The sequence below is a fragment of the Zavarzinella sp. genome (genome assembly GCA_041399155.1).
Classification (GTDB): Bacteria; Planctomycetota; Planctomycetia; order Gemmatales; family Gemmataceae; genus JAWKTI01.
The window spans coordinates 1-57,671 of record JAWKTI010000004.1 but is presented as its reverse complement, the minus strand read 5'-3'; the positions used below and the strand labels follow the sequence as shown (position 1 = coordinate 57,671).

Sequence of the window (57,671 nt, the reverse complement as noted above, 5' to 3'; positions counted from 1 at the left end):
TCATTAACAGGTGGGCAAAGCCAAAATGCAGAAAACAACTGGTAATCAATCGCCACCACTGGCCTTTCGCCAGATCTTCTGCAGTCAATGCCCCCAGTTTGTGGATCGTATCAATATCGCCATTGGCAAAGAACTGCATTACTGGCACACCTTCTGCCAATGCAAAAGCTGCAGCCACAATGAACATAATGACGTTTACTGCCATCAGTGCCAACGTCACCCTACCAATCATGTTCCCTTGTTCGTAGTAACTGGAGCGAATTGCTTCCCCCACCTCGAAGGTGGTGCGGGCAGTTTCCGCTGGCTTTTCTGGTCGTTCCGTCAATGGAACAAGATCCAGCGTGGAAAACTTATTTTCCTTCAACATGGTCTGACCATACTCGGTCAGCAGGTAACTTTGCCCCTGGGTATCGTCCCAGCTGTGGATACGCATAAACCCCGCTAGCCGCAAATCATTCAGGTGGCGGTAGACTTCTTCGGCATCCTCACCGTGGGAATTCAGGATGAACTCTTTCACAAAGAAAGGTTCCGGGTGGCGATGCTGACAGGCATCTAAAATTTCTTTGCGAAGGGTGTCTTCAGTTTCCGGCATAATGTACCAACGGTCGGGAAAAACACAGGATCGCCACCTGTGGTTCGCAAGTAACAAACAGTTAACATAGGGAAATGTGGCTGGCACAGGTAGTTGTGGGCACAGAAGGCAGAATTTCGACCTGGAAAGGGCTGTTTTTAAAAAAATCTTCATGAATCGAATGTCATAACTTCCTTTCCCATCAGAACTTACAGAAAAAGTGTAAATATATTCACAATTTTTGAGAAAAATAGGGAACAAAATTTCATTTTATGCGTCTGATATAGTAGACGCACGAACAATAGTGCTGTTGTGTAACATGCAAAGTTTTCCCCACCGTGGGGGTAACAATTGCTTACTAAATTGGTAAACTATCAAAGAACGTCTTTGGACAGGAAGAATCACATGTTACAGACTCTCCTATTAACTGTAGTTCTCGCTGCCCCTCAGGAGCCTGCGGAGATCAATGCGCTGATCGAAAAGCTGGGCGACCCATCCTTCAAGGTGCGGGAAGCTGCAGAAGAACGACTGCTGGAAATTGGTGCGGAAGCTCTCGATTATGTGAAAGCCGGCATTATGCACGACGATGCGGAAATCAGCACTCGCTGCCACCGCATCTATCCGGAAATCCGCAACCGCAACCTGGAATTACTGCTGGATCGTTTTGTTGTGAATGTCAACAACAATGCTGGAGATATTCCAGGTGCCAGCGAATTCCTGAAAATCGTGGGCGACAGCAAAGCGAACCGCGAACTCTACAAATCGATGTTTAAAAAGCACGAACTGATCCTGAGTTCTCTCGGCAATGAAGACCAGAACCTGCGTGCCTTCACCGATCTGGCAATGAGTCTTCGCTCGGTAAACCAGTTAGGGAGACCGATCAATAACATCAACAATGCCACCGATGACGACCTCCACACCTACTTCTTTCTTGGCAGCATCACGACCAAAAATCGGGAAACTGCTGCAGGAAATTATCAATTCCACTACCCACTGCTCAGTTCACCGTTGCTGGCAGAACTGACGAAATCGGAATCGTTCAACAAGTTGTTTGTGGGCTGGTTGAAGAACGAGCGATATTCAACATTGTTAAACCGTGGGTTTGCCGTCGCAGTGCAGTACAAAATCACTGGTGCCAAAGACGCAGCCTTGCACATCGTCAACGATAAGAATGTGCGTTTGGCATACATCAAATCCTACGCTTTAAGTGGCTTCGCCAGACTCGCTACAAAAGAAGATCTGCCCAAGCTCGATCCGCTGTTGCAGGACAAATCGATCCTGACCAACATCCGCATTAATAACATTAACGGTCAGGTTCAGGTGCGAGATGTCGCACTTGGGGCAGCGATGATCATTATGGGACAAAATCCGAACGATTTTGGCTATCCACGCAAGCTTCCGAACCTGAGCCCCACCAGTACGTTGAGCTATACTTACTTTGTGATGGAATCAGACGAAAAGCGGGACGAAGCTCTGAAAAAGTGGCAGCAGTGGCTGAAAGACAACGACAAAAAACAGCCCGAAAAGAAATAACACCACTTCCATGGCCGAACATTCTTCTTCGGTTCTGCTCTGCTCTATTGCTAACCCACAGACCAGTTTTTCAGCACAACCCGTGCACCTGTATCTGGTGCCGTTGGATCAGCCAGCACCGATTGCTGAAGCGAACCTGAGCGACATTGAACAAAACCGTGCGGCTCGCTTCAAGCGGGAAATCAGTCGCACGCAGTTTGTGACTACTCGCCTGGCCGTGCGTTATTTGCTGGGACAGTATCTGCATACCCCACCTCGGGAAGTACAATTTCACTATCTCGAAAGTGGCAAACCCTACTTGCCTGGTGCCCCACTGCACTTCAATGTCAGCCACTCGGGTGCGTGGGCGGTGGTTGCAATCAGTAGATACCAGGTGGGGGTAGATATTGAACAGATTCGCCCGTTTCCGGAAGCTTCCACAACGGTAGAGCGTTTTTTTGGCACGGTCGATGCGGCACGCTACCGAACGATTGCGGAACCAGATCAACAGAATGCTTTTTTTGAAGCCTGGACCCGCAAGGAAGCAGTGCTGAAAGCACTCGGCCGTGGGATTATGTCGCTGGAACATTGCTCGGTGAGTTTCGGGCCTGGAACCACTCCGCAGGTGCTGGGGATCGATGGCGAAGAAATCCCATGTGATTTGTGGCGGCTGTTCGCCTGGCAGCCCCACCCTGAATACCAGGGTGCGGTGGCCTGGATTGAAAATCCCGCCCAGCGATAAATTGTTAAGCATCTTATTTCCACATTGATCCTCTAAGAGGTGGAGGGTGAAGAATATGAGTAATGAATTTACAGAAAAGGCAATGGAGGTACTGCAGGAATCACAGAAGGCGGCTCTGCGCCTGAACCATACTTCCATAGAAGTGGAGCATTTACTGAAGGCGATTGTGGAGCAAACCGGTGGACTGGGGCCAGCCCTGCTGCAAAAAGCAGGCATCAGCCCAAATACCTTGCTCACCGCGCTGGAAGATCATCTGCAGCGGATGCCCAGGGTAACCAATTCCCAGAACAACCCCACGCCCAGTGGGCGGTTCAACAGGGTAGTGGCCAATGCGGAACAGGAAGCGAAAAAACTATCCGATGAATACGTATCGGTAGAGCACCTGATTCTCGGCATGCTGGGAGATTCCGGCAAAGCAGGTGAATTGCTGAAAACAGTGGGGCTGAATCGCGAACGATTGTTAAGTCTGCTGAAGGAAGTGCGCGGTAACCAGCGAGTCACCACGCAGAATCCGGAAGAAACTTATCAGTCACTGGAAAAGTATGGGCGCGATCTGACCCAGGCTGCCCGCAATGGCAAGCTCGATCCGGTAATCGGACGAGATGAAGAGATTCGACGAGTGATTCAGGTGCTCAGCCGCCGCACCAAGAATAATCCTGTGCTGATCGGCGAGCCAGGTGTGGGCAAAACTGCGATTGCGGAAGGCCTTGCCCAACGAATTGTTCGTGGGGATGTACCAGACGGCTTGAAAGACAAAGTGGTGGTATCCCTGGACATGGGGGCACTGATTGCCGGGGCGAAATATCGTGGGGAATTCGAAGAACGCCTGAAAGCGGTGCTGAAAGAGGTTACCGAATCGAATGGGCGTATTCTGCTCTTCATCGATGAACTGCACACCGTTGTTGGTGCTGGCAAGGCGGATGGTGCCATGGATGCAGGTAACTTGTTGAAGCCATTGCTGGCTCGAGGTGAGTTGCACTGTATTGGCGCTACAACGCTGGATGAGTATCGACAATACATCGAAAAAGATGCCGCACTGGAACGACGGTTTCAGCCAGTGCATGTCGACCAGCCATCAGTGGAAGACACCATCAGTATTCTGCGTGGCTTGAAAGAACGCTATGAACTGCACCACGGTGTGCGGATCAAGGATGCTGCTCTGGTTTCGGCGGCAATCCTGTCGAATCGCTACATCACGGATCGTTTTCTGCCTGATAAAGCAATCGACCTGATTGATGAATCGGCCGCGAAACTGCGAACGGAAATGGATTCCTTGCCCACGGAACTGGATGAGGCATCCCGTCGGGTGATGCAGTTGGAAATTGAACGCGAAGCACTGCGGAAAGAAACCGATGTCAATTCCAAAGAACGTTTGAGCAAACTGGAACAGGAATTGGCGAACGAAAAGGCGAAAGCAGATGCGTTGACTGCACGCTGGCAGAACGAAAAGAAAGCTGTGGAACGGGTGCGTGAATGCCAGGAACAGATTGAACAGGTGCGGGTGCAGATTGAAACCGCAGAACGAAACTACGATCTGAATAAGGCTGCCGAGTTGAAATATGGCAAGTTGCCGGAATTAGAGCGAACGCTGCAAACGCTGGTTGCCAGCACCACAGGAAATGAAGGCCCCCGCCTGCTGAAAGAAGAAGTGGATGAAGACGATATTGCTGCGGTGGTCAGTCGCTGGACTGGTATTCCGGTTTCCAAACTGCTGGAAGGGGAACGGGAAAAATTGCTGCACCTGGAAGATGAATTACATCGACGTGTGATTGGCCAGAATGAAGCGGTGCGTGCAGTGGCAGAAGCGGTGATCCGTGCCCGAAGTGGTTTGAAGGATATGCAGCGACCAATCGGCAGCTTCATGTTTCTCGGGCCGACAGGTGTCGGGAAAACAGAACTGGCCCGCACGTTGGCCCAGTTTCTGTTTGATGATGACCGTGCGATGATTCGCATTGATATGAGTGAGTATCAGGAAAAGCATAATGTCAGTCGGCTGGTGGGTGCCCCACCTGGATATGTGGGTTACGAAGAAGGTGGGCAGTTAACAGAAGCCGTACGACGCCGACCATACAGCGTGGTGCTGCTGGATGAAATTGAAAAAGCCCACGTGGATGTGTTTAATGTGTTACTGCAAGTGCTGGATGATGGCAGATTGACTGATGGACAAGGCAGACTGGTGGATTTCAAAAATACCATCATCATTATGACTTCGAACATCGGCAGCCAGCGAATATTGCAGTATACCGGCAGCCAGATTGGCGAAATCTACGATCGGATGAAGGACGCTGTGGAAGAAGAACTGCGGCACCACTTCCGGCCAGAGTTTCTCAACCGCGTGGATGATATTATTGTCTTCCATGCACTATCAGAAGAAAATCTGGCACAGATTGTAGATATCCAGTTAGGGATTCTGGAGAAACGGCTGTCTGAACGAAACATCCGACTGGTGCTGGCACCTGAGGCACGGGAACACCTGGTGAAGCTGGGCTACGATCCTGCGTATGGTGCCCGCCCACTGAAACGAGTGATTCAACGCGAAATTGAAACCGCGTTGGGTAAGCTGATTCTGCAGGGTGTGGTGAATGATGGGGACACTGTGGACGTGGGGTATTCGCAAGGTCAGGAACGACTCAGCTTTCAGGCACGCCCCAAATCTTAATAGCTGATCGCTAATTTGGAAAAATTCACAAAAAAGTTTCTGTCAACGCAACTATTTATTTCACCGATAGTTGCGTCAATCTGATCAAACGGTTTCTTACCAGAATTTCAAAAAAATTGCCAATTTCATACTTCTCGTGGCTATATTATATATGTGTAAATAATTCCATGCTAAGTTGGGTTCTGGCATGGGTGGGATAAATTTACAACCGACATCGCCCCACATCGTCTGCGCCGGTAAAATAGTGGGTGAACTGAGGAAGAGATATGACCAGGAAATTTGAAATCCACAGCGATTGGCCCCCGGCGGGTGATCAGCCGAAAGCGATTGCCGAAATCATGGAAGGATTTCAGGCGGGTAAACGTTATCAGACGCTGATGGGTGCGACAGGTACTGGGAAAACCCACACGGCAGCACGTGTGATTGCTGAACTGAACAAGCCCACCCTGGTGATGGCCCACAATAAAACGCTGGCTGCTCAGTTGTACAAAGAATTCAAAAGTTTCTTTCCCAACAATGCAGTCTGTTTTTTCATTAGCTATTACGACTACTACCAGCCGGAAGCATACATCCCACAGCGGGACATTTACATCGAAAAAGATTCGTCCGTCAATGAAAATATCGACCGTCTGCGTCTGGCTGCCACGTGTCGGCTGGTCAGTCGTGAAGATGTGATTGTGGTGGCCAGCGTATCCTGCATTTACGGTTTGGGTTCTCCATCCGATTACAAACGGATGATGGTGCAACTGAAACGTGGCGAGACGATTGAACGAGAGCAACTGTTGCTGAAACTGGTGGATGTGCAGTACCAGCGCAATGATATTGCTTTCGAACGTGGGAAGTTTCGTGTGCGGGGCGATACGATCGAAGTTTGGCCTACGTCTGAAGAGCAGGCGATGCGGATCGAACTGTTCGGCGATGAAGTTGATCAGCTTTCGATTATCGAACCATTGACTGGCAATGTTCTGGAACAACTGGATGAGATGTTTATTTATCCCGCCAAGCACTTCGTAACGCCGGATGAACGCACACGAATTGCGGTTGAAGGAATTGAAAAGGAACTGGAACAACGCCTGCAGCAATACAAAACGGAAGGTAAATTGCTGGAAGCGGAACGGTTGAAAGCACGCACTAATTACGATCTGGATATGTTGCGGGAAGTGGGATATTGTTCCGGAGTAGAAAATTATGCCCGCTGGTTCAGTGGCAAAAATCCTGGCGAACCACCCTACACGCTGCTCGACTTTTTTCCGGAAGATTTTCTGTTGATCGTGGATGAATCCCACGCCACATTACCACAGATCCGTGGGATGCAGGCGGGTGATGCTTCCCGCAAGCAAACGCTGGTGGAACATGGATTTCGCCTGCCAAGTGCGATGGACAATCGACCTTTAAAGTTCGAAGAATTTGAAAAACGGATCAAGCAGGCACTGTTTCTTTCTGCCACACCGGGAGCAATTGAGCTGGATCGGTGCGGTGGGGAAGTGGTTGAGCAGGTCATTCGCCCCACAGGGCTGGTCGATCCGGTGATCCACTTGAAGCCTGCCCGAGGTCAGGTGGGTGATTTACTGGATGAAATCCGCAAACGTGCCGAGCGTGACGAGCGGGTGCTGGTCACCACATTGACCAAACGGATGGCTGAAGATCTCACGAACTATTTTCGCGATGTGAATCTGCGGTGCAAATGGCTGCACTCGGAACTGGATGCAATTGAACGGATTCAGATTCTAAGAGAATTACGGGAAGGTGTTTTTGATGTGCTGATCGGTGTGAACCTGTTACGGGAAGGACTTGACCTGCCGGAAGTGTCCCTGGTGGCAATTATGGATGCGGACAAGGAAGGTTTTCTCCGAAGTGAAACATCACTGATCCAGACTATTGGTCGTGCCGCACGCCACGTGAATGCGGAAGTGATTCTCTATGCGGATACGATGACTAACTCGATGAACCGAGCCATTTCCGAAACGAATCGTCGGCGTGAGTTGCAATTACAGTACAACAAAGAACATGGAATTACGCCCGTCAGTGTGAAGACTGCGATTCGGAATGTAATTGAGGATGAAATTGCTGCCCACCAGGCAGTACAGGAAGTGGCTGGTAAAGAGGCAACCAACTATGTTACGGAAGAATATCTGGAAGAACTGCATCAGGAAATGTTGACGGCAGCCGAGCAGCTGAACTTCGAACGTGCTGCCCAGCTTCGAGATCAGATATCTAAACTAAAAGGGGAGCCAGTGGCATCCCCACAGAAAAAGAAATTCCGTGGAAAAAAGAGAAAACAACCTTAACGATGGGATCGCAACAATGAACTCTCCAGGTTTTAATCGTCGTCAGATGTTGTCCACCAGCATGCAGGTGGTTGCAGGAACAGGATTGCTGACGCAAGTTGCAACTGCACAAAAAGTTTCGCGTTATCGTGGGCCAGTGATTGATGCCCACAGCCATATCTGGACCACGGATATTAAGAAATACCCGCTGGCAAATGGTAACACGCTGAAGGATTTAAAGCCTGCAAGTTTTTCCCGCGAAGAACTGCAACAGGTGATGAAAGATCACGGAATAAAGAAGGTGGTGTTGATTCAACATCACCCATTTCATGGCTGGGACAACAGCTATCTGACCGATTCGGCTGTAGCTTTTCCCGAACAATTCCGCGTAGTGGGCATGGTGGATGACACCAGCGACAAGCCCGCAGAACAGATGAAACAATTGTTGAAGAAACATGTTACTGGCTTTCGAGTTCGCCCCACGCCCACACGGAAAGATGACTGGCTGGAAGGCAAAGGGATGGCCTCCATGTGGGAGTGTGCGGTAGACACTCAACAGTCGATTTGTCTGCTGATCAACCCCGAACATCTGCCCACTGTGGCAAAGATGTGTGAAAAATATCCCCAAACCAAGGTAGTGATCGATCACCTGGCACGTGTCGGAATTGATGGCACTATTCGCGAAGCAGATATCAAGGCGTTGTGCGACTTGGCAAAATATCCCAAGGTGCATGTCAAGGTTAGTGCGTTTTACGCTCTTGGGAATAAGAAGTCGCCTCACTCCGAATTAGCAGATTTAATCCAGGCCGTGTTAAAGGCATTTGGCAGCCGACGGCTGATGTGGGCCAGCGACGCACCATACCAGATCAATGATGATAACACCTACAAAGCATCAACGGAGCTGATCCAGACGGGATTGCCATTTTTAACTGCCACGGACAAACAAGACCTTCTTTACCGCACCGCCAACAGGGTGTTTTTCTACGTTTAATCCAGTGTGGCCAGTAGTTGTGGCAGGATTTCACCACTGGGGCCATATAGCCCCACATCCACATGATCTGATGCGGAGGATGGGCTGATGTTGATTTCAATTACTTGTGCTGCCACTACATTGTTAGCACGTGAAGAAGTCTTTGCCAGTGGGATCAGCCCGGCAGCAGGATAGACGACGGCACTGGTTCCCACAACCAGCATCAGGTCGCACTCGACGGCAGCGAATTCTGCATCGCGAAAGACATCACCAGGCAGCATTTCACCAAACCAGACGATATCTGGTCGCAACGCCCCTCCACAGAGCTTGCAGGTGGGAGTGCGAGGGAAATCTGCAGGAATTGCAGCAATATCTCCACATTCCGTGCATCGACTTCGCCAAAGGCTGCCATGCAGTTCGTGTACACGCAGATTGCCAGCACGCTGGTGCAGTCCATCCACATTCTGTGTAATCAAATCAAATCGACCTGCCCAGCGTTGTTCCAGTGCGGCCAGCGCCACGTGCCCGGGATTGGGTTGTACCTGGGCCGCTTTCTCCCGGCGTGCGTGGTAAAAATCCCACACGAGCTGGGGATTGCGACGATAACCCTGTGGGGTCGCCACTTCCTCAATGGCATGCCCTTCCCACAGGCCATCACTGGCACGAAAGGTGGGGATGCCACTTTCGGCGGAAACACCCGCACCTGTTAAAACAGAAATATGTTGGGCAGAACGCAGCAGTTCTACTGCCTGTTGAAATTGGGACAGATCCATGGAAACCACTCCTTCAAGTGGGCGAAACCGCTCCATGGATGGTGGAAGGGTTACTTGCCCGTTAGTTCTTTCACCAGATCACTGGCTTCATAAACACTGGTCAGTGCTTCAATAATCGCACGCGAATCCACGCTGACCGCGCGGGCTTCTTTATCATCGAAGATGAAATCAAGCACCAGCGACTGGATGTTGCCGTCGAAAATCAGCCCCACCACTTCGCCATTTTTGTTGACGACCGGGCTGCCCGAGTTCCCACCGATAATATCGCAAGTGCTGACAAAATTGTATGGCACCTTCAGGTTGATTTTGTCTTTTTTGTCCAGCCAGCGTTGAGGAATATCAAACGGTGGGAGACCGCCATGTTCTTTGGAATGTTCGTAAAGACCACCCAGATTGGTGAAAGGTTCTACTGTTTTTCCATTTTCCTGATAACCTTTTACCGTGCCAAATGCCAACCGTAAAGTGAAGGTGGCATCGGGATAGGTGCTGGTGCCATCCAGCTCAAAGCGAGCTTTGGCAATCGCACTGGCTGCCTGGCTTTTTGGTTCCTGGATTTCGTTTTCGTATTTTTTCCGGAGGCTCAGTGCTTTGGCATCAATCATAGCCACCAGTTCGATCATGGGGTCTTTCGCTTCGGCAATCGCTTTTGCCCCACCTTCGAAGAGTTGTTTTCGCACGGCCACATCGCGTACTTTCGACTGACTGATCAGCTCAAAAGCACGTTGCTTGGGAGATTTCCCTGCAAGTACCTTCTGCACCATCTCATCATTTCCGCCATAGGTATTGGCTAAGGTTGTCAACGAATTGGTCAGTTTCAGAATTTCCAGATCTTCATAAATCGGTTCATCAGAGAACAAACCAAACTTCAGTGAACCCAGGCGGGCTTCGCTGAATTCCGGCAGCCGATCCGAAGATGGCTTGGGCAGTTCCACACTGGCACGGTACAACGTGCGGGCGATCCCAAAGGTGCCGCAGGTAAAGCCCACCCCACCTTCATACATGTTGATATCGGTGGCCATTGCTGCCAGCTTTTTCTGACAGGCGGCAATCGTTTCAAAAGCAGCAGCGGCTTCTTTCATGTCCGACTTGGCAATAAATTCCAGCAAGCGTTTTTCGGCTGCCACTTTACGGCCCATCAATTCCGGATCGAGCAACCCAGCAAGCCCACCGTTACGTGCTTTGCGGCTATTCTGCACTCCGAAAAGATCATCTTTCACGCGGCGACGGTTTTCTTCATTTCGTTCTGCCCACACAGAATAGGTTACTTCCAGGCGGTGCAAGCGATCCATCAGCGCGGGGAAGGAAGTATCACGCAGATATTCCAGTTCTGCAACCGTGTTCTGGCGGCTGGTGCGGCCTGGGTGTCCGGAAACAAATACCAGTTCACCATCAGTGCTGCCGTTCGCACTCCATTTCAGGAAGTGCTCGACTTTGGCAGGTTGACCATTTTCGTACGCACGGAAGAAACACATATCCAGGTCATAGCGAGGGTATTCAAAGTTGTCCGGGTCCCCACCGAAGAACGCAATTTGCTGTTCTGGAGCAAAGACCAGACGCACATCGGTGTATTGTTTGAACTGGTACAGGTGGTAGGCACCGCCGTTGTACAGTGTAATCACGTCTGCCCGCAATTTCTGATCAGGATTCGCTGCACCCTGTTCCAGCGAAGTGATCATTTTTCTGCGGGCCAGAAATGCCTCTTCCCCACTCATGCCGGGTTTGACAGCCCCCTTCACCTGTTCCGTAACATCTTTGATGCTCAGGAGAACGTTCAGTTCCAGGCCTTTGCAGGAGAGTTCTTCTGCGGCGGTTTTGGCGTAAAAGCCGTTCTTTAAAATATCGTTTTCTTTGGTGGACAATTTTTGCAGATCATCTGCACCCACGTGGTGGTTGGTCATAATCAGACCATTACCCGAAACGAACGATCCGGAGCCACCAGAATTGAACCGCACGGAAGATAACCGCAGGTGGTCCAACCAGGCATCGGTGGGTTCAAAGCCGTATTTTTTCTTCAGATATTCCTTGGGTGGATTGTTGAACAACCACATCCCTTCATCGCCAAATAATGAGGAGTTACTCATCATTGCTCCCCACACAAACATGAAAACCAACCAGCGTTTTGTCATTGGGAAATTCCTCCAGTTGCAGGTTCCTGTTCCTAAGTTATAGTGCCCACGTGGGGTGCGGGCGATGGACTTACCCCATTTGCAGAACCAGAAATCTTCATCCAATCCGCAAAAATTTTGCGAAAAAATTCATAAAATTGCTGCAACTGACATTGATTTGCGACTCCAGGATGGATCATGAGCGAAACAGTTCCCGCCCCACGTCAACGTGTTTACCTTCCCGCCATTCTGGGGGGTGCTCTCTGGTACTGCTGCTACTTTCCATTGAATCTGGGACCGCTGGCGTTTATTGCCCTGGTTCCGTGGCTCTCGCTTGTTGATGCCACGGTGCGGCCCCGCCGATTGTATTTTGCGATGTTTGTGGGTGGGCTTGCCGCCTATCTGCCGTTAGGACAGTGGATTCGTGTTGCTCACCCGGCGATGTACGGTGCCTGGATCGGTATCGCCCTCTACGGCTCCGTTTGCCTGGTTTTCTGGCTGGCCACCGCACGCTGGCTGGTGCGACGGGAAATCAACCACTATGTTGCCATTCCCGCCGCGTGGGTACTGTGGGAATACTTCCGCACCCACGCACCAACTGGGTTTCTGTGGCTTCAGGAACTCAATGGCTATCAGGCGGTAGGAATCGGCTGGTATCTGGCAGGTCATACGCAACACAGTTTTTTAACGTTCATCCAGGCAGCAGATATTGGTGGCGTGCCACTGATCTCCTGGCTGGTCGTACTCTGCAATCTGACTCTGCTAAATCTGTTGCGAAAAATGGCTGGAAGGTTGTTGTTTGCCCCACCTCAGCAGCCCAATTACCACCGGGGCTGGGTGGCAGCCACTGCCGTCCTGTTTCTCGGTTTTCTTGGTTACGGCGTGGTGCGTCTGAACCACGAGCCATTGCCACTGGGGCCCAAAGTGGCAATGCTGCAAAGCAACCTGAGCCAGGACATCAAAATGACGCAGAACGATAATGTCATGCAGCATATGTTTGAACTGGCCGACCGAGCTGCTGCCAGTCAACCCGATCTGATTGTCTGGCCGGAAACCGCACTCCCGATGAACTGGACCACGCTGGCCCCCACTGCCGAGCCAAGCAACCTGCCCACCGAGATCACCATGGGCTTTAAGGACAATGACCAGTTAGGCAAGCTGACCCAGCAACGCTGGCGAACAAATGTGTTATTTGGAATGAATGCGATTGAATACGAAAACGAGGAAACTACCTGGAAATACAACTCGGCGGTGCTGATTAATAAAGACGGAAAATTTGCAGGCAAGTTCGACAAAATCCATCTCGTGCCGTTTGGGGAATATGTGCCTTTTCGCAAGACTTTCCCCTGGATGAAAATGTTCACGCCTTACGACCACGACTATAGCTGTCGTCCTGGGACGAGTTACACGGTATTTCCAGGCCCCAAAGCCACATTTGGCTGCCTGATCTGCTATGAAAATACCGACCCGGCGATTGCTCGTGGCTACTTTCGTGGTGGGCGAAATGTGGATTACTTTGTGAGTATTTCCAATGATGGCTGGTTCAAGGGAACGGCAGAACATGAGCAGCACCACGCGATTACGCGGTTTCGCGCGATAGAGAACCGGCGAGCAGTGGTGCGTGCTGTCAATATGGGGATCAGCGGCATCATCGATAGCGATGGACGCCTGACGGCACTTCCAGGACCCACGTTATCGAAGTCGAAAAAAATTGCCTCTGTGGTCACGGGCGATGTACCAATCGACAATCGAACCAGCTTCTACCACACTCTGGGCGATTGGGTCCCCGCCTTCAGCTTTCTTGTTATTCTCTACACTCTCTGGGGTATTCTCTTTCAGCAGCGCAGTCATTGTGCAGTCAAGTAACCATTTCTTTTGACTATTCAGTCATAACCGTTGTTGCTCTTGGAAATCCGACAAGTCATATACCAAGATAAAGGTATTCAATTAGGAAGAAAAGATGAAGACAGAAGCAACGGGTGCGATCGATCTGCTGATGAAATTACTGGCCGTGGAAGGTGTCACCGGACAGGAAAAGAAAATTGCTCAGGCGATTGTAGGTGAATTGAAAGCGGCTGGTGTTACCAGCAAACAGATCCAGTATGATGATGCGAATACCCGCATCCCTCTACCTACGCAGACAGGCAACTTGATTGTCACACTGCCCGGCACCATTGCAGCCGATCGTATCCTGTTCATGACTCATATGGATACCGTCCCACTCTGTGCGGGTGCAGTCCCAGTGCGTAAAGGTAACAAAATTGTTCCTGAAGGCACCACCGCCCTGGGTGGGGATAATCGTACCGGTTGTGCGGTTCTCATTAATCTGGTGCGGACTCTTTTGCAACATAAATTACCCCACCCACCCATCACGCTGTTGTTCACTGTGCGTGAAGAATCTGGCTTGTTCGGTGCGCGTTTTCTCGATCCGAAATCGCTGGGCGGGCCTGTCATGGGCTTTAATGTCGATGGTCGAGATCCCAATGAAATCACCGTGGGTGCGGTTGGAGCAGATCGTTGGGAAGTCAGTATCACGGGCAAGGCGTCCCACGCTGGGGTCTATCCTGAAAAAGGGATCTCTGCTACCGTGATTGCTTCGCTGGCACTGGCCGAAATTTATTCCGGTGGCTGGTTTGGCAAAGTGGAAAAAAATGGCAGGTCAGGCACCAGCAACGTGGGCAGTTTTGGTAATCCCGCAGGGCAATCCGCTGGCAATGCCACCAATGTGGTCACCGACCAAGTACACATTACTGGCGAATGCCGCAGCCACGACAGCAAATTCTTCCGCGAAATTACCGCTGCATACAAAAGTGCATTCGAACGTGCCTGCAAAATTGTCACCGATGATACGGGCAAAACCGGGAAAGTGAAGTTCACCTCCCGCACCGATTATCATCCATTCCGTTTGAAAGACGATGCCCCCGTGGTGCTGCGGGCCAAAGCTGCCATTGAAGCGATGGGGATGACGGCAGTTTGCCGCACCACGAACGGTGGGCTGGATGCCAACTGGATTGTGAAGCACGGCCTGCCCACGATTACTTTTGGTGCGGGTCAGAACGATATCCACACCATTAAAGAGTGGGTGGATCTGCCACTGTTTCTGAAAGGTTGCGACCTGGCAATTCAAATCGCAACCGCTCAGTAATTGCTTGCAACTGCCCAATTCATTCCTGCTGTTTGTAACAACATCTTGACATCTTGACAATTGACAAGATGTCATTACGATGGGAGTACCAGCAGGAGATATGCTCTCATGAATTGTTCATTTTTCGGTCGCCGAACGGACCGCTGTGGGTTTACTCTCATTGAATTACTGGTGGTGATCGCCATTATCGCCATTTTGATCGGGCTGCTGTTGCCTGCGGTGCAAAAAGTACGGGAAGCGGCCAATCGCCTGAGTTGTCAGAACAATCTGAAGCAGTTAGGACTGGCGTTACACAATTATGAAGGCGGGAATGGTAAGTTTCCCCCACTGTATCCCTATACGGCACCTGGTTCAACAGTGCAGAACTATCGCTACACCTGGAGCGTGCTGGCCCAGCTCAGCCCGTACCTGGAACAGACCAACATTTACAACACGATGGACCTGTCCCAGCCGATGTACGATGCTTCCAACCTGATTTCGGCCCAGAACCAGTTCGCGGTGGTGCAAAAAGTGAAGATTTTTCTCTGTCCCTCTGACAGAATGCAGCCTGTCAGCACTGCGTATGGTGTTACCAACATGGGCCCCACCAATTACGTGGCGTGCCACGGATCGGGCGTGCTGAACAATGGCTCGCCGGTGGGTGCGGATGGCATGTTTCCAGTGCAGAATGGTGTTACGGTGGGGGATATCACCGATGGTACCACAAACACAGTTGCATTTTCTGAAAGCATTCTGGGGGCTGGTGGGGAAGGGCTGGGAACTAATCCCGGAGATGAAAAAACCGTGTATAAGTATCTTGGTTATACCGGCACTCTGCCCAGCGATGCGGATTGTGCATCGATCGCACCATTCAGTTGGAATGGCTACAACCATCGTGGCTTCATGTGGGCTTCCGGCGAACCCCGCGCGGTCAGTTACAACCACTATTACACACCCAACAGCCGAAATTATGATTGCATTGCCAACAATCCAACATTACCAGGCTACACCGCTGTGGGCTATAAAGCAGCCCGCAGTCGCCACACTGGTGGGGTGAATCTGCTGTTAGGTGATGGCAGCGTTCGGTTCGCCCGCGACGGTGTTGACCTTGTTACCTGGCGGGCATTGTCCACCCGTAATGGTGGGGAAGTTTCGGGTGATTTCTAACAAATGACTTCAGATCACTCTTCACCTGCACCTGTTATCAAACCCTGGCTTGCGGTCGTTGTTGCTGCACTGGCCATGGTGGCCACGTTGCCCGGCCGCACGCACGGCCTGGGGTTGATTACAGAACCACTGATGGCCCACCTGAAGCTGGGAAAAATTGAATTTGCTGCCCTGAACTTCTGGGCTACCATCATCGGTGCGGCATTTTGTATTCCCGTCGGCTGGCTGATCGATCGGTGCGGTATTCGCTGGGTACAGGCGACTGTATTACTGGCACTAGGTGTCATCGTTCTGATGATGGCTGGGCTACCCACGCCCAGTCGCTTTCTGCCACTCTATTCATTGACCAGTTTATCTTTGCAGTCGGTGCAGACTGTGCTGGTGCCCACCGGCTTGTTTCTGCTGGTGCTACTGACCCGAGGGTTTGGCCAAAGTGCTCTTTCGGTGGTCAGTCTGGCACTGGTGGGAAAGTCCAGTGGCAGCCGACCGGGAAAAATGATTGGATGGTATTCCTTTCTGGTTGCCATTGGCTTTATGCTGGCATTTGGGGTGATCAAACTGATCTTTGATCGTTTTCATGCCACCTGGAACACAGTCTGGGCGGGAATCGGCTGGTGCCTGATCGGATTTGCTTTCTTTTCGACCCTGGTAATCCGCACCTCTTCGCAAAGTTCCAGGCAATCTGCCACGGAACCATCAACTGGTCATACTCTTTTTGCGGCCATGAAAACGCCCGCTTTCTGGGTCTATGCACTGGCAACGTCGTTTTATGGCATGGTAGCAGCAGGAATGTCGTTGTTTAATCAATCCCTGCTTGCAGAGCGTGGTTTTGATCGATCGGTCTTTTTGACCATCACTGCCTTAGCACCTGGTGTGGGACTGTTGGCCAATCTGCTGTGTGGATATTTTGCCAGTCGCGTCCATCTTGGAATCCTGTTGGCGGTGGGCCTGCTCATACAGGCAGGTGCCTTGTTCAGCTATCCCCATGTAACGACGCTTACCCACGTTTATGCCTATGCTGTGGCGATGGGAATCGCAGGTGGTATCCAGACCGTCATTTTTTTCACCGTCTGGCGGCAAGCGTTCGGGCTGGCCCACCTGGGTAAGATTCAGGGGTTGGCCCAGTTAATCACCGTTTTCGCTTCAGCGGCAGGTCCGTTGGTTTTTGCCACCGGCCATGCCTGGTACGGACAATACGCACCGATCGTGCAGCAATTAGCCATCATCGCAGTGGGTTTTGCTGCAATTGCCCTGCTGGTTCCGTTGCCTGGTTCCAAAACACCCATATTCTCATTTTTTCAGGCCAAACACCAATGAACAGAACGAGTACGATTTCAGACTCGATGCGAGATCAGTATTTACAGGATGGTTACCTCCTGATTCGCAACCTGATATCTCCCGATGATATGGCTGGAGCTCAGCAGGAGGCAGATCGCCTGATCAGTGAATATGCCCAACTTCAATCGGTCAATAACCTTCGCTGTCGTTGGCAGAATAATGTCTTTACCGGTGAATGCACTTTCGAAACTTTCGATCCGGTAATCGATATCAGCCCAGTCTGCAAAAAACTGGCTTACCACCCCAGTTTGCTGGCAGTGCTGGGTGAACTGTATCAGGAACCTGCCTGCCTGTTCAAAGACAAGCTCATTTTCAAGCCTCCCGGGGTGAAAGGTTACGGTTTGCATCAGGACTGGATTGCGTGGGACAATTTTCCGACCTCATTCCTCACAGTATTGATCCCGTTTGAAGCTGCCGACCGTGATAATGGTTGCACCATTGTTTACCCGGGGTACCACCACAACGGCCGCCTGACCGAAAAGGATGGACAATACCACGAATTGCCTGCAAATATGGTGGATGAATCGCGTGCGGTACCGCTGGAACTGGAACCGGGTGATATGGCAATTTTTGGTGGTTTTACCCCACATCGGTCTGATCCGAATACATCTGGCGGCTGGCGCAGACAACTTTATTTGAGTTACAATGCACTTTCCGACGGTGGGGAACAACGCACAAAGCATTACGAAGAATTTCACCGGTATTTGAAAGAAAAATATGCACAGTACGGCAAAACGGAAACCTATTTCGAGTGAACACTATGATCGAATTGAATCAACTACCAGGAATACGCTTTCATCTATCGATGAATGTGAGAAATATTTCACAATCGGTGGCATTTTTTCGCACCTTATTTGGGCAGGAACCTGCCAAGGTGCGTGCGGATTACGCCAAATTCGAGGTCGACAATCCCCCACTGGTGCTGTCGCTGGAGCCTGCCACCCAGGTAAATTCAGGTGGGGCCTTAAATCATGTCGGATTTCGGATGCCCGACAGCACCACTCTGGTGGCAATGCAGGAACGCCTGGAGCGGGCAGGAATGCCCACCAAACGGGAAAGTGGCGTGGAGTGCTGTTACGCGAAGCAAACCAAGTTCTGGGCCCACGATCCGGATGGGAATCTTTGGGAAGTCTATACGTTCGATGGCGACATTCAGCACCGTGGGGCAGGCCAGACAGAAGAAGCTGTGCAAAAGCCAGCAGCAACTTGCTCGATGCCCGCACCGCAGAAGGTGATCTGGGAACATCGGATGAACGAACCTGTTCCCGAAACATTGCCTCATGACGACCAGACGGTGGGAGAAATCCTGCTACGGGGGACATTCAATCTACCGATGAGTGATCATGATCGCACCAATCTGCTGCAGGAATGCCGGCGAGTGTTGCAGCCCCATGGTCGCATTTTTGTGCACGTGCTGACCGGCGATCAGCCAAGTGAAGATCCTGACCTACCCGGACCTGCAAGTAAGGTGCGCTACGTACCATGGGAATCTGAACCCAGCACTTGGCTGGCCAATGCGGGTTTTGTTTCGATTCAAATGTTAAAATTTGATGAGAATCCATGCTTCGTTCGCAACGGCATCGGCATGCGGGAAACCCAGCTGGAAGCGTTTGCCCCACCCGAAATCGAGGTGGTGCCCATGGTGGAAGTGCTCTACAAAGGCCCATTCCGCGAACTTGTGCTGGATCCCCAGTATGTTACTGAACCCGAAATCGTCATCCCACGCGGGAGTCGGGTTGCAATCCCCGCACCCTTGGCAGCACGATTGGCTGTTGGTGCCTCCGCAAGTTCGTTCACTTTCTTCCCCACAGAAAAGGCTGCTGCACTCCATGTCGATGCGTGTGGTTCGTAATTCACTCCGAATGGAGTGAAAATTAATGAAAAAACATTAATCTTCTTCTAAAAAGTGCGTACTTTCTGCATCTGTTGGAAATTACAAAGCATTTTCCCCCATTCCCACAATTCATCTGGTCAATATTTCCCAAATCAAAGAAAATAGCAGTTACTCTCCCCTGAATAAGGACCGCCGGAATGAACCACACAACTGATCGCCGGACGATGCTTCGCACCGCTACTGGCCTGGCATTAGGCACGTTAGGACTGGGCTTCACCACCTCCCACGTGGGCGCAGCAGATAATAAGGATTTCGCAGGATTTCCGTTTGGCGTGCAGTCTTACACTTTCCGTAAGTTCAATCTGGAACAGTGTTTAAAGCGAATTCAGGATGTTGGTTTGCACTATGTAGAATTTTATCGTGGGCATGTACCCACCACCAGCACACCAGAACAGATCAAATCGGTGGTGAAATTGTGCAAAGACTACGAAGTCAGCCCGATTGCTTTTGGGGTGGAATCGTTTACCAAGAATACCGATGCCAACAAGAAAATTTTTGAGTTTGCCGCTGCATTGGGTGTGAAGCACTTGAGTGCCGACCCCACGCCCGATTCTTTCGACAGCCTGGATAAGCTGGTAGAAGAATACAAGATTTCGATTGCCATCCACCCGCACGGCCCTTCAGGGAAAGGTCGCCATCGCTGGTGGTCAGCCACCACCATTTTGGCAGCCGTCAAAGACCATCACCCACTGATTGGCACCTGCCTGGATACCGGCCACCTGATTCGCATGGCACAATTGGGCGAAACACTCGATCCTGCTAAAGAAATTGAGATCATGGGGGCCCGCAACTTCGGCCTGCACCTGAAAGACCACGACAACAAAAAGAAAACCGACGTGATCTACGGTCAGGCAGGTGGGGTGCTTGACGTACAAAGTGTGCTGAACATGCTGAAAAAAGTGCAGTTCAAAGGTTACATCAGCATCGAGTACGAAGCTAAAGCAGATGAACCCACCACCGACGTGAAAGAACTGGTAAAAATTGTGAAAGCGACTTGTGCCAAATTAAACTAAATCGGAAAAACTGATGCTTCCAGAAGAAATAGAACAGGCACGCCAGCAACGTTATAACGGCACGGTGGTGCACATTCGCAAGCCTTACTCAGATCTGATGGTGCTGCGGGTGCGGCCCGATTTTCCTGTGAATGCCCACCGCGCAGGCCAGTATTGCACACTCGGGCTGGGGAATTGGGAACCACGCACCCCTGGTTGTCAGGAGGAAAATTTATCTCCTGAATCGGAAAGCAAGCTGGTTCGGCGGGCATATTCGATCAGTTGTTCCATGATGAGCGACAATCAGGAACTGCTGGCAAATGCCAACCACGATTCCATCGAATTTTACATTACCTTGGTGCGTGAAGGCTCCGATCCCAGCAAACCACCCGCTTTGACCCCACGGCTGTTCATGCTGAAAGAAGGCGATCGGCTGAATATTGGCGAAAAGATTACCGGTCACTACACGCTGGAAGGGGTGCAGCCGACCGACAATGTGCTGTTACTTGGCACCGGAACAGGCGAAGCCCCCCACAATTACATGGCGTGGGAACTGCTGCGGAACGGCCACCAGGGAAAAATTGTCAATGTCTGTTGCGTGCGTTATCGCAAAGATCTTGGCTATCTGGCCACCCACGAAGCAATGAGTGGGCGGTTTTCCAATTATGAGTATGTCCCACTGACCACGCGGGAATCAGACAACGTGGGTAGTAAAATGTATATTCAGGACCTGATCAGCACCGGTAAAATGGAAGAGATCCTGGGTGGTTCGCTGGATCCCGCTGGAACGCACGTCTTTTTGTGCGGCAACCCTGCAATGATTGGCATTCCCACACGGGATAAAGCTACTGGCGTCAAAAGCTACCCCACACCCGTGGGGGTGATCGAAGTGTTGGAACAACGTGGCTTCACCGCAGACGAAACGAAAGTGAAAGGCAACATTCACTTCGAAAAGTACTGGTGAGATCCCCCACCTGCAAAGCTGGAGAAGCGATGGCAGAAATTAATGAGACGATTGGCGGCTACCGCCTGCGGACCCTGATGCAAACCGGTCAGGTTTCTCAGGTGTTTGAAGTGGTCGAGCCGCACAGTAACCGGCACTTTGCGATGAAGATTTTGCTGCCGGAAGCGGCCAGTAAACCAGAGGTGCGGCAGACATTGTTCAGCGAAGCGGCCATCGGCCAGAAATTGCGCCATGAAAACGTGATTCACATTCTGAAAGTGAGCCAGAGTAAAGAATCGCCCCACTTTATCATGGAATATTTTCCGTCGGGCAGTTTACGTAACCGCATGCTGAATAAGGACTTCGATTTTCTGCGGCAGCACGCACCGAAGATGTTTCGCCAGATGGCTACCGCACTGGCCTACATGCATGGGAATGGGTATGTTCACTGCGACGTGAAGCCTGACAATATGCTGGTGGATGCCAGTGGGAAATTGAAATTGATCGACTTTGCTATTTCCCGCAAAATCCCCACTGGGTTTGCCAAGTGGTTTTACAAGCAGCCGAAAGCACAGGGCACACCCAGTTATATGTCGCCCGAGCAGATTTTACGCAAGCCACTTGATGGGCGGGCGGATATTTACAGTCTTGCTGCAACGATGTATGAATTAACGACAGGCCGCCCACCTTTCCGTGGGAACACGATGAACGATCTGCTCAGCAAGCATTTCGGCGAAAAACCGATCACTCCACAGAGCCACAATAAAGACCTGACCGATGAATTTTCGGCATTGGTGTTGAAAATGCTCGCCAAAAAGAAAGAAGACCGCCCACCCAACTGCCACGAAGTGCTGATGACCCTGCGAAAAATCAAGATCCACAAAGACGATCCGGATGATATCGAACAACAGATGGGCATGAGCATGGGTTAACCCTGCATTTTCATAAATTTTTCATTACTGGCTCAGGCGACCGTAGATTATGCCACCGGCACCACTTGCTTTTGAATCCGACATTCACGAATTGGAACAGATTATTGCCCGCATGGAGCAATCCACCGACCATTCGGTTCGGAGTTCGGACGAATTGCGACAGTTACGCAAAGATTTGAATGAATTGCTGCGTCGCAAATATGAAAATCTGACACCGTGGGAGACAATTCTGGTCTCGAGGCACCAGGAACGCCCACAAACGATGGATTATGTGCAGTTAATTCTGGACGAATTTGTCGAATTACATGGCGATAAGGCATTTGGCGACGACCGTGCCCTACGGTGCGGCTTTGCCCGCCTGGGGGAACACAAAATCCTGCTGGTGGGGCACCAGAAAGGTCACACACTGAAAGAACGGCAGGAATGCTACTATGGTTGTGCCCACCCGGAAGGCTATCGGAAGGCACTGGCCAAAATGAAGCTGGCTGCCAAGTACCGTGTCCCGCTGGTCTGCCTGATTGATACCCCAGGTGCGTTCCCGGGAGTGGGTGCGGAACAGAGAGGTCAGGCCCAACTGATCGCCACCAGCATTCTGGAAATGACCCGCCTGAAAACACCTGTCATCTGTGTGGTAATTGGCGAAGGGGGCTCCGGTGGGGCACTGGGCATCGGTGTCGGTGATCGCGTCAGCATGTTGCAAAACGCCTATTATTCGGTGATCAGTCCGGAAGGTTGTGCGGGTATTCTTTGGAAAACTGCCAACGATCAGACAAAACCAATGGCTGCCGAGGCACTGAAACTGACAGCCAAATACTTGAAGCAGTTTCAGATTATTGACGACATCATCCCCGAACCGCTGGGAGGTGCCCACCGGAACCAGCGTGAGATGGGAACTACCTTAAAATCGTATCTGCAACGCTACATCCGCGAACTGCAGGCACTGCCGTTGGAGGAATTGCTGCAGGAACGCTACAATAAATTTAGAAAAATGGGTGTTTTCGAACGCATCCAGCCTGCGGTTTCTAAGGAAGAAGAAGTCGTTTCTTGACAGAATTTATCACGGAGCACCGATGAGCAGTCGAGATTTATCCCTGTTGGCCTCTGCCCAGAAAGTACCAGGGAAGCCACGTCACAAAACGCGGGAAGTAGCCATTGGTGGGGTGGTTCTGGGTGGAAACAATCCAATCCGCGTCCAATCGATGACCACCACCGACACGTTCGATGTGGAAGGCACGATTGCCCAGATTCGGGCTCTGGAAAAGGCTGGGTGCGAACTGGTCCGCGTCACCGTGCCGAAACCCGAAGATGCTGGTGCCCTGAGTGCCATTCGCGACAAAATCGGTATCCCACTGATCTGCGATATCCATTTCGACTACAAAATGGCCCTGGCCGCACTGGACCACCCGGTGGATAAAATTCGCATCAACCCCGGGAACATCGGTGGGTACGATCGTTTTCGTCAGGTGGTCCGCAAAGCCAAAGACAAAGGCATCCCCATGCGAATCGGGGTGAATGCGGGCAGTCTCGAAAGGGACTTATGCGAAAAGTACGAGTTCCCCTGCCCACCTGCGATGGTGGAAAGTGCCATTCGTTACATTGAAATTGCGGAAAGCGAAGGCTACCACCAGATGGTGGTTTCGCTGAAATCGAGCGATACATTGGTGGCTGTTGATGCCTATCGCCTGTACGCCCAACTGTGCGACTATCCCACCCACATTGGCATTACGGAAGCGGGTAAACCACCTTATGCAGTCACCAAATCGGCTGCGGGCCTGGCCCCCATCCTGCTGGATGGAATTGGCGATACCATCCGGATCAGCCTGCTGGGTGATCCGGTACCGGAAATCGCTGCTGCCTTCGATATCCTGCAGGCGACCCAACGCCGGGTAATACGACCAGAACTGATTGCCTGCCCCACGTGCGGGCGGCTGGCAATCGACCTGGAAAAGATTATTGCAGAATTGGAACAACGCCTGCAAGGGAAACCATTGCCGGTGAAGATTTCCGTTCTGGGGTGCGTCGTCAACGGACCGGGTGAAGCCCGCGAAGCGGATATTGGCATTGCCGCAGGCAACGGCAAAGGGATGATCTTCCGCAATGGCGAAATCATCCGTCGCGTCGAAGAGGCAGAGATCGTTGATGCCCTGATGGAAGAAATCGCCGTGTGGGAAAAAGAACACCACACCACGGTACCCCCAGGTGGTGACACTGGCGAAACTTCTGCCCACGGTCGCCGTCGCCTCCCACTGATCACACCGTAATTCATTCAGCCAACAACATCCCCAGTACCGTATTACTTTTTCTTCAATTCCAACTCTGCAGCCTGGTTCATCTTCTCTCGGAACTTTGCCCACTGCTTTGGAGTGGAAGTGGCGTTCAGCCTGGTTTTGATTTTCAATACCGCAGCAATTTGCAAGGCTGCATGATTTCGCACTTCAATTTTCTCGACAGAGTATTCTGGTGGAACTTCAGACGTTGGAATCTCTTGATCTTGCAGTAACGCCTGAAATAATCGTAGTCTTTGAGGAATGTACTGTAGCGATCCATTATCACTCCAACGACGAACCATCGCAGATTCACCAAGTTCGCGGAGCAAAGATATTCGGAAAAAGGATGGGCACTCAGATAGAATCTTGATAAATGTGGTTAATGTATCTGGGTTCTTAGAGTTGACTGCTAAACTTGATATAGAGATGAGTTGCGGAAATGCGGTACGTTTGGCAGTACTAACTGGAAACTCGGCAACCGTATCCAGAAATAGCTTATCAAACTGACCCTGGTGATCCATTTGACTTAATGCACTGAGTGCATCATAACGGTGGTCAAATTGCCTGTGGCGAGCGGCGATTGAATAAATCTTAACCTTTTCTTTGTCCGATAATTTGGATTGTAAAACTGCCTCAGCAATTAGTGAGCTTTCTACTTCAGGTCGTTTCTCCAGTAGATTCCGGTATATCTCCGGGAGCCGTAAAGGGTATTTTTTCTGGATCACATACAGCAGTACCCTGTTCAGCTCAAAAAATTCTCTGTCCTTATTTGCTGATGGCAGAACAAACTCTGCCATGTAGTCTTCTTCATTCTTTTTGCTGGTTTCTTTCCACCACTGGTCAACGACTGCCTTGTTGAGGCGATAACCACTATGTCGCCATTCTCCCTCTACGACTTCACCAGATTTAGTTTCCCGTGGCAGTCGCCAGCCTGACAGATCAGACAGCAAGTCGCAAACAATATCTCGAACTTTCCAAGTCGTCATCTCAATAGGTTGTCGGTGAAGACGGAAATCTCTCGAACGCGTAAGCCGTTCATCATCGAGGTGTTTGATGAGCATGGGTATCGCTTCAAAACCCAGACAAGCGATTTGTAAATAGAACTCATTTGGTGAGAATCTGCCTTCTCCACCTGTGATTTCATTATAATCCACCAGCTTGTCGATCAGTGCCTCAACTGAACCCGGTTTTGCAATGCTTGGTTTTAATGATAACTCCAATGATTTCAGCAATTGGCGGTTCTCCAGCGTATCAAGATCTTTGCTCTGGTTTAACAAATGCAACATTTGTTGATAAATCGGTTTGCGATCAATCGTTGGATGAATCAACAGATTAAAACAGTGCTCCCATGCAATCAATGAAAGTGGGCACCCACTGGGGTTGTTTGTAAACTCTTTAAAAAAGTACTTTGCAAGCTTGTTGAGCCCCAGTTCATGGCACTGAATCGCGTAAATCAATGAGTCATTTTTACCTAAGTCATTTTCAAATGATTTGATTTTCTTGATTTCAGGTAGAATCTCGACAATATCATTCTTCTGGCACTCGAATTTTAATGTTCGGAAAATGATAGTTGGAAGCATATCATTCGATGTTGAAGGTACTTGAATGGCGAGTGTATATAATGGTTTTTGTTCAACTGCTTCGTAGAATTTGTCTGGACAATTATAACGCACCAACTTGGACCCCTTGGGTGGCAGTGGCAGGCCAAGTTTCTTGTACTGCTGGTGCAACTCAGCAAGGGTGGGGCTGGCTTCATCGCCATGTGCAGACTGGGGCGTCAGTTGCCATATCAGGCCAACCAGCAACATCATTAGCAACCAAATACGATTTGTGGGCAGCATCGTTATCTCCTCATCCATTTACAAATCAATCATTTTGTGAAACAAACAATATTTCCGGTAAGCAATTACTTTTTCTTTAATTCCAACTCTGCAGCCTGATTCATCTTCTCTCGAAACGTCGCCCATTGCTTTGGGGTGGAAGTGGCGTTCAGCTTGGTTTTGATTTTCAATACCGCAGCAATTTGCAAGGCTGCATGATTCCGCACTTCAATTTTCTCCACAGCGCATTCTGGTGGATCTTCAAACGTTGGAATCTCTTGATCTTGCAGGAACGCCTGAAATAATCGTAGTCTTTGTGGGATATCATCCAGCATTTCATCATCGCTCAAGACATACTCCATTTCAACTTCACCAAGTTCACGGAGAACACACATTCGGAAGAGGCACGGGCACTCAGTAAGCAACTTTGATACTATCTGCAGTGTTTTTGGCTTATTAGATTGTACAGATAGTTTCATAATTGAAAGTTCAATTCGAAACGCTGTCCGGCCTACGAGGCTTTTAGGGAAATGCACAAGAGTATCCAGGAGTAATTCATCGAACTTCGGTTGCTGCTCCATTTGACTTAAAGCATCGAGTGCATCGTAACGATGCTCTAGTTTTGAATGTCTCGCTGCCAACGTAAAAATTGCGACTTTATCCTTTTCCAGCAACTTGGATTTCATCAATGCTGTGGCAATCTCCGTACTATCTACCTCAGGCCGCTTCTCCAGCAGATTTCGGTAGATGACTGGTAGCTGGTTAGGGTATTTTTTCTGAATCACATATAGTAAAATCGTGTTGAGATACAGAAATTCTTTCTTCTTATCTACGGGAGGCATCACAAACTCTGCCATGTAGTCTGCCTCATTCTTTTTGCTGGTTTCTATCCACCATTTATTTACAGCTGCCTTGTTAAGGCGATAATGACTAGTTCGCCATTCCTCGTAAAAGATCTCCCCTGATTCCGTTTCCCGTGGCAAACGATTGCCTGAAAGCTTGGCAAGTAAATCGCAAACAATATCTCGGACTTTCCAAGTCTTAATACGTGGATTTCGTTTAACATCATAATCTCTGGCGCGAGTAAGTCGTTCATCATCCAGATGCTTGATGAGTACAGGAATGGCTTCAAAACCAAGACAAGCGATCTGTAAATACAATTGCTTTGTAAAACCACCAAATCCAGCAGTATCGCCAGTAATTTCGTGGTAATCGACCAGTTGATCGATCAACGATTCAATTGAGCCAGGTTTTGCCGTGCTGGGAATTAACGCTAATTCCAGGGATCTCAACAAATCACGATTCTCTTTGGTATCAAAATCCTGATCTTCCTTCATCAGGTGCATCATCCCTAAGTAGGCAAACTTTCGATCAATCGTTGGATGAATTAACAGTGCGTCATAATAATCCCAGGCATTCTCCAGAAGGACTTTGAATTGTGGCTGTTTAATTCGCTTTTTACTTTCATCAAACATCCTTTTAGACAATTCATTGAGGCCCAGTTCATGGCACTGAATCGCGTAGATCAATAATTGCTCATCCCGAAGATCGAATTTGATGATTTTTTCGAAATGAGGTGGAATTTCAATAATTTCCTTCAGTGCGCAATCATGTTGCAAGGTGGCGCGAAGGACAATTGGGTCTTCGTCTTTTGTCGCGGGCTTCATTAAAAAAGCAAGGTCATACTGGGGCATCGGATGATTGATATCTTCAATAATATCCCCAGAATAATACCGCACCAACTTGGATCCCTTGGGTGGCAGTGGCAGGCCAAGTTTCTTGTATTGCTGGTGCAATTCAGCAAGGGTGGGGCTGGCTTCATCGCCACGTGCAGACTGGGGCGTCAGTTGCCATATCAGGCCAACCAGCAACATCGACAGAAAATCAATACGTTTTGTGGGCAGCAGCATCGTTATCTCCTCATCGATTCACAAACTTTTCATTCTTTCTAATGGTATTGTCCATTCAACCGCGCCGATCACTGAGCATGAAATTATTTCCACGCACATATAATATTACCACGACTGTTCCAGAATTGGCATTTTTTTTCTCGCCAGGACAAGTTTTCTCTACAAATGTCTGACGTAACTGTTTGCGTGGAAATAACTTGCGGAGCTCCAAACTTTTTTGTGAATTTTTCCAAAATTGCGATCACCCACTGGCGATAAGTTCAAAAAATACCTGTACAAAAAATCTCGCAGATATGAGAAAATACAATACTGCATCTGAACAAAATGATCGTCATCCGAACAATTTTCAGGTAAATCAAATATATGTTCGGCTATAAGAATGATATCCCGGGGAGTATTTCAATTATCGCAGCCAAGATCACTTGAACCTCCCCGTGTACAGAGTTAATCTGTTCACCCAACGAGATATTGCAAGGTTCTGCCCTGTCCGCGGTAGTTTCAGTGGGTGCAGCAGAAAAAATTAGTGAAAAAAATAATACTACCCTATTGACACGCACGAAAACAGTAGTTAAGCTAGCAGGGAGTTGTACCCTCCCCGGAATGTGGATCTTTTGGGTAGTACCCAGAGTACATTCCAGCAGTAGGTAACCGTAGTTTAGGCACGGCCAACTGTATTAACCATACCGCAGAAAGCTAATCGCAATTAGCATGGAGATTTCTCGATGCGTCCTGTGACTTGGAACGATGATCCCGCACATTTTCGCAAACCCAACCGCCGATTTTTTATGCAGGTGGGTGCGATTTCTTCTTTGGGCTTAACCCTCGATGGGTTCTTACGCACCAAAACTGCGAACGCAGAACAGAAATATTTTGAGAGCAAAGAAGGAAAGGCAAAGTCTGTCATTCACATCTTCCTGCCGGGTGGGATGGCACACCAGGAATCGTTTGATCCCAAACCCAACGCACCGATTGAATATCGTGGCGAAATGGGCGTGATCAAAACCAAGCTTGATGGGGTCTTTTTCAATGAAATGATGAAGAAAACCTCACAGATTGCGGACAAAATTACCGTTTGCCGCTCGATGACGCACGGTGAAGCGGCTCACGAACGTGGTACCCACAATATGTTCACGGGGTATCGCCCCAGTCCAGCACTGCAGTTCCCATCCATGGGAACCGTGGTCAGCCATGAATTCGGGCCAAAAAATAACCTGCCTCCTTACGTGTGCGTGCCAAGCGTGCCGAATACCTACGCAGGGAGCGGCTACCTTTCCAGCAAGTTTGCACCATTCGCACTGGGAAGCGATCCGGCAAGTGAAGGCTTCCGCGTGCAAGACCTGGCACTGCCAGGTGGCATTGACGACAAGCGATTTTCCAGCCGCCGGAACATCCTGGACACCGTGAACGAGCACTTCGAAAAGCGTGAAAAGTCCGACAATATTGCTGCGATGGATACGTTCTACCATCAGGCATATGCACTGATTTCTTCGGACAAAGCCAAGGCAGCGTTCGACATCAATGCAGAATCGGGCACCGTTCGCGATGAATATGGCCGTAATGCTGCTGGCCAGCGGATGTTAATGGCACGCCGACTGGTGGAAGCGGGTGTTCGTTTCGTCAACCTGACCTACGGTGGTTGGGACATGCACGACAACATCAAAGCGGGCATCACCAATCAATTGCCAGCGTTTGATCAGGCTTTTGCCACTCTGATCACCGACCTGGATCGCCGTGGGCTGCTCGACAGCACCCTCGTGATGGTTTCCAGCGAATTCGGCCGTACCCCCAAGATCAACGGCACCGCAGGCCGCGACCACTGGCCCAAAGTGTTCAGCGTCGTTCTTGCAGGTGGCGGGATCAAACGTGGTAGCATTTACGGCAGCTCCGATGCAACAGCAACGGAACCGGAAGAAGATCCATTGACCGTGGAAAACCTGGCAAAGACGGTTTACCACCAGTTGGGCATCAATGGCGAAAAAGAACTGATGGCTCCTGGCGACCGCCCCATCGAAATTGTCGATGGTGGCAAAGTGGTCAAAGAGCTGTTGGCCTAAGTTGAAAAAGGTGCAGGTAAGGTTTCCTGCACCTCCCACCACCTGCAAGCCAAATTGTCGATGTTTGTACTCACCAGAACTCAAACAATCATGATCAAAAACATGCATCACAAACTGATCGCTTCATTCTGCACGATGGTATTGGCTGCGGCAACTTGCCAGGCAGCCAGTCCCACCCTGCGTCGTATTAGCCCTGCTGGGGTTCAGCGTGGCACTGAAACAGAACTGATTCTTTCGGGAACATTTCTGGACGATGCCATTGGGCTGATCTTCTATCAGCCTGGGGTTGAATTGCTGGAATTTTCCCCTGGGAAAAATCCTGCTCCCACACGAATGCAAGCTAAGGTGCGTGTTGCAGCAGATTGCCCACTGGGAGAGCATCAGGTTCGGGTTCGGACCAAATCGGGAATTAGTGAAATAAGCACGTTCTTTGTGGGTGCTCTGCCACAGGTGCGGGAAAAAGAACCGAACAACGATTTTGCTGAACCACAAGCGGTGGCATTAAACACCACCGTGGAAGGCGTGGCAAACACAGAAGATGATGATTACTACGTGGTGGAAGCCAAGAAAGGCCAACGGATCAGTGTGGAGGTAGAAGGGATGCGGCTTGGGAACACCATGTTCGATCCCTACATTGCCATTCTGAATTCGAAACGCTTTGAAATGGCACGCTCCGATGATACAGCTCTCCTGAAGCAGGACGGCTGCCTCTCGGTAGTGGCACCCGAAGATGGCAAATATATTGTTCAGGTGCGGGAAACATCCTACGCCGGCAACGGTGCCTGCACCTATCGATTGCATATCGGCACCTTCCCACGCCCTATTGCAGTTTACCCTGCAGGTGGGAAACTGGGCGAAGAAATTGAAGTAAGTTTTCTGGGTGATGCCACAGGCGTTATCAAGAAACGAGTCCAATTGCCCAAAACGATGCCGGAAGGGCAGTTTTATCTGCACTGTGAAGACGCAGGTGGGATTACACCCACCCCGATTCCGTTTGACCTGTCCAACGATCCGAATGCGTTTGAAGTAGAACCAAATAACGACCATGCGACCGCTTCTCCGGCAACCGCATTCCCGGTAACTTTCAATGGTATTATTCAACAGCCAGGCGATATTGACCACTTTGTGTTTAACGCCAAGAAAGGTCAGGTTTTTGAAGTCAAGTGCCTCGCACGTGGATTAGGTAGCGCCCTAGATCCTGTAATGACCGTTTCGTTAAAAGGTAGTCGTCAGATCGCTGCCAATGATGATAACGGCCGCAACCCCGACAGCTATTTCCGTCTTTCCATCCCACAGGATGGGGAATATGTGCTGGCAGTGAAAGATCACCTCTCAGATGGTGGCCCTGCCTATACCTATCGAGTTCGCATGGACCCGATTACCCCAGCAACCCTGATGGATATTCCAGAAGTGGCTCGCTATTCACAATTACGGCAGGCCTTTGGCGTACCACGCGGGAATCGCTTTGCAACAGTAATCACCGCCACCCGCCAGAACTGGGGTGGGGATCTGAATATCGCGATGAATGGCCTGCCAGAAAAAGTAACGATGAAAACCGAAACCATGGCTGCTAACACGACCGTGGTTCCGATTGTGTTTGAAGCCGCCCCCGATGCCCCACTGAGTGGCAAACTGGTAGAAGTTATTGCCAAACCCACTGATCCTAACGTGAAGGCCGCCAGCAAGTTTGAACAGGATGCTCAACTGGTTCGTGGAAACCCTGGTCAGTCGATTTATGTTTCCAGCACTTTCAACCGTGCCAATGTGAACGTGATCGAAGAAGTGCCTTTCAAGATCAGCATTGTGGAACCCAAAGTGCCTCTGGTCCACAATGGCTCGATGCAATTGAAAGTGGTGGCAGAACGCAAAGCTGGCTTTACCGCTGCTATCAACGTGCTGCCTCTGTACAACCCACCTGGGGTGAGTTCAGCAACATCAGTACAGATTCCCGCTGGCCAAAATGAGGCTTTTCTCACAATCAACGCTAACCGCAACGCACCCGTGCGAAAGTGGATGTATGTGGTAGTGGCCAATTCCACCGAAGGCAAAGGCGATCACTGGGTTTCCTCTCAGGCTGCAACGCTGGAAATTGCCGCACCGTATGTGACAGTTTCTGTGGCACGCACAGCAGTGGAGCAAGGTAAAGAAACTCAATTTGTGGCCAAGATCAAGGCCGATCGTGAATTCCCTGGCAATGCCAAAATTCAACTGATTGGTCTGCCAAACAAGGTAACCGCAACGCCTTTGGAGTTCAATAAGGACACCAAAGAGTTGATTTTTGATGTCAAAACCGATCCTACATCGCCAGCGGGTACTCACAAAGGCATTTTTGCACAAGTGGTGATCACGGAAAATGGCGAACCGGTGCTGCATAACCTGGGCTATACTGAACTGCGTGTCGATGTGCCATTGCCTCCGAAGAAAGATGCTCCAATGGTGACACAGAAACCAATGCCCACCCCGAAACCTCCTGAAGGTCAGCCCGTAAAACGGTTGTCTCGTCTGGAACAGTTGCGTCTGGAACAGGCAGAGCGTGAAAAAGCTGCTGCCGCAGGTGGCACACCTGCCCCGGCACCAGAACCGAAGAAATAGTCTTGCCCGATTGATTGCCCAGACAGAAATTTATTGTATTTGTTCAATTTTCCGCACGCGATGACCGCATGAGGATACGTAATATGCGTTTGTTGATTACTGGATTGTTATTTGGAATGCTTACGATACCCACGTGGGCACAATCCCCACTGGTTTCGATCGAAGTATTTCCACCGGACATCAATCTTGAAACAAAGAGAGACTCCCAATCTTTTATTGTGCAGGCATGGTATGCAGACGGTTTGTCTCAGGACGTGACCGATCAAGTGAAAGCCACCATTGCGGACGCGAAACTGGCCCGCCTCGATAAAAATATTGTCCACCCGATCGCTGATGGTGCCACCACTCTGAAAGTGGAATTTGGTGGCAAAGTTGTCGACTTGCCAGTCAATGTAAAAAGTGCTGCCGCGGAACGTGCGGTTTCTTTCCGCCTGGATGTGATGCCAATCTTCATGCGAACTGGTTGTAACGCCGGTTCCTGCCATGGTGCCGCACGTGGAAAAGATGGTTTTCGACTGTCGCTGTTTGGTTACGATCCCGCTGGTGACCACTATCGGCTTACTCGTGAAATCAATGGCCGTCGGGTGAACCTGGCATTGCCCGCCGAAGGTTTGCTGATGGAAAAAGCCGCAGGCAAAGTCCCCCACACTGGTGGGCAACGAATCAAAGAAGGCGACCAGTATTGGCAATCTCTTATTCGCTGGCACGAAGCAGGTGTTCCCAATGATGCTGCCGATGTAGCCAGCCCGATCAGCCTGGAAGTTTATCCCAAGCGAGCCGTGATGGACGGTAAAGGCACCAAACAGCGCCTGACCGTGCGTGCCAAATATAGCGATGGCCACGACCGCGATGTGACCGACCTGACATTGTTCCTGTCGAACAACGATAACTCCGCCACCATCACCACCGACGGTGCTGTCACCGCAGGTGAACGTGGGGAAGTATTTGTGATGGCTCGCTTTGCCACCTTCACCGTGGGTTCTCCATTTGTGGTGCTGCCCAAGGGGCTGAAGTTTGACTTCCCTGCCGTCAAAGATAACAACTATATCGATACATTGGTGCACAAAAAACTGCGGGATCTCCGCATTGCACCATCCGAATTGTGCACAGATGAAGCATTTTTGCGTCGGGTATATATCGACATTGTCGGTACGTTGCCCACTGCACAGGAATGCGAAAGCTTCATGAACAACACCGCACCCAACAAGCGGGAACAATTGATTGATGAACTGCTGAACCGCAAAGAATTTTCTGAAGTGTGGGTGATGAAGTGGGCCGAACTGTTACAGATTCGTTCCGATAACAATGTCAGCTACAAATCAACCTTGCTCTATTACAACTGGCTGCAGGACCGTATTTCCAACAACGTGCCTGTGAACCAGTGGGTGCAGGAATTACTCGGTGCCACCGGTGGGACCTTCAGTAACCCCGCCAGCAACTACTATCTGATTGAAACGGATATCCTGAAAACCTCGGAAAACGTGGCTCAGGTGTTCATGGGCATGCGGATTCAATGTGCCCAATGCCACAACCACCCGTTCGACCGCTGGACGATGGACGATTACTATGGCTTTACCGCGTTCTTCTCTCAGATTGGGCGGAAACAAGGCGAAGACCCACGTGAAACGATTTTCTTCGACCGCCACAGTGGGGATGTGCGTCACCCGGTGGACAATCGCGTGATGAAACCGAAGTTCCTGGGTGGTATTGAACCAGACCGCCCCACCGAAGACCGCAGAAAGGTGCTGGCCGCTTGGCTGGCATCGCCAGAAAACCCATACTTTGCCACCAACCTGGCAAACATTGTCTGGTCGCACTTCTTTGGTCAGGGGATTATTAATGAAGTCGACGATGTGCGGATCAGTAATCCCGCATCGAACGGCGAACTACTTGATGAACTGGGCAAGAAGTTTACTTCCTACAACTACGACTTCAAGAAGTTGGTGCGTGATATCTGTATGTCGCAGACCTATCAACGGTCCACCGTTCCAAACGCTTCCAACGAAGGTGATACCAGAAACTTTGCCCGTCAATCGATTCGCCGTATTCGTGCTGAAACGATGCTGGACATTATCTCCCAGGTAACTGAAACCAAGAACAAGTTCCAGGGGCTACCCGCTGGTGCACGTGCTGTGCAGATTGCTGACGGTCGTGTCACTAACTACTTCCTCAGTACGTTCGGTCGCGCTAGCCGTGAATCGGTCTGTTCCTGCGAAGTAAAACTGGAGCCAACATTGTCGCAATCGCTGCACCTGTTGAACGGTGATGCCACTACTCAACGGATCCGACAGGGGAATGTCACTACGAAGTTGCTGGGGACCAAACGCCCAGACGGCGAGATGATTGAGTATCTGTATATGAAGACCCTGTCGCGGAAACCAACGAAAGATGAATTGGACAAACTGACCAAGATTCTGACGGCGGAAGGTGACAAAGCCCGGTTTTTTGAAGACCTCTTCTGGGCGTTAATGAACTCGCGTGAGTTCGTGTTTAATCACTAAGCCCGCCGACAGCCCACCATCCCACGATTAGCCCAAAAATAAATTAGTTTTCATTAATTATTGAATATTACGATGCTGCATATGAATAATCTCTTTCAATATCGACGTGGGCTGCTGGCTGTATTGGTGGCGTGTGCTACCAGTGTTTCCAGCATCGCTGCGGAACCCAAAGACAAAGACAAAATTACTTTTGTCGACCACATTCTGCCGATTTTCCGTGCCCACTGCATTGGCTGCCACCAGGGTGCGGAAGCCAAATCGGATATGGACCTGTCCAGCTATGCCAAAATCATGGAAGGTGGTGCGTCCGGCGAAGTCATGAAACCAGGCGATGCCGAAAACTCTCGCCTCTGGCGGCTTACCGCCCACAAAGAAGGGCCAAAAATGCCCCCACGTGAGCCGATGATTGAACAAGCCAAGGTGGATCTTCTCTTCAAGTGGATTCAGACAGGTGCGCTGGAAACACTCAACAGCAAGCCTGTTGTGGTAAAGCCCAAAACCGATGTCACTTTGATGTCGGTCAAACGTGGTAAGCCGGATGTGGTGCCAATGCCCACCAAAGCATTGCCAAAGAAACTGCAGGTTACCACAGAACGTGCCAACTCTGTTACCGCACTCGCCGCCAGCCCGTGGGCACCTCTGGTAGCCATCGGTGGGCAGAAGCAGGTTCTCATTTACAACGGTGACACTCTGGATTTATTGGGTGTGCTGCCATTTCCAGTGGGTAACCCCACCGTGCTGAAATTCAGCCAGAACGGCAGTTTACTGCTTGCAGGCGGTGGCCGGGGTGGACTTTCAGGTAAAGTGGTGGTCTGGGATATTCGCACCGGCGAACAGATTATCGAAGTGGGCAACGAAACCGATGAAGTTCTCGCTGCAGATATTTCACCCGATCAAACGCTGATTGCACTGGGCAGCCCCAACAAAATGATTCGAATCTACTCCACCAAAGATGCCTCATTGGTGCGTGAAATCAAGAAGCATACCGATTGGATCTATGGACTCGCATTCAGTCCAGATGGCGTGCTGTTAGCCTCCTCTGATCGCTCAGGCGGTGTCTGGGTGTGGGAGGCAGTGACTGGTCGGGAATTCTACAACCTCAAAGGTCATACTAATTCAGTCACTGGTCTGAGCTGGCGGGATGATTCAAACGTGCTGGCATCGTGCAGCGAAGATGCTACGATTCGACTGTGGGAAATGGAAAACGGCACCCAGGTGAAAAGCTGGACTGGCCACGGTGGGGGTACACTTGATGTGCGATTCAGCCACGATAACCGCATTGTCAGCACCGGTCGTGACCGTGTCACCAAAGTCTGGGATCTGAATGGTGCACTGCAAAAATCGTTTGCAGCCCACGGCGACCTCGCCCTTCGTGCCGATATCAACCACGACAGTACCAAGGTTTATTCGGGCGATTGGCTGGGCAACGTCATGGCTTTCCAGGTGGCTGATGCCAAACTGGTAGGTCAGGTATCCACCAACCCACCTACTCCACAACAGGTGCTGGCCAAAGCTCAGGAACTGCTTACCCAGGCAACTGCTGCCCAGACACAGGCAAATAACGCCTTTACCAACGCCACTAATGTGGTGAATCAGAAGAAAGCGGAACTGGATGCCGCTACCAAGCTGGTGGAAACTACCACCCAGGCACTGGCAACCGCCAACGCCACGGTGAAAGCCACCACCGACAAACTGAATGCAACAAAAGCAATGCAGACTGCGGTGCAGCAAAAACTACCACCCGCACTGATGGCGGTAACCACGGCTAAAGCGAATCTGGAAAAAGCCAAAGCCGCACTGGCAGCCAACAAGGACGAAAAACAGACTCCTGCATTGACAGCAAAGGTAATGGAAGCAGAAAAGGCACAAACGGCAGCAGTCGCAGCCGAAGCAGCCTTAAAGCAACAGGCTCAGGATCTGGCAAAGGCAGTGACTGACCTTACCACCACATTAACGACTACCACTCAGCAAGTGGCAGCTCATACAAAAGCAATGCAGGCAGCACAGGCGGCAGTGCCAGCCAAGAAAATGGCCTTCGATGCAGCAACACAAGCTGTGGCACCGTTGAAAACTGCACTGGATCAGGCAACTGCTGGTTTGGGCAATGCAACCAACGCGTTAAACAAAGCAAAAGCCGAGCTTGATGCAGCAACCAGCCAGAAGTAATTAGAAAAAACTCATCTTTCCTCTCTGAACAAATCGAATTGTTGGAATTGTCACCAGAGATCGTTGCCAACGGTTATAATGACAATCAATCGATGGACCTGAGGCGGGAATCCATGGAAGGAAACTTGAAGCGGCATCTAATCTTAAGCCCAGGATAGCTGTTATTTTTCTTCTTGGCACAGTTGCGTCTTGGCGGTCAAAATTCATTGCCTTTCCAATCCAAGTGACATCGCTCACCCATCCGCGGGGACGCACCGATTGGTGGCCCAGGCCCGCAGCTGGGCAATTTTTTCACCCATCAGCACCCAAGTAATCAAATATCAAAGTTTGTTCAGTGCTGCATCCAAAGTAGCTTTTACTTTCTTTTTCTCAATTTCAGGGTCAATTTTTTGCTGGTATTCCACAGCAGCCAAATCATCACCTCTTTTTCGATTCTGGCGTGGTTCCAAAGCTTCGATTAAAATAGCTTCTAAGGCCGGAATTAACTTTGCAGCAGGATATGTTTCCGGTAAGGCACCGATTTCTCCCTTTTCAGAAACAGGTAACAACCCGAACCATGAAAATCGATCCCAGCGTGCTGATAGCCGATCATTGGTGTGTTCGTAAAGTCTCCTTCCCAATGGTCGATCTGTTGAACGGCCAACATAAATAACTTCTCGACCGTCATAGAGTAGGTAGATTCCTAATTGTTTGTTGAAATCCACTGGAATAGCTCCAATCTGCTGCTGACCAAGAAGTTTTGGTGTGGCAATCCACTCAACAGCTTCAGGGCGCAATGAAAATGTTCCTTTGCTGATGCGAATGAATGGAGAAGAGTTACCTTCTCGCTTCATAGAAGTTGAAATTTCTGCATTGACAGATCTCGCTGGAGTTGCACCCAGATTTTTTCGCAAACCTGCTGAGATAATCCGCTCAGTGATCTCATTGTAATGCAGTGGAGTTGAAGAGCCATTCAGTACTTTTTCAATGGCTTTTCGCCAAGTCATATCTGTGGACATCAGTTAATCCCCATTGTGTTCAGATGTATGGAACAGATCACGAGGCACGTCATCATTGGCTGGTAATAACTGCTGGACCTGATACAAATGATCATAAATATACACGCGGCCACAATCGCGACATTGCCAAGCTGATCTAGACAAATCGAGGATCATGTTCCGGATGCACATACAAGCAACTTCTTTCTCTTTCGCAGGAGTGCAACCGGTCATCCGGGCAAGGGTAATAAGTGGGACAGATTGAGCTGTTTGCGGAACCTGTCTGTTCTTTGGTATTCCTGGTTAGCCAGGTAAATATGAAAATCTCTGGTTCGACCTGCCAGATCAATTGCTCGGGCGTGTAGCATTGCCTGGGCCCCTTTCGTTTTCCATCTCATTCCCGTGCGGCACATTCGATCCATCACCAGGTGCCGACAAGCCCCTTCAATCACCCCAGTTGCAATCGGCAGCCCTTGCTGCAAATAGCTGTCATATCTCATCCGGTGGTAGTTCTTTTCAAAGTAGTTGCAAACCTGATTAATCTTCTTTAACTTTTCTGCTTTCAATTCGCTTTTTGTCGCTTTCTGACGGATTCCCGAAACCACACTTTTCACATCTCCCTTCAGGATTCTCAATAGGCGGTCTCGAGCAAACGCTTCCTGATGTTCACGGTGAGACTCAAACACTTTTGCCGCATCCCACACATAACTGGCAACATGAATGATATCCAGGATATCAATTGTTTCGTATGAATCGAAATTGACATCAGATGCTTCCCACAAACTGGTCTGACCATCCATCAGCCGTACCAAAGGCTGACCTGATTGGTGGCGACGTTCGACCTGTTCTGCTGCCCACACCATCGCGTGGTGCGTGCCTCTGATCAGCACCCCCTCCGCATCACATTGCGACAAAAATCCCGCAACCACTTTGCCCACCGGTTCGGGGCGTTTCTCCTCACGATTCGAGTTTTCTCGAAATAACGCTGCGACAATCTCTTCAGCCGTTCGAAAATATTCATTCACGGAATATACGGTCGCCAGCGTCGCCATACGCCGATTACCAGGAAAATACCGTTGATCAAACGCTGGAATCGCCTTCGTCTTGCGAACCATGGGGACTCCTTTGGCATCGGCACTCACCACCAGAATCTTTCCCTCTGCTGTTGGTGCAGGAATTGGGATCTCATTCAGAAACTGTTCTGCAGATTCACTCAGATTGTGGATATTTCGTTCCAGAGTATCGACCGGACTCTTTTGCAGATACAACAAAGAAATCACATCTGATGATTCCTGATACGACATCTTTGTGCTGAGATAATGCATGACCTCGCGAAACCACGGAGAATATGTGTTTGCTGGCATCTGAATCATGACATCCACAGGATACAAATCAATCTTGCGGCCAAGATCGACGCCATAAACATACTGCTCAAACCGATGCTCACCAAAGATCGTTCGGATGGACCGTTGTCGGGGTTCTTCGCTGCGATGAAGCACTTCACCTGTTTCTGTCTGGATCTTTTCTCCCACGTCGCCATCGCCAAGCATTTCCAGGTACAACGAGATTGCTGAAGCACCAATTTGAGCAACCGATTGTTGAACATGTTGCTCGAAATCACGAATCGGCATGCATTCCTGTACAGCACGATTGACTTCTGATGCGAGTCGATCAAATAGGCCAAACAGGAAGTTGGGGTTGATTGAAGAAGATGTGTCTGGGATAATCATTATTGGGTCTCCTGCGATGTTTGGTTGTCAGAACCCCTGATATCGCAGAAAGACCCATCTTTTTACACCCCAATTTGCTAAATCAGTTACCCAACCCTCCCGAATGACCGGTTGCACTCCTTTCGCAGTAGGTCCTGATTTCTCAATAGCCTCATCAATTGCTTCCATCAGTTTATTCATTACTTCGTCAGGAATGAAATGCGCTTTGTATTTGATACAGTCCGATGCATCATGAATCGTCGTACCACATTCACAGTAAATCTTCATCGTTAGATCTCTTTGGACGCAAATGGCCTGCTGCTTACGGAGCAAACACCTTCTCACCCATCAGCGGGGACGCACCGATTGGTGGCCCAGGCCCGCAGTTGGGAGATTTTTTCACCCATCAGCACCGACAGTGGGCGGGTTTGGCGGATTTCCTGCAATAAATGTTCCGTCGTCAGCTCTGATTGTTCCTGAAAGGCGGCGTACAGCCCCGAAATGACCGCTTGCTCAATTTCTGCACCACTGAAACCCTGGGTGGCTGCCACCAGTTCTGGCAGGTGCAGTTGGGCGGGGCTGCGTTTGCGACGTTGCAAGTGGATGCTGATAATCTGCTCCCGTGCCTGATCCGTGGGCAGATCCACAAAAAAGACTTCATCAAACCGGCCTTTTCTCATTAATTCCGGTGGCAGTGCGGCAATATTATTGGCAGTAGCTACCATGAAGATCGGGCTGCGGTGGTCCTGCATCCACGAAAGCAGGGTGCCAAACATCCGTTGCGACAGCCCACCATCGGCCGAATCGGAACTGGCCGATGCAAACGCCTTCTCAATTTCATCAATCCACAGCACTGCGGGTGCCATCGATTCTGCCTGTTGCAATGCTTCACGCAGGCGATTTTCGCTTTCACCAATAAATTTCTGGTACAACACCCCTGGGTCCATCCGCAGCAGGGGCATCTGCCAATCTGCCGCAACTACTTTGGCACAAAGGCTTTTGCCGCACCCCTGCACCCCCAGCAGCAACATCCCACGTGGGGGATCGAGGCCAAAATCGATCGCCTCTCTGCTAAAACCGCCACGGCGACGTTGCAGCCAGTTTTTCAGATTCGTCAGCCCACCCACTTCGTGGGTTTTCACGTTCACATTCACCGATTCCAGACAGCCGCTTGATTGCAGAAGGTTCCTTTTCGCCTCCACAATCCGCGGTAAGTCGTCTGGGGTTAAGGAGTTATCGAAATGAACTGCGTTTGCCACGACGCGTGCCGCTTCGGCACCTGTCAGCCCACGGAGAGTCTGGACGATTTGCTCCAGGTCCTGCGTGGTGATCGTCGCCTTAATCTCCATTAAGCTGGTATCGCGAATATTGCGATAAGTTTTCTTCACAATATTTTCCAGTTCCTTGCTATCGGGCAGTGGGATCTGCACTGGAATGGTCAGCCGGCGAATCGATTCTGGCAGTGGGGTGCTATCGAGCAGAAAAAGGTGGACGTTCTTCTTCGTCATCACGTCCCGCACCTGACGGGAGATAAATGGTTCACTGCAAAACGCCCCAAGATCTTTGAACAGGTAGAGCTCCCGCTCGTCTTTGCTGCCCAGCACGTAATCGAGTGCTTCCACCGTTTTGCCCGGCTTAATCCCGGGTGCGGCAATCGAAGGCTTGGTGCGGGCCAGCCCAGTCGTCACCGTCCATTCAAACAGGGGTAAGTACAATTCCGTCGCTAATTCCCGAATCAGTTCCGTGGCATGGACTTCATCGCGGGTTTCGATGGAAATTAATGAATAACCGGACCGCACCAAAAGTTTAAGCTGATCGTGGATATGCATGAGAGAAAACTCATTAAAAATAGATGAAAGCCATTGAGGCTGTCCCATAGGGACAGTTCGACGTTCTTTGAACTATCCTACGATAATATTGATCATCTGCTTGGGCTTGATGATCCATTTTCGGACCGTTTTGCCCACAATCTGCTCCTGAACTTTCGGATCGGCGAGTGCGGCGGCTTCCAGTACCTGTTCGTCGGCGTCTGCGGGCACCATGATGCGGGCACGCACCTTGCCATTGATCTGAACGGGCATTTCCATCTGAGATTCCACCAGCAGTGCCTCATCCCACGTGGGCCATGGGATGTATGCCAGCGTGGTATCGTGCCCAAGTACCTGCCACAATTCCTCTGCCACGTGGGGTGCGTAAGGCGAAAGCAACAGCACCAACTGTTCCAGCACCGTTTTCGATTGGGTGGGCAGTCCATTCAGGTGGTTGGTGAACTCCATCATCGCGGCAATCGCGGTATTAAATCTCATGCCGGCGGTGTCTTCGCTCACCTTTTTAATGGTGCGGTGCAACATGCGTGCGGTTTCTTCCGCAGGTTCGCTCTCTTCCACGTGAGGGTGTAGAATAGGTGTTTCTGCACGTTCATCGACAATCAACCGCCAGACACGTGCCAGAAAACGATAGACCCCTTCCACACTTCGCATGTTCCAGGGCTTGATTGCTTCCAGCGGGCCCATGAACATTTCATACAGTCTTAATGAATCGGCCCCATATTCGGAAACCACGGTATCGGGCGAGACCACGTTGCCACGCGATTTCGACATTTTGAAGGCACGTGCGTCAATCCGCAGGTCGGGCTGGCCTTTCAGGACAAATCCCTCGCCTTTTTTCTCCACCTGTTCATCCGTCAGGGAATCTGGGCCAGTTTTGCCTGAGTTTTGCGGTGCGTTGCCACCGAACCATCGAATTTTACATCTTTGGCAGAAATCCACTCCCCCAGTGGGGTGATTTTTTCTTTGGTTTTGCCTGGTCGCTCTTCGTCTGGCACCTGTTCTACCAATGCGGTCTGAAAGCCGGTGTGTTCGGTATCGCCCAGAATCATCCCCTGGTTTACCAGTCTCTGAAATGGTTCCGGCGTCGGAACATAACCCCGATCGAACAGCACCTTATGCCAGAAACGGGAATACAGCAGGTGCAGCACGGCATGTTCTGCCCCACCGACATACAGATCAACGGGCAACCAGTATTTCACCTTATCTGCGGCACAGAATTCCTTATCGTTGTGGGGATCTAAATAGCGAAGATAATACCAGCACGATCCCGCCCACTGTGGCATGGTGTTCGTTTCGCGAACGTAGCGTTTGCCGTCCCGCACCACGTGGATCCAGTCCTGGGCCTTCATCAGCGGGCCTTCCGGGCTGCCAGTGGGCTTAAAGTCTTCCAGTTCCGGCAGTTGCAGCGGCAACTCTGCCACATCCAGTGGCACAATTTTGCCTGTTCGTTGCCCCTGTTCATCCACCTCATGCAGGATGGGGAACGGTTCGCCCCAGTACCGCTGCCGACTGAATAACCAGTCGCGCAACTTGTAATTGACCTTTTTCTGCCCCAGCCCACGCGATTCCAGCCACTTGATCATCGTGGCTTTCGCTTCAGCAGTGGGCAATCCATTCAAAAAGCCCGATTGAATCGCCTTCCCACCTTCCGTGTAGGCAGCCTTCAATTCTCCCACGGTGCTGCCGGTTTGTTCCAGCCACTCTGGCGTGGGTTCGACAACCGTCACCACGGGCAGGCCAAATTGTACGGCGAATTCAAAATCCCGTTCATCGTGGCCGGGTACCGCCATAATGGCACCGGTGCCGTAACTGGCCAGCACGTAATCGGCAATCCAGATCGGGACCGGTTCCTGATTCGCAGGGTTGATCGCGTACGCACCTGTGAACACACCCGTTTTAGTTTTTGCCATTTCGGTGCGTTCGAAATCGCTCTTCGATGCCGCTGCGTTCTGATATTCGGTGACAGTGTTACGTTGTTCGTCCGTCGTAATACTGGCCACCAGTGGGTGTTCCGGTGCCAGCACCATATAAGTGGCACCAAACAGTGTATCCGGTCGGGTGGTATACACTCGGATTGTCGCCTGATTGTCAGAATTTTCCCCCTGTAAGCGAAAATCAACCTCCGCACCTTCGCTCTGGCCGATCCAGTTGCGTTGCATTGTTTTGATCGATCCGACCAGTCGAGTGGTTCCAGGTCGTGCAGCAGGCGTTCTGCGTAGCTGGTGATGCGTAACATCCACTGCCGCAAGGGTTTACGCTCAACGGGGTGCCCACCTACTTCAGAACGACCATCAATTACTTCTTCGTTGGCCAGCACCGTTCCCAGGGCGGGGCACCAGTTGACGGGGATTTCTGCCTGATAGGCCAGGCGGTGCTGATCGCGATACTGGGCAATGGCGGATCCCCACCTGCGGCCACGTCGGGTGGGATCGGCAATTCGCTGATGGGGCGACCTTTTTTGGCGTCGGAATCATACCACGTATCGAATAGCAGCAGGAAAATCCATTGGGTCCACTTCACATAGTTTGGATCGGTGGTATCGACTTCCCGCTGCCAGTCGTAGCTGAAACCGAGCGACTGAATCTGCCTGCGAAAATTCGCCACGTTATTCTGCGTGGTAATTCGCGGGTGGACGTTATTTTTGATTGCAAACTGCTCTGCAGGCAGCCCGAACGCATCCCACCCCATTGGGTGCAGCACGTGGTAGCCTTTCATACGGTGGTAGCGGCACAGAATGTCGGTCGCGGTGTACCCTTCCGGGTGACCCACGTGCAGCCCCGCCCCACTGGGATAGGGGAACATATCCAGCACGTACAGCTTACCAGTGACCGTGAGTTCCGCTTCCCCAGGGTCGGGACAGCGGAAAGTCTGGTTTGTCTGCCAGTAATTTTGCCATTTCTGTTCAATAATCGCAGGATGGTAGTGCGGCATAATTCAGTTCAGGTAATCCACAATCGGTAATCTTTCAGTGTATACGAACGAGCAACAACGGGAGGCAAAAGTTCGAGGCGAATTCAAATGTGTCGCCTGCAAATGGTGGTAAAAGTTTGGTAACATCGCTGTGAATTGATTCAAAGACGCAAACACGAATGTCATCGAGTTAACTGATTTTAAATGAGATCACTTTGGGTGCCATTGCGGCCCAATTTGCTTCCGGGAAAATTGAAGTACGCCCGGATGAACTGAACCGTATTATTTGCACGTGTGCTTTTTGACGCAACTAATAGGAACATTGCGGTCGTTGGTCAATTAACATCTGCAGAAAGGAAATTATGCGTTAATTTCATCCGGGCCAATGATCTCTACAACAAGCAACTCCCCCTCACTGTCGAGAAAATATTCTTTCTTAGTTCGCTTGCGAAATCGCAAGTATTCTGTGGTGCCAACCTGCATGGTATGGCCTGCTTTTAGTTGAGCATCTGATTCCCAGAGATATGAAAATATATTCTCAAAGATGTCAAAATACTTCTGGCCTTCTTCGTGATCAGAGGCATAAACCGCAAAATCAGGGAGCGCCAAGAGATGTGCTCCGTAAGTTCGCATCCATACTCCAGATGTACCTTCGACTTCGTATTTAACGAATCCACAGTAAAGGACCAATAGTGGTAATGTTCGCAATAGTTCAACGATATCGCCACTAATGTCCGCCCCAGATAATGCTGCAGCAGGAAACGATGTGCATGCGTCCTCATTAAGCACTACTATGGCACCAAGCTGAGATAATGCACCAGCTACTGATGCAAGAGCGACATATTGTTCATGCGGTGATTTAACGTATCCGACATAATAGAGCAACACATGACTACTGTGTGCCCTTGCACGGTTTTTTAATTTCTTTGGGTAGTGGGATGGGGCAATACATGATTCAACAGGTTCTGCAGGCATTGGCAAATTGAATCCTACCAGTCTGACAACATGTTTTCCCAGCCTACAAGTCCAATGATGGTACCTTCTTCGGCGAGAGCTGAATCAATCTCACATCGTGTTGCTGACATCGAGTAGTGGTATGACCGTAGTGCATCTGTCATTTTTTTGACTGCAATCGGAATTGTCCATCAAAGAGAACCTGAAGGCTTAGTGACTTTTCGATCTTTGGATTCGCAGTCAAGGCTGAATGTTGATCGTCAGAACCTGTTTGACCAAAAAACCGTGAGAACAAACCCATCATCAACTCCAACGATTAAGCTCGCGAGCTTGCAATAGCAAGAATGAATTTATTGCAAACGCAGTTTAATTAATTTTGTTACGCCTACATCCATTGAATAAGTATATGATTCAACATTAAAATTGCAGTACTTTGGTAAATTTTCAGGTGAAGCAGATTCAATGAAAAAACGAAACCGCTGCTATCAATCACTCAGGAATTACGATCAAATTTTCGAATCCAAGACTTTGGGTGTCCACGAATGCTATGTTTTCCGAGGCGTCAAGAACAATTAGCAGTAGTCAAAACTGTTTGTTAGCTATACTCCCAACGTACAGGCCCGCCCCACTGGGATAAGGGAACATATCCAGCACATACAGCTTACCAGTGACCGTGAATTCCGCTTCCCCAGGGTCGGGACAGCGGAAAGTCTGGTTTGTCTGCCAGTAATTTTGCCATTTTTGTTCGATAATCGCAGGATGGTAGTGCGGCATAATTCAGTTCGGGTAATCCACAATCGGTAATCTTTCAGTGTATACGAACAAGCAACAAGGGGAGGCAAAAGTTCGAGGTAAACAACGCTGAATTTAAGTAATAGCTGCTACAACATTAGCAGGATGCTGCAGAAGCCGTCAGCTAAATACCATCAAAATTTGAAGGGCGTATAACAAGTTCCAATTTGAAATTTGCTGTATGAAATTGCAACTTGATCGTTCTAATCTCTTCAATTTTTGAAGGATTTGCTTAGCGCGGTTCGAATTACCCTGATGTAAGGTAATAACGCTTAAAACCTTGAAAACAAGTTGTGTTACTTTGTTTGACCAAGTTTGTGGATTACAACTTCACAACGTCGAGCAGCATGATGTTCTGCAATGCAGACTATTTGAGATGATTTAGGATGAATCAAATATTGGACTACAATTGGAGTAACGCCTATTTTGCTCTGTATTCCATATGACTCTATTGCCTTGCCATTGAAGTCGAATCGCACGCCCAAATTGGCTTCAGTAATAATACGTGCGTTCATGATAAAAAATTTCTTATCATCATGTAAAGAGATATTAAGAGCATCCATTGGCAATACTACAACTGGTTCTGGAAAGCTTGCATCACTTAACAACAACGTTGATTTCGTGACTCCAGGCCGAGTGTCTGCCGACGAACTGACTGTAACAAAATTGCCTATCGACGATATTTGAAAACCACGTTCACCACTAGTAGTAGTTTTTAATTTGATAGGAGAATCTAATATAGAACCACTTACAGGATATTGCGACATAAAAAACCGATTTGATGTATAAATAAATTCGCCACTCTTAGACATGTCTAAATTTTCGAAAGTTGTACCGGCTGGCATGCTTCGAGAGTGTAATACCCTCAACAGTTGCCCAGTTTTAATTTCGTAAATATAAAGAGAGGACTCGCCAATATTAGTAATATGTGCAACGTAAATATGCTTTAATCCATACTGCGATACAGCTCGATGGCCTTTTCGCATTTTGATAGTACGAGTGGTTTTAAGGTTTACAGGATCAACAATATAAATTTCATTTTTTTCGCTTCCAGTGACGAGCAATCCGTCATCGCAAACTGATAACCATGCACAAATACTGTTAAATGATAATTCTTTTATTATTGATAAGCTTTGAAAATCTAGTTTGTACAAAATCCCTTTTGATGGATTAAGGACAAAAAAGTGTTGATAGTCTGTTGACCATACAGCACATGCTTCATAGTAAAAGCTTTTAGAGTATGGACCCCTAGGAGAATCTTCGTCTGTAGCAAGATCTTCGGTTTTTAAATCGCATAAAGACTTGCTAATGATAGGTTTTAGTGGCAAAAGTTTTGAAATTGATGTTCGGAACTCTTGTTTTGAAGGGGTAAAGAGAATTGATCCAACTTGAGCAGAAAGTTTGTTGATGACCAGTTCAGGTTCGCTTACAAATAGTTTTGAATCAACATAATATTTCACTGCAACAAAGCTTTTGTTTACAATGCCAGTGCTGCGTGGCGTTTTGATAGTTACTGCTGCTTTTCCTTCGACAATTTCTATTTCGTAGCTCTTGCAAAATTTGTGATTCTCGATGGTTTTTCCAGGATTACTTGCATCCCATTCTCTAGCAAGTTTCAGCCCGTCTTCATCTGCTGGGAAATATAATAATGTGCATTTATTAATCTGTTTAAAAGGATCTAGAAATTCTGCCGTTAACAAATAGCTAATTGTTTGCTCGTCATGACTTACAATTTTTAGGGTATTTCTCGTTAGGCTGCCCTGTGCGATTTTATTAAGTTTGTACTTAGGTACAATAACATTGACATTTGTCCCAATGATTCCAGCTTTAGAAATCCCAATAAGTCTTCCTTTTTCATCAACTACAGGTCCTCCGCTACAACCAGGATTAATATCTGCATCAATCTGAATTAACTCTAGCTTGCCATCGTCGTCTTCACGCAAACTTGTTACTGCCCCTTTGCTTATCGTAATGCTAGGGTTGCGGTTGCTCCCGGCAACAAGTTTTCCAAACGGAAATCCAAGCGCATATACAGTCATCGTTTCAATTGGATCTACTTTATCAATCATACTCAAAGGTTCAGGGATGTTTTCTGATTCAATTCGAAGTATTGCAAGATCAGATTGTTTATCGGAAAAAACAACAGATCCTGAGATGGTTTTTTCTTCACTCGGCCTGCCACTATTCAATACTATGTCAATTGATTCAATTTTCTCTGCCTTAAGGGTTGGCATTACTACATGTGCATTTGTTGCGATATATCCAGTTTTACTATTCTTGTAAACGATAAACCCAGATCCAGTACCAAACGCATAATTCGATCTTACCTTGATAAATACGCTTGCAGCCTTGAGTTTTTTCAGAGATTCTGCAGTCAATCCATCAGCATAAAGAGACGTTTGCAGATAAATTAACAAAAGAGTACAGGCAAATATTCGAAGCACTTTTTTACTCCCAGGCAGTAGCAAACTTTCAAACTGCTTTATAACACGGCTTGTTGCAGCGTTCAAGCAGTTACCTGGATTTTTGGTGAAATTCTTATTGTTGTGCTATTCTAATCAAACCTTGATCAGTTGCATTTGAGAATCAAAGCAGGTTTATTCCGTTAGACAATGCCCCTACATTCGAGATTCAATGGATGCGAACGCTCGACAACCGGAGCAAAATGTCAATCCATGTTGGTTGGTGGCGAAAGGCGTTTGTCTTCGTTGATTCATCGTTGGCATTTGGCAACATGAACAAAGTGATCATCGCAATCTCTTAAATCTGTGGGGGTGACCAATTTCCAGATTCATTAATTATCACTCATTTTTGTTGCCATGTACCACAGGTGTTCGTCGCTGCGTGGAGTTATTTTGTTCTGCAAACAAGATGGGTGCCTTTTTCCCTATCTGAAACCCAACTTGGGAAGGTACTGGTAACACAAGATTTTTTCCAAAAAGCACCAAAGTGTTGACTTGCTTCTGAAAATGAGATACAATCTCATTGAGATCGAATCTCAGGAGCATTGAGATGTCTTGTCCCTATGATGGAGACTGCAGCCAGTGCCACGACAGCACCGACGAGCTGATTTGTCGGTGCCTCGGGGTTACCCACGATGAAGTGGTGGGGGCTGTTGTTAGTTTAGGTATTCGCACAGTGCGGGAAGTTCGCACCGCTACGGGTGCTGGTGATGGCTGCACCTGCTGCCACCGAAAAATTGCTGCGGTAATCGAAATTTATTCCGCATCACCCGACATATTGTGTGCCAGGTAGTTGGACAGTCCCACGTTTTCGATTAAGTTTAATTGCGTTTCCAGCCAGTCGATATGTTCTTCCGAATCAACCAGAATCCGCTCCATTAAGTCGCGAGTGGCGTTATCGCCCAATTGAACAGCCAGGGCAATACCGGCGTTGTACGCTGCTGCACCCTTCGATTCCAGTGCCAGATCGTTGACAAACTGCTCTTTCACGTCGGTGCCCACGCGGATCACATCGTAGCGGGCAATTTCCGGCACCCCTTCCAGAAACAGAATGCGGTCAATAATCATATCGGCGTGTTTCATCTCGCCCATCGATTCTTCCCAGTGCTTGGCAGCTAACTTCATATAGCCCCAGTCTTTGCACATTTTCGATTGCACAAAATACTGGTTAATCGCGGTCAGTTCGATGGTCAGTGCGGCGTTCAACGCGTCAATTATTTCTGGTTTCCCTTTCATTATTCTCTCATACCTGTGTTCGGTGCGTGGGAGATGCCCCACAGCTTCATGAATAGGCCATTTTATGAAAAAATGCCCACCCACAGTAGAAAGAACTGATTACGATCGTTGACGTACTCGCACCCCGAAGTCTTGGCGGTTGATCGAAATCGTTGAGGAAAAAGACTTCACACTCAATCTACAGCATGTCCTTAGTTCTTTGGCAAAGACGGAGTCTCTGTTGGTAAGCCTCGGTCGATATTGTATCCCGGGTCTAGTAGTGTATCACCTTGGAATCCCAGGAAATCGATCTGGGCTTTCATCCACTCACTCTGCTTCTGCTGTTTGGCATAGGAGAGAAGCCGCGATTCAAGATCCTTTACCACTTCAGGGTTCTGGTCCGCAACATTCTCCTTCTCGCCAGGATCCAATTCCAGATCGAATAGTTCTGTTTTACCCGGCAGGAGTGCTATTTTGACGAGTTTCCACTTACCTTTTCGGATTGCCCCACGAAATGCCTCCACATTAATGAGAATATCCTCATGTGGCGATGGTTTTCCTTCCATGATTGTCGCAGTAGCATCCTTGCCATCAAAAGGTTTTGTCGGGTCACCTTTACCTTTGACAATAGACAGAATGGTTGGCATGACATCGACATGGTGTAAAGGTGCGTTCACCACTGCCGGTTTCAGTTTTCCGGGCCAGTTGACGATTGCGGGCAACCGGACTCCACCTTCGTGCAAACCACCCTTGCCACCCAGATAGGGTGCGTTTGAAGCAGGAGGTTTGGATCCAAGTTCAACACCCCCGCTGGCTTCCCGTTCTTCCGGCGAACGAGCACCCGTTGCAAAAAGTGCACTGGTCGCCCCACCATTATCAGAAGTAAACAGAATCAGTGTGTTATCTCGCATCCCCTTCTTTTCCAATGCCGAAACAATTCGACCAACCTGTGAATCAAGCCCAGTGATCATCGCGGCGTACTCACGCTGTTCTTTATTCGGGAATATATCTTTGTATGCATCAACATCTTCTTTCGGGGCTTGATAGGGAGCATGTGGAGCAAGTGAGGCAAAGTACAAAAACATTGGTTTTGATTTATTATGGCCTTCAATCAGTTTGACCGCCTCATCGCCAATCTGCTCGGTATAGTAGCCTTCTTCTTTGATGAAAGTGCCGTTACGCTGCCAGTCAATGATCCCGCCACGGTCTTTTGTGAAGTAATCTACTTCACCAACCACATTGCCATAAAAATGGTCAAATCCTCGCTGGTTCGGCCAGTATTTTTTGTCTGCATGGCCCAGGTGCCATTTTCCGACCATATATGTGCTGTAATTTACCTCTTTGAGAGCTTCTGGAAGGGTTTTCTCGTCAACAGGCAGGCCGTATTTATGGCTTGGGAAAATGACCAACGTCTGTAACCCGTGTCGCATTGGGTAACGGCCAGTCATTAGTGCTGCACGTGCAGGTGTGCAGACAGGCAAACCGTAGTAAGATTCTAACCGAACGCCGCTCTTAGCAAGTGCATCAATATTTGGAGTTTTGATCTTACTGCCACGGTAACCGAGGTCGGCGTTTCCGAGGTCATCTGCCAGAATAATGACAATGTTTGGTTTGTTGTCAGCGAGAGATATACTGTTCGAGTAACTCACACATATGGCAAAAAAGATAGATTGCCTGAAAAATCGTAACATACTGATCCTCCAAAATAGATAGGCTTCCGTTAGACTCGAACGGACCCCTTCGTTGCCTAAATTGTTCATAGCTTGTAGTCATTTGAATCAGATGATACGCACTGGCAGCCCTAATTTCTGTATTGACTTCGGACAAACTACACTTCCAGTATATGCCGTCCATTACTGCGGGTAATCAAATACAGGGATAATGCGATCAAACTGATTTCAGCTCTCATGTTTTGAAGTTATTCAAAGGAATCCAGCCACTTCAGGCAGTGGTGCTGGATATTCACTGGCAATTCCTCCCCACCGTAACGGTGGGCATCCAATGCTGCCAGAATCGATTCCATTTCATCGGCTAATTCTGTCGTAAATCCTATCAAAATAAGCAGTTGAGACAGTTCCGCTGGGGTCAGATGCTCCACATTCTGCTGGCACCGCCAAGACAGGTGGTTTGTCAGTATTTGCCGCAACTCATCTCCGCTGCCAGTCCAGTTTTGTACCTGTTCTGTAGCCCACGTGGTGTCGTACATTGCAATTGGCGTGGGTGGGATTCGCTTTCTTCTGCGATATTCATACCAACCCAGGCTCAGCAACAATATTCCGCCCCCCACGAGAACGATTCGCCACCAAATCGAGCGGGTGCTGCCCTTTGGCAAATCTGGTGGGGCCTCGACTTCCAGTTTCTCCCGCAGATTGCTTAAATCGGCCGCAGTTTCCACTTGTGGGACTTTAATGAATATTGGATCCGGCATTTCGATGGTGAACTGGGGATTCCCACCTGATTCGATCGTCAGTGGGGCAAGCTGCAGTGGCAAGTCCCCCGGATGAAGTGGAGAATATCGGTAACGAATTTCCCAAACTGCTTGATTTGTAAGCACTTGCGTTACCGGCTCCGTTGTGGACAGTGCCAGCCAGTGGGGATTGTCCAAAAGAGGATTGCTGGCAATTTTCACCACCAAAGGTGCAGGGCCCGAAACCTTTATATTCAAGCGAATGTCTTCATGAAGTGCCACTTCTGCCTTGTTGATGAAGAATTGCACCGTGACCTGCTGACTTCCTGAAAAGCGTGTCGCCTGCCATTGTGGTTCCGCACCCAGACCCAGTGTGGGGAGGAAAAGCAACATCAGCACGGTTGATTTCACTGGCGATGTTTCCTGATTCGTTGTTCTCGGCGGGCAAACAAATCCACCAATTTCGCAAAATGGTCGTCGGTGGTTGAAACTTCCAATAGATCAACACCCACCGTGCGGCAGGATTTGAGGTATTTTCTGAAATTTTCTGAATTGATCGCAATATTTCGGCTTGAACCTGGCGATCGGAGAGGTTGAGCACCACTTGCTGTTGTGTTTCCGCATCGCGTAGCGTGCACCACCCGATGGTGGGGAGTTGTTGTTCCAGTGGATCGGTAATTCGGACGGCAATCAGATCGTGACGGTGGGCCGCAATACGAAGCTCTTTCTGGTAGTGCTGATCGATGAAATCGCTGAACAGCACCACAATGGCTCGTTTGGGAAGCAATCGGTGCGTATTAGCCAGCAGGTTCGCTAGCGAACCGCCAGGGTGTTTCGGTTGAAAGAACAGGATTTCCCGCACCAATCGTAACATGTGGGAATGCCCACGCCCAGGTTGCAGAAATAGTTCCAGATCGGTGCTGCCCATAATCAGTCCCACCTGATCGTTATTGGCCATCGCACTCAACGCCAATACGGCTGCCATTTCTGCAGCAACGGTGCGTTTCGTCCGCACGCGGGAACCAAAATCGTGGCTATTGCTGACATCCACCACGATACAAAGAGTTTGCTCCCGCTCTTCTGAGAATCTTTTAATAAATGGCTGGTTCATCCGTGCGGTGACATTCCAGTCGATGGTACGCACATCATCGCCGGGCTGATATTCGCGAACTTCGTCGAAAATCAGCCCACTGCCTTTGAAAATCGAGCGATAATCCCCACTGAGGCGGGATTGAACCAGTTTTTTGGCCTGCAGGTGGATTCGCCGCACCTGCTGAAGCATTTCTTCTGTCAGCACAGCCCACGTGGGGGTAAATTACATTCCTGTTATATTAGCAGTTTGAAATGTAAAACGAATTGGAAAATCAGTCACCTCTGGTAGCCAATAAAGGCAACAAATCACTTTCCAAATAGCGTATAAACCTTACTGAACCGTCTGCCATGGCAAAATTTGCACCACTGACATGTAGCTCCAGAAATGAAACATATCGCACTCGTTATTAACGTCGCCAGAGAGTGCAACCGGTCATTCGGGAGGGTTGGGTAACTGATTTAGCAAATTGGGGTGTAACAAGATGGGTCTTTCTGCGATATCAGGGGTTCTAACAACCAAACATCGCAGGAGACCCAATAATGATTATCCCAGACACATCTTCTTCAATCAACCCCAACTTCCTGTTTGGCCTATTTGATCGACTCGCCTCAGAAGTCAATCGTGCTGTACAGGAATGCATGCCGATTCGTGATTTCGAGCAACATGTTCAACAATCGGTTGCTCAAATTGGCGCTTCAGCAATCTCGTTGTACCTGGAAATGCTTGGCGATGGCGACTTGGGAGATAAGATCCAGACAGAAACTGGTGAAGTGCTTCATCGCAGCGAAGAACCCCGACAACGGTCCATCCGAACGATCTTTGGTGAGCATCAGTTTGAGCAGTATGTTTATGGCGTTGATCTTGGCCGCAAGATTGATTTGTATCCTGTGGATGTCATGATTCAGATGCCAGCCAACACATATTCGCCGTGGTTTCGCGAGGTAATGCATTATCTCAGTACAAAGATGTCGTATCAGGAATCATCAGATGTGATTTCTTTGTTGTATCTGCAAAAGAGTCCGGTCGATACTCTGGAACGAAATATCCACAATCTGAGTGAATCTGCAGAACAGTTTCTGAATGAGATCCCAATTCCTGCACCAACAGCAGAGGGAAAGATTCTGGTGATGAGTGCCGATGCCAAAGGAGTTCCCATGGTTCGCAAGACGAAGGCGATTCCAGCGTTTGATCAACGGTATTTTCCTGGTAATCGGCGTATGGCGACGCTGGCGACCGTATATTCCGTGAATGAATATTTTCGAACGGCTGAAGAGATTATCGCAGCGTTATTTCGAGAAAACTCGAATCGTGAGGAGAAACGTCCCGAACCGGTGGGCAAAGTAGTTGCGGGATTTTTGTCGCAATGTGATGCGGAGGGGGTGCTGATCAGAGGCACGCACCACGCGATGGTGTGGGCAGCAGAACAGGTCGAACGTCGCCACCAATCAGGTCAGCCTTTGGTACGGCTGATGGATGGTCAGACCAGTTTGTGGGAAGCATCTGATGTCAATTTCGATTCATACGAAACAATTGATATCCTGGATATCATTCATGTTGCCAGTTATGTGTGGGATGCGGCAAAAGTGTTTGAGTCTCACCGTGAACATCAGGAAGCGTTTGCTCGAGACCGCCTATTGAGAATCCTGAAGGGAGATGTGAAAAGTGTGGTTTCGGGAATCCGTCAGAAAGCGACAAAAAGCGAATTGAAAGCAGAAAAGTTAAAGAAGATTAATCAGGTTTGCAACTACTTTGAAAAGAACTACCACCGGATGAGATATGACAGCTATTTGCAGCAGGGGCTGCCGATTGCAACCGGGGTGATTGAAGGGGCTTGTCGGCACCTGGTGATGGATCGAATGTGCCGCACGGGAATGCGCTGGAAAACGAAAGGGGCCCAGGCAATGCTACACGCCAGAGCAATTGATCTGGCAGGTCGAACTAGAGATTTTCATATTTACCTGGCTAACCAGGAATACCAAAGAACAGACAGGTTCCGCAAACAGCTCAATCTGTCCCACTTATTACCCTTGCCCGGATGACCGGTTGCACTCGTCGCCAGATCGAAAGTGATAGTTGCCAGTTCCGCACACCGAATCAATGATAATGCGACTTGCTACATAGTACTTGAGCAACTTGGCCTATCAACTGCTATGAGTGCTTTCTGTATTGCAGGCAAAAAAGACTAAGCAGGATACTTACAATCCTAATGATGACAAGCAGTTCAAGGAGAGCAGATGCATGACGTAATTGTGTTTTCATAAAATCTCAACTCGATGATGAAAGGTTACGCTTACCAGCAAAACGTCTGGCAAATAGCTGCAAAATAATTGCAATAATTGAACATGTTACTACTCCCAAGATTATCCATTGCCATACTGGAATAGGCTTTTCCCAGATAATTCCTTCAGGTTCAGGAAGATCATAGTGCGATAAGCGAAAGACTTCAGCAGGAATGCTCTTGTTTAGTTGAACATTTCCGTAAAAAATTTCTGTAATTTCAGATGATAAAGTAATATTATTCTTATCTTTTGTTAATAATTCGCCCTTGACACCAGTACAGACAGGTAAATTTTCCTGATTTGAACTAGAATACTGAAATTCTACTCGGTTCGATCTGCGTTCACCTGTATTTGTAGCTGTAGTTTGTGCATTTATAGAAAGGACTTTGATTTGCATTGGGTCAACCAACACTATAATTGTGGCTCTAGAATCATTGGCAATTGTTTCATAAGTAAATTCAAGCTCACCAGATTGTTTTTTAAGTGCTTTGTTTGGATACCTTAATGATAAATCCAGATTAATACAAGCAAAATAAGGCAGACTAAATGGAGAGCCGGGAAGACACTGCCTTTTGTAAGCAAGTAGCGACTCAGGTGTGTTGACAAACGGTTTTTGCTTGTTATCATTCATTAATAACCAGCCATTATTCTGATATGCAAGCCTAAAACCATACTGAGTATTTTTTCCTAAACAGTAAGATTCGTGCGGCAAAATCAGTGACCCTTTATAAGTTTTCTGAGTGATATCAATAATTGCTTCATCAACAAACCCATGTTGCTCTGAATATTTAAGCTTTGAATGTGAATTCGCAACGAGGCCAACTTCCTGCATTGAGTTGTGAATCGTAACTCGTTTATCAAAACTACAGGCTTTAAGCGGATAAACTTGCTCTTTCCAAGCTTCAAGAAGAGAATCCAATGCTGCTTTCGGATCTAAATCAGCCTGAACATTGAAAATAAAATTAGCGCCTAAAGAAATAAGGATATAAGCAGTGTGCATAATACTTAAACTTGACTTGAATTGTGTTACTAATATAGACAAAAAAATTATTAAGGCAATTTACAGGGGCAGTCAAACGGAGCTAACGGATCGCCTGTAAGAACCAGTCGGCATTTGCAGTCACCTAAACAAAGTATACCACCAGTACACATCAAGCTTGGACATGTAGCAGTGAGTGTGCCGAAATCAATAGTCGGTTCACAACCAGTTGGTTTGGTGCAAATCAAACAACTAAAAATGCCATAACTACAATCAGTGACGCACTGCTGATACTCGGGCGTACCAGGCGTGTAGTGCATGGCACATGTTGAATCGCATACGGAACTACTTACGATGATAGGATCGTCGGCATTTAAACTGCGGGGCACGGCAATCACCGAAACAAACAGCAAAGCTGCGGCCAAGTCAGCCATCACCTGACTTAACAGGTTCAATGATTTTATCATAAATGATCTCTCCAATACTATATTTGCAAATACAACAACCGCAGCCGATCTAAGGTAATACGGTTGCGCTCAAATATAGTGAAATACCACTCAACAGTACCAAGCCAAACAAATGGCTCCATTGCAATACCGAAATTTGCAACCATGGCTGCGCAAACCACTCTAAACGCGGCACAGCAGATATACTTGAACCATATAGTTTTAGTATGATAGTCGTTATCAAAAGTCCAGCAACAAGAATCCTAGGTTCTGTTGACGAATGAACGGCATTTGATGAACGTAGCAGCCAGATGAATGAA

At 49.1% G+C, this 57,671-nt stretch carries 40 protein-coding genes and 2 pseudogenes (1 of these 42 running past the window's edge); 22 read left to right on the top strand and 20 right to left on the bottom strand.

The features are described 5' to 3' along the window. Positions 1–139 (bottom strand): annotated as a pseudogene (locus tag R3B84_17945) (rhomboid family intramembrane serine protease) (it extends 362 nt beyond the left edge of the window). Positions 140–976: 837 nt separating this feature from the next. Here R3B84_17945 and R3B84_17940 point away from each other — a divergent pair. The 5 genes from R3B84_17940 to R3B84_17920 all read left to right on the top strand — a co-directional run bounded on the left by R3B84_17940 (position 977) and on the right by R3B84_17920 (position 8,742). Continuing rightward, complete coding sequence (locus R3B84_17940) at positions 977–2,104, top strand: hypothetical protein (GenBank protein ID MEZ6142444.1); 1,128 nt, start codon at positions 977–979, stop codon at positions 2,102–2,104. 10 nt (positions 2,105–2,114) lie between these two features. Further along, on the top strand, positions 2,115–2,825 hold the full coding sequence (locus R3B84_17935) for a 4'-phosphopantetheinyl transferase superfamily protein (protein ID MEZ6142443.1): 711 nt from the start codon (positions 2,115–2,117) through the stop codon (positions 2,823–2,825). Positions 2,826–2,880: 55 nt separating this feature from the next. Continuing rightward, on the top strand, positions 2,881–5,484 hold the full coding sequence (gene clpB, locus R3B84_17930; GenBank protein ID MEZ6142442.1) for an ATP-dependent chaperone ClpB: 2,604 nt from the start codon (positions 2,881–2,883) through the stop codon (positions 5,482–5,484). A 266-nt stretch (positions 5,485–5,750) separates the two neighbouring features. Next, positions 5,751–7,772, top strand: a complete 2,022-nt coding sequence (uvrB, locus tag R3B84_17925) for an excinuclease ABC subunit UvrB (protein ID MEZ6142441.1) — start codon at positions 5,751–5,753, stop codon at positions 7,770–7,772. Positions 7,773–7,788: 16 nt separating this feature from the next. Continuing rightward, positions 7,789–8,742 (top strand): amidohydrolase family protein, encoded by a 954-nt coding sequence (locus R3B84_17920; protein ID MEZ6142440.1) that lies wholly within the window; start codon positions 7,789–7,791, stop codon positions 8,740–8,742. On the opposite strand, the gene R3B84_17915 is transcribed toward R3B84_17920, so the two are convergent. Then, the gene (locus R3B84_17915; protein ID MEZ6142439.1) at positions 8,739–9,494 is read right to left on the bottom strand and encodes an NAD-dependent deacylase; all 756 of its coding nucleotides are present in this window, start codon (positions 9,492–9,494) and stop codon (positions 8,739–8,741) included. The genes R3B84_17920 and R3B84_17915 overlap by 4 nt on opposite strands. Positions 9,495–9,544: 50 nt before the next feature. Beyond that, the gene (locus R3B84_17910; GenBank protein ID MEZ6142438.1) at positions 9,545–11,620 is read right to left on the bottom strand and encodes a S46 family peptidase; all 2,076 of its coding nucleotides are present in this window, start codon (positions 11,618–11,620) and stop codon (positions 9,545–9,547) included. A 177-nt stretch (positions 11,621–11,797) separates the two neighbouring features. Here R3B84_17910 and lnt point away from each other — a divergent pair, with 177 nt between their 5' ends. From lnt to ispG, 11 genes are all read left to right on the top strand, one after another. After that, the gene (lnt, locus tag R3B84_17905; GenBank protein ID MEZ6142437.1) at positions 11,798–13,465 is read left to right on the top strand and encodes an apolipoprotein N-acyltransferase; all 1,668 of its coding nucleotides are present in this window, start codon (positions 11,798–11,800) and stop codon (positions 13,463–13,465) included. Positions 13,466–13,559: 94 nt separating this feature from the next. Next, positions 13,560–14,744 carry a M20/M25/M40 family metallo-hydrolase gene (locus R3B84_17900; protein MEZ6142436.1) on the top strand — a complete coding sequence of 395 codons (1,185 nt, stop codon included), beginning with the start codon at positions 13,560–13,562 and terminating at the stop codon, positions 14,742–14,744. Between the two features lie 108 nt (positions 14,745–14,852). Further along, complete coding sequence (locus tag R3B84_17895; protein MEZ6142435.1) at positions 14,853–15,890, top strand: DUF1559 domain-containing protein; 1,038 nt, start codon at positions 14,853–14,855, stop codon at positions 15,888–15,890. Positions 15,891–15,893: 3 nt separating this feature from the next. Continuing rightward, a complete protein-coding gene (locus R3B84_17890) occupies positions 15,894–17,207 on the top strand; it encodes an MFS transporter (GenBank protein ID MEZ6142434.1) in 1,314 nt (437 codons plus the stop codon). A 26-nt stretch (positions 17,208–17,233) separates the two neighbouring features. Further along, positions 17,234–17,983 (top strand): phytanoyl-CoA dioxygenase family protein, encoded by a 750-nt coding sequence (locus R3B84_17885; GenBank protein ID MEZ6142433.1) that lies wholly within the window; start codon positions 17,234–17,236, stop codon positions 17,981–17,983. Between the two features lie 5 nt (positions 17,984–17,988). Continuing rightward, a complete protein-coding gene (locus tag R3B84_17880; protein MEZ6142432.1) occupies positions 17,989–19,080 on the top strand; it encodes an ArsI/CadI family heavy metal resistance metalloenzyme in 1,092 nt (363 codons plus the stop codon). 179 nt (positions 19,081–19,259) lie between these two features. Further along, a complete protein-coding gene (locus R3B84_17875; GenBank protein ID MEZ6142431.1) occupies positions 19,260–20,135 on the top strand; it encodes a sugar phosphate isomerase/epimerase in 876 nt (291 codons plus the stop codon). 13 nt (positions 20,136–20,148) lie between these two features. Then, a complete protein-coding gene (locus R3B84_17870; GenBank protein ID MEZ6142430.1) occupies positions 20,149–21,078 on the top strand; it encodes a ferredoxin--NADP reductase in 930 nt (309 codons plus the stop codon). Positions 21,079–21,107: 29 nt separating this feature from the next. Beyond that, on the top strand, positions 21,108–21,989 hold the full coding sequence (locus tag R3B84_17865) for a serine/threonine-protein kinase (GenBank protein ID MEZ6142429.1): 882 nt from the start codon (positions 21,108–21,110) through the stop codon (positions 21,987–21,989). 49 nt (positions 21,990–22,038) lie between these two features. Beyond that, the gene (locus tag R3B84_17860) at positions 22,039–23,037 is read left to right on the top strand and encodes an acetyl-CoA carboxylase carboxyltransferase subunit alpha (protein ID MEZ6142428.1); all 999 of its coding nucleotides are present in this window, start codon (positions 22,039–22,041) and stop codon (positions 23,035–23,037) included. Positions 23,038–23,059: 22 nt separating this feature from the next. After that, the gene (gene ispG, locus R3B84_17855; GenBank protein ID MEZ6142427.1) at positions 23,060–24,250 is read left to right on the top strand and encodes a flavodoxin-dependent (E)-4-hydroxy-3-methylbut-2-enyl-diphosphate synthase; all 1,191 of its coding nucleotides are present in this window, start codon (positions 23,060–23,062) and stop codon (positions 24,248–24,250) included. Positions 24,251–24,282: 32 nt separating this feature from the next. On the opposite strand, the gene R3B84_17850 is transcribed toward ispG, so the two are convergent. Both R3B84_17850 and R3B84_17845 read right to left on the bottom strand, forming a co-directional pair. After that, the gene (locus R3B84_17850; protein MEZ6142426.1) at positions 24,283–26,097 is read right to left on the bottom strand and encodes a hypothetical protein; all 1,815 of its coding nucleotides are present in this window, start codon (positions 26,095–26,097) and stop codon (positions 24,283–24,285) included. Between the two features lie 65 nt (positions 26,098–26,162). Beyond that, positions 26,163–27,986: a hypothetical protein gene (locus R3B84_17845; protein ID MEZ6142425.1), complete on the bottom strand. Its 1,824-nt coding sequence runs from the start codon at positions 27,984–27,986 to the stop codon at positions 26,163–26,165. Between the two features lie 722 nt (positions 27,987–28,708). Between R3B84_17845 and R3B84_17840 the strand changes: the two genes are divergently transcribed. The 4 genes from R3B84_17840 (at position 28,709) to R3B84_17825 (ending at position 37,299) form a co-directional block, all read left to right on the top strand. Continuing rightward, positions 28,709–30,040 (top strand): DUF1501 domain-containing protein, encoded by a 1,332-nt coding sequence (locus R3B84_17840; protein ID MEZ6142424.1) that lies wholly within the window; start codon positions 28,709–28,711, stop codon positions 30,038–30,040. Positions 30,041–30,142: 102 nt separating this feature from the next. Next, positions 30,143–32,632 carry a hypothetical protein gene (locus R3B84_17835; protein ID MEZ6142423.1) on the top strand — a complete coding sequence of 830 codons (2,490 nt, stop codon included), beginning with the start codon at positions 30,143–30,145 and terminating at the stop codon, positions 32,630–32,632. 83 nt (positions 32,633–32,715) lie between these two features. Beyond that, the gene (locus tag R3B84_17830; protein ID MEZ6142422.1) at positions 32,716–35,133 is read left to right on the top strand and encodes a DUF1549 and DUF1553 domain-containing protein; all 2,418 of its coding nucleotides are present in this window, start codon (positions 32,716–32,718) and stop codon (positions 35,131–35,133) included. Positions 35,134–35,214: 81 nt separating this feature from the next. Next, the gene (locus R3B84_17825) at positions 35,215–37,299 is read left to right on the top strand and encodes a c-type cytochrome domain-containing protein (protein MEZ6142421.1); all 2,085 of its coding nucleotides are present in this window, start codon (positions 35,215–35,217) and stop codon (positions 37,297–37,299) included. A gap of 320 nt (positions 37,300–37,619) precedes the next feature. Here the strand turns inward: R3B84_17825 and R3B84_17820 are convergent, their stop codons facing one another. The 9 genes and pseudogenes from R3B84_17820 to R3B84_17780 form a co-directional block, all read right to left on the bottom strand. Then, positions 37,620–38,297 (bottom strand): HTH domain-containing protein, encoded by a 678-nt coding sequence (locus R3B84_17820; protein MEZ6142420.1) that lies wholly within the window; start codon positions 38,295–38,297, stop codon positions 37,620–37,622. A gap of 209 nt (positions 38,298–38,506) precedes the next feature. After that, positions 38,507–40,006 carry an ISKra4 family transposase gene (locus R3B84_17815; GenBank protein MEZ6142419.1) on the bottom strand — a complete coding sequence of 500 codons (1,500 nt, stop codon included), beginning with the start codon at positions 40,004–40,006 and terminating at the stop codon, positions 38,507–38,509. 27 nt (positions 40,007–40,033) lie between these two features. Continuing rightward, complete coding sequence (locus R3B84_17810) at positions 40,034–40,273, bottom strand: hypothetical protein (protein ID MEZ6142418.1); 240 nt, start codon at positions 40,271–40,273, stop codon at positions 40,034–40,036. Between the two features lie 53 nt (positions 40,274–40,326). Beyond that, the gene (locus tag R3B84_17805) at positions 40,327–41,814 is read right to left on the bottom strand and encodes an AAA family ATPase (GenBank protein ID MEZ6142417.1); all 1,488 of its coding nucleotides are present in this window, start codon (positions 41,812–41,814) and stop codon (positions 40,327–40,329) included. A 72-nt stretch (positions 41,815–41,886) separates the two neighbouring features. Further along, positions 41,887–42,657: a class I tRNA ligase family protein gene (locus R3B84_17800; GenBank protein ID MEZ6142416.1), complete on the bottom strand. Its 771-nt coding sequence runs from the start codon at positions 42,655–42,657 to the stop codon at positions 41,887–41,889. Between the two features lie 191 nt (positions 42,658–42,848). Beyond that, positions 42,849–44,745: pseudogene (gene leuS, locus R3B84_17795) on the bottom strand (leucine--tRNA ligase). A gap of 339 nt (positions 44,746–45,084) precedes the next feature. Continuing rightward, a complete protein-coding gene (locus tag R3B84_17790; protein ID MEZ6142415.1) occupies positions 45,085–45,699 on the bottom strand; it encodes a DUF4261 domain-containing protein in 615 nt (204 codons plus the stop codon). A 561-nt stretch (positions 45,700–46,260) separates the two neighbouring features. Beyond that, positions 46,261–46,452 carry a hypothetical protein gene (locus R3B84_17785; GenBank protein ID MEZ6142414.1) on the bottom strand — a complete coding sequence of 64 codons (192 nt, stop codon included), beginning with the start codon at positions 46,450–46,452 and terminating at the stop codon, positions 46,261–46,263. 314 nt (positions 46,453–46,766) lie between these two features. Further along, positions 46,767–48,980, bottom strand: a complete 2,214-nt coding sequence (locus R3B84_17780; protein ID MEZ6142413.1) for a trypsin-like peptidase domain-containing protein — start codon at positions 48,978–48,980, stop codon at positions 46,767–46,769. Positions 48,981–49,482: 502 nt separating this feature from the next. Between R3B84_17780 and R3B84_17775 the strand changes: the two genes are divergently transcribed. Beyond that, entirely contained in the window at positions 49,483–49,725 is a 243-nt protein-coding gene (locus tag R3B84_17775; GenBank protein MEZ6142412.1) for a (2Fe-2S)-binding protein, read from the top strand. On the opposite strand, the gene bfr is transcribed toward R3B84_17775, so the two are convergent. The 4 genes from bfr to R3B84_17755 form a co-directional block, all read right to left on the bottom strand. Beyond that, the gene (gene bfr, locus R3B84_17770; protein MEZ6142411.1) at positions 49,689–50,168 is read right to left on the bottom strand and encodes a bacterioferritin; all 480 of its coding nucleotides are present in this window, start codon (positions 50,166–50,168) and stop codon (positions 49,689–49,691) included. The two genes, R3B84_17775 and bfr, sit on opposite strands and share 37 nt — an antisense overlap. A gap of 191 nt (positions 50,169–50,359) precedes the next feature. Beyond that, positions 50,360–51,838, bottom strand: a complete 1,479-nt coding sequence (locus R3B84_17765; GenBank protein ID MEZ6142410.1) for an arylsulfatase — start codon at positions 51,836–51,838, stop codon at positions 50,360–50,362. Positions 51,839–52,065: 227 nt separating this feature from the next. Beyond that, on the bottom strand, positions 52,066–52,863 hold the full coding sequence (locus R3B84_17760; GenBank protein ID MEZ6142409.1) for a hypothetical protein: 798 nt from the start codon (positions 52,861–52,863) through the stop codon (positions 52,066–52,068). Then, a complete protein-coding gene (locus R3B84_17755) occupies positions 52,823–53,851 on the bottom strand; it encodes a DUF58 domain-containing protein (GenBank protein ID MEZ6142408.1) in 1,029 nt (342 codons plus the stop codon). The genes R3B84_17760 and R3B84_17755 overlap by 41 nt, the downstream gene beginning before the upstream one ends. Positions 53,852–54,186: 335 nt before the next feature. On the opposite strand from R3B84_17755, the gene R3B84_17750 reads away from it, so the two are divergent. After that, the gene (locus R3B84_17750; GenBank protein ID MEZ6142407.1) at positions 54,187–55,686 is read left to right on the top strand and encodes an ISKra4 family transposase; all 1,500 of its coding nucleotides are present in this window, start codon (positions 54,187–54,189) and stop codon (positions 55,684–55,686) included. Between the two features lie 226 nt (positions 55,687–55,912). Here the strand turns inward: R3B84_17750 and R3B84_17745 are convergent, their stop codons facing one another. After that, a complete protein-coding gene (locus tag R3B84_17745; protein ID MEZ6142406.1) occupies positions 55,913–56,926 on the bottom strand; it encodes a hypothetical protein in 1,014 nt (337 codons plus the stop codon). A 495-nt stretch (positions 56,927–57,421) separates the two neighbouring features. After that, on the bottom strand, positions 57,422–57,671 hold a 250-nt coding region (locus R3B84_17740; GenBank protein ID MEZ6142405.1), incomplete at its 5' end, for a hypothetical protein.

What these genes read in the sequence shown, in the direction of transcription:
- R3B84_17940 (MEZ6142444.1), top strand. Translation starts at nt 977, where the DNA reads ATGTTACAGACTCTCCTATTAACTGTAGTTCTCGCTGCCCCTCAGGAG.
- R3B84_17935 (MEZ6142443.1), top strand. Translation starts at nt 2,115, where the DNA reads ATGGCCGAACATTCTTCTTCGGTTCTGCTCTGCTCTATTGCTAACCCA.
- clpB (MEZ6142442.1), top strand. Translation starts at nt 2,881, where the DNA reads ATGAGTAATGAATTTACAGAAAAGGCAATGGAGGTACTGCAGGAATCA.
- uvrB (MEZ6142441.1), top strand. Translation starts at nt 5,751, where the DNA reads ATGACCAGGAAATTTGAAATCCACAGCGATTGGCCCCCGGCGGGTGAT.
- R3B84_17920 (MEZ6142440.1), top strand. Translation starts at nt 7,789, where the DNA reads ATGAACTCTCCAGGTTTTAATCGTCGTCAGATGTTGTCCACCAGCATG.
- R3B84_17915 (MEZ6142439.1), bottom strand. Translation starts at nt 9,494, where the DNA reads ATGGATCTGTCCCAATTTCAACAGGCAGTAGAACTGCTGCGTTCTGCC.
- R3B84_17910 (MEZ6142438.1), bottom strand. Translation starts at nt 11,620, where the DNA reads ATGACAAAACGCTGGTTGGTTTTCATGTTTGTGTGGGGAGCAATGATG.
- lnt (MEZ6142437.1), top strand. Translation starts at nt 11,798, where the DNA reads ATGAGCGAAACAGTTCCCGCCCCACGTCAACGTGTTTACCTTCCCGCC.
- R3B84_17900 (MEZ6142436.1), top strand. Translation starts at nt 13,560, where the DNA reads ATGAAGACAGAAGCAACGGGTGCGATCGATCTGCTGATGAAATTACTG.
- R3B84_17895 (MEZ6142435.1), top strand. Translation starts at nt 14,853, where the DNA reads ATGAATTGTTCATTTTTCGGTCGCCGAACGGACCGCTGTGGGTTTACT.
- R3B84_17890 (MEZ6142434.1), top strand. Translation starts at nt 15,894, where the DNA reads ATGACTTCAGATCACTCTTCACCTGCACCTGTTATCAAACCCTGGCTT.
- R3B84_17885 (MEZ6142433.1), top strand. Translation starts at nt 17,234, where the DNA reads ATGCGAGATCAGTATTTACAGGATGGTTACCTCCTGATTCGCAACCTG.
- R3B84_17880 (MEZ6142432.1), top strand. Translation starts at nt 17,989, where the DNA reads ATGATCGAATTGAATCAACTACCAGGAATACGCTTTCATCTATCGATG.
- R3B84_17875 (MEZ6142431.1), top strand. Translation starts at nt 19,260, where the DNA reads ATGAACCACACAACTGATCGCCGGACGATGCTTCGCACCGCTACTGGC.
- R3B84_17870 (MEZ6142430.1), top strand. Translation starts at nt 20,149, where the DNA reads ATGCTTCCAGAAGAAATAGAACAGGCACGCCAGCAACGTTATAACGGC.
- R3B84_17865 (MEZ6142429.1), top strand. Translation starts at nt 21,108, where the DNA reads ATGGCAGAAATTAATGAGACGATTGGCGGCTACCGCCTGCGGACCCTG.
- R3B84_17860 (MEZ6142428.1), top strand. Translation starts at nt 22,039, where the DNA reads ATGCCACCGGCACCACTTGCTTTTGAATCCGACATTCACGAATTGGAA.
- ispG (MEZ6142427.1), top strand. Translation starts at nt 23,060, where the DNA reads ATGAGCAGTCGAGATTTATCCCTGTTGGCCTCTGCCCAGAAAGTACCA.
- R3B84_17850 (MEZ6142426.1), bottom strand. Translation starts at nt 26,097, where the DNA reads ATGCTGCCCACAAATCGTATTTGGTTGCTAATGATGTTGCTGGTTGGC.
- R3B84_17845 (MEZ6142425.1), bottom strand. Translation starts at nt 27,986, where the DNA reads ATGCTGCTGCCCACAAAACGTATTGATTTTCTGTCGATGTTGCTGGTT.
- R3B84_17840 (MEZ6142424.1), top strand. Translation starts at nt 28,709, where the DNA reads ATGCGTCCTGTGACTTGGAACGATGATCCCGCACATTTTCGCAAACCC.
- R3B84_17835 (MEZ6142423.1), top strand. Translation starts at nt 30,143, where the DNA reads ATGCATCACAAACTGATCGCTTCATTCTGCACGATGGTATTGGCTGCG.
- R3B84_17830 (MEZ6142422.1), top strand. Translation starts at nt 32,716, where the DNA reads ATGCGTTTGTTGATTACTGGATTGTTATTTGGAATGCTTACGATACCC.
- R3B84_17825 (MEZ6142421.1), top strand. Translation starts at nt 35,215, where the DNA reads ATGAATAATCTCTTTCAATATCGACGTGGGCTGCTGGCTGTATTGGTG.
- R3B84_17820 (MEZ6142420.1), bottom strand. Translation starts at nt 38,297, where the DNA reads ATGTCCACAGATATGACTTGGCGAAAAGCCATTGAAAAAGTACTGAAT.
- R3B84_17815 (MEZ6142419.1), bottom strand. Translation starts at nt 40,006, where the DNA reads ATGATTATCCCAGACACATCTTCTTCAATCAACCCCAACTTCCTGTTT.
- R3B84_17810 (MEZ6142418.1), bottom strand. Translation starts at nt 40,273, where the DNA reads ATGAAGATTTACTGTGAATGTGGTACGACGATTCATGATGCATCGGAC.
- R3B84_17805 (MEZ6142417.1), bottom strand. Translation starts at nt 41,814, where the DNA reads ATGCATATCCACGATCAGCTTAAACTTTTGGTGCGGTCCGGTTATTCA.
- R3B84_17790 (MEZ6142415.1), bottom strand. Translation starts at nt 45,699, where the DNA reads ATGCCTGCAGAACCTGTTGAATCATGTATTGCCCCATCCCACTACCCA.
- R3B84_17785 (MEZ6142414.1), bottom strand. Translation starts at nt 46,452, where the DNA reads ATGCCGCACTACCATCCTGCGATTATCGAACAAAAATGGCAAAATTAC.
- R3B84_17775 (MEZ6142412.1), top strand. Translation starts at nt 49,483, where the DNA reads ATGTCTTGTCCCTATGATGGAGACTGCAGCCAGTGCCACGACAGCACC.
- bfr (MEZ6142411.1), bottom strand. Translation starts at nt 50,168, where the DNA reads ATGAAAGGGAAACCAGAAATAATTGACGCGTTGAACGCCGCACTGACC.
- R3B84_17765 (MEZ6142410.1), bottom strand. Translation starts at nt 51,838, where the DNA reads ATGTTACGATTTTTCAGGCAATCTATCTTTTTTGCCATATGTGTGAGT.
- R3B84_17750 (MEZ6142407.1), top strand. Translation starts at nt 54,187, where the DNA reads ATGATTATCCCAGACACATCTTCTTCAATCAACCCCAACTTCCTGTTT.
- R3B84_17745 (MEZ6142406.1), bottom strand. Translation starts at nt 56,926, where the DNA reads ATGCACACTGCTTATATCCTTATTTCTTTAGGCGCTAATTTTATTTTC.